At 74.6% G+C, this 56,653-nt stretch carries 45 protein-coding genes and 1 pseudogene; 26 read left to right on the top strand and 20 right to left on the bottom strand.

The genetic code is table 11. The annotated features are described in order from the left end of the window. The first annotated feature begins 24 nt into the window (after positions 1-24). Both ACIHEJ_RS29365 and ACIHEJ_RS29360 read left to right on the top strand, forming a co-directional pair. Positions 25-756, top strand: coding sequence for a GNAT family N-acetyltransferase (locus ACIHEJ_RS29365; protein ID WP_400140049.1), 732 nt, complete (start codon positions 25-27; stop codon positions 754-756). 49 nt (positions 757-805) lie between these two features. Next, the gene (locus ACIHEJ_RS29360; protein WP_400140047.1) at positions 806-1,603 is read left to right on the top strand and encodes an SAM-dependent methyltransferase; all 798 of its coding nucleotides are present in this window, start codon (positions 806-808) and stop codon (positions 1,601-1,603) included. A gap of 113 nt (positions 1,604-1,716) precedes the next feature. Here the strand turns inward: ACIHEJ_RS29360 and ACIHEJ_RS29355 are convergent, their stop codons facing one another. The 3 genes from ACIHEJ_RS29355 to ACIHEJ_RS29345 all read right to left on the bottom strand — a co-directional run bounded on the left by ACIHEJ_RS29355 (position 1,717) and on the right by ACIHEJ_RS29345 (position 4,873). Further along, on the bottom strand, positions 1,717-1,980 hold the full coding sequence (locus ACIHEJ_RS29355; RefSeq protein WP_400140045.1) for a hypothetical protein: 264 nt from the start codon (positions 1,978-1,980) through the stop codon (positions 1,717-1,719). A gap of 34 nt (positions 1,981-2,014) precedes the next feature. Further along, complete coding sequence (locus ACIHEJ_RS29350) at positions 2,015-4,261, bottom strand: acetoacetate decarboxylase family protein (RefSeq protein ID WP_400140043.1); 2,247 nt, start codon at positions 4,259-4,261, stop codon at positions 2,015-2,017. A gap of 153 nt (positions 4,262-4,414) precedes the next feature. Then, a complete protein-coding gene (locus ACIHEJ_RS29345; protein WP_400140041.1) occupies positions 4,415-4,873 on the bottom strand; it encodes a flavodoxin family protein in 459 nt (152 codons plus the stop codon). Positions 4,874-4,980: 107 nt separating this feature from the next. On the opposite strand from ACIHEJ_RS29345, the gene ACIHEJ_RS29340 reads away from it, so the two are divergent. After that, positions 4,981-5,622 carry a class I SAM-dependent methyltransferase gene (locus ACIHEJ_RS29340; protein ID WP_400140039.1) on the top strand — a complete coding sequence of 214 codons (642 nt, stop codon included), beginning with the start codon at positions 4,981-4,983 and terminating at the stop codon, positions 5,620-5,622. 6 nt (positions 5,623-5,628) lie between these two features. Here ACIHEJ_RS29340 and ACIHEJ_RS29335 read toward each other — a convergent pair whose 3' ends face one another. Then, the gene (locus tag ACIHEJ_RS29335) at positions 5,629-6,030 is read right to left on the bottom strand and encodes a lipase family protein (protein ID WP_400140037.1); all 402 of its coding nucleotides are present in this window, start codon (positions 6,028-6,030) and stop codon (positions 5,629-5,631) included. A 140-nt stretch (positions 6,031-6,170) separates the two neighbouring features. Between ACIHEJ_RS29335 and ACIHEJ_RS29330 the strand changes: the two genes are divergently transcribed. After that, on the top strand, positions 6,171-6,848 hold the full coding sequence (locus ACIHEJ_RS29330) for a lipoprotein (RefSeq protein ID WP_400140260.1): 678 nt from the start codon (positions 6,171-6,173) through the stop codon (positions 6,846-6,848). Between the two features lie 613 nt (positions 6,849-7,461). Here the strand turns inward: ACIHEJ_RS29330 and ACIHEJ_RS29325 are convergent. Further along, a complete protein-coding gene (locus ACIHEJ_RS29325) occupies positions 7,462-9,489 on the bottom strand; it encodes a DUF1996 domain-containing protein (protein ID WP_400140035.1) in 2,028 nt (675 codons plus the stop codon). A gap of 369 nt (positions 9,490-9,858) precedes the next feature. Between ACIHEJ_RS29325 and ACIHEJ_RS29320 the strand changes: the two genes are divergently transcribed. Both ACIHEJ_RS29320 and ACIHEJ_RS29315 read left to right on the top strand, forming a co-directional pair. Beyond that, positions 9,859-11,703: an NlpC/P60 family protein gene (locus ACIHEJ_RS29320; protein WP_400140033.1), complete on the top strand. Its 1,845-nt coding sequence runs from the start codon at positions 9,859-9,861 to the stop codon at positions 11,701-11,703. Between the two features lie 178 nt (positions 11,704-11,881). Continuing rightward, positions 11,882-13,246: an FAD-dependent oxidoreductase gene (locus tag ACIHEJ_RS29315; RefSeq protein WP_400140031.1), complete on the top strand. Its 1,365-nt coding sequence runs from the start codon at positions 11,882-11,884 to the stop codon at positions 13,244-13,246. A gap of 119 nt (positions 13,247-13,365) precedes the next feature. On the opposite strand, the gene ACIHEJ_RS29310 is transcribed toward ACIHEJ_RS29315, so the two are convergent. Both ACIHEJ_RS29310 and ACIHEJ_RS29305 read right to left on the bottom strand, forming a co-directional pair. Then, positions 13,366-14,367 (bottom strand): hypothetical protein, encoded by a 1,002-nt coding sequence (locus ACIHEJ_RS29310; RefSeq protein WP_400140029.1) that lies wholly within the window; start codon positions 14,365-14,367, stop codon positions 13,366-13,368. Beyond that, positions 14,364-14,744 carry a PadR family transcriptional regulator gene (locus ACIHEJ_RS29305; protein WP_400140259.1) on the bottom strand — a complete coding sequence of 127 codons (381 nt, stop codon included), beginning with the start codon at positions 14,742-14,744 and terminating at the stop codon, positions 14,364-14,366. Before ACIHEJ_RS29305 ends, ACIHEJ_RS29310 begins: the two co-directional genes overlap by 4 nt. Positions 14,745-15,102: 358 nt before the next feature. Between ACIHEJ_RS29305 and ACIHEJ_RS29300 the strand changes: the two genes are divergently transcribed. From ACIHEJ_RS29300 to ACIHEJ_RS29290, 3 genes are read left to right on the top strand one after another with little or no spacing between them, the layout of a single operon-like run. Continuing rightward, a complete protein-coding gene (locus ACIHEJ_RS29300) occupies positions 15,103-16,416 on the top strand; it encodes a hypothetical protein (protein WP_400140027.1) in 1,314 nt (437 codons plus the stop codon). Between the two features lie 31 nt (positions 16,417-16,447). Next, positions 16,448-16,735 (top strand): DUF1232 domain-containing protein, encoded by a 288-nt coding sequence (locus ACIHEJ_RS29295; RefSeq protein WP_400140025.1) that lies wholly within the window; start codon positions 16,448-16,450, stop codon positions 16,733-16,735. A 29-nt stretch (positions 16,736-16,764) separates the two neighbouring features. After that, entirely contained in the window at positions 16,765-17,493 is a 729-nt protein-coding gene (locus ACIHEJ_RS29290) for a 2-phosphosulfolactate phosphatase (RefSeq protein WP_400140024.1), read from the top strand. Between the two features lie 363 nt (positions 17,494-17,856). On the opposite strand, the gene ACIHEJ_RS29285 is transcribed toward ACIHEJ_RS29290, so the two are convergent. Then, positions 17,857-19,284: a hypothetical protein gene (locus ACIHEJ_RS29285; protein ID WP_400140023.1), complete on the bottom strand. Its 1,428-nt coding sequence runs from the start codon at positions 19,282-19,284 to the stop codon at positions 17,857-17,859. A gap of 118 nt (positions 19,285-19,402) precedes the next feature. Next, complete coding sequence (locus ACIHEJ_RS29280) at positions 19,403-20,464, bottom strand: AraC family transcriptional regulator (protein WP_400140021.1); 1,062 nt, start codon at positions 20,462-20,464, stop codon at positions 19,403-19,405. 436 nt (positions 20,465-20,900) lie between these two features. Here ACIHEJ_RS29280 and ACIHEJ_RS29275 point away from each other — a divergent pair, with 436 nt between their 5' ends. Genes ACIHEJ_RS29275 through ACIHEJ_RS29265 form a run of 3 tightly spaced genes read left to right on the top strand, consistent with a single transcriptional unit; the run spans position 20,901 to position 27,581 of the window. Further along, the gene (locus ACIHEJ_RS29275; protein ID WP_400140019.1) at positions 20,901-23,444 is read left to right on the top strand and encodes a SpoIIE family protein phosphatase; all 2,544 of its coding nucleotides are present in this window, start codon (positions 20,901-20,903) and stop codon (positions 23,442-23,444) included. A gap of 28 nt (positions 23,445-23,472) precedes the next feature. After that, positions 23,473-26,208, top strand: coding sequence for a SpoIIE family protein phosphatase (locus tag ACIHEJ_RS29270; protein WP_400140017.1), 2,736 nt, complete (start codon positions 23,473-23,475; stop codon positions 26,206-26,208). A gap of 53 nt (positions 26,209-26,261) precedes the next feature. Then, positions 26,262-27,581: a hypothetical protein gene (locus ACIHEJ_RS29265; protein ID WP_400140015.1), complete on the top strand. Its 1,320-nt coding sequence runs from the start codon at positions 26,262-26,264 to the stop codon at positions 27,579-27,581. Between the two features lie 15 nt (positions 27,582-27,596). On the opposite strand, the gene ACIHEJ_RS29260 is transcribed toward ACIHEJ_RS29265, so the two are convergent. Both ACIHEJ_RS29260 and ACIHEJ_RS29255 read right to left on the bottom strand, forming a co-directional pair. Further along, positions 27,597-27,830 carry a hypothetical protein gene (locus ACIHEJ_RS29260; protein ID WP_400140013.1) on the bottom strand — a complete coding sequence of 78 codons (234 nt, stop codon included), beginning with the start codon at positions 27,828-27,830 and terminating at the stop codon, positions 27,597-27,599. A gap of 94 nt (positions 27,831-27,924) precedes the next feature. Further along, positions 27,925-29,763 carry a glycoside hydrolase family 15 protein gene (locus tag ACIHEJ_RS29255; RefSeq protein WP_400140011.1) on the bottom strand — a complete coding sequence of 613 codons (1,839 nt, stop codon included), beginning with the start codon at positions 29,761-29,763 and terminating at the stop codon, positions 27,925-27,927. A gap of 196 nt (positions 29,764-29,959) precedes the next feature. Here ACIHEJ_RS29255 and ACIHEJ_RS29250 point away from each other — a divergent pair, with 196 nt between their 5' ends. Both ACIHEJ_RS29250 and sthA read left to right on the top strand, forming a co-directional pair. Then, positions 29,960-30,169 carry a hypothetical protein gene (locus ACIHEJ_RS29250; RefSeq protein WP_366014422.1) on the top strand — a complete coding sequence of 70 codons (210 nt, stop codon included), beginning with the start codon at positions 29,960-29,962 and terminating at the stop codon, positions 30,167-30,169. 186 nt (positions 30,170-30,355) lie between these two features. Beyond that, positions 30,356-31,759, top strand: a complete 1,404-nt coding sequence (gene sthA / locus ACIHEJ_RS29245; protein ID WP_400140009.1) for a Si-specific NAD(P)(+) transhydrogenase — start codon at positions 30,356-30,358, stop codon at positions 31,757-31,759. Between the two features lie 19 nt (positions 31,760-31,778). On the opposite strand, the gene ACIHEJ_RS29240 is transcribed toward sthA, so the two are convergent. The 3 genes from ACIHEJ_RS29240 to efeU form a co-directional block, all read right to left on the bottom strand. After that, entirely contained in the window at positions 31,779-32,267 is a 489-nt protein-coding gene (locus tag ACIHEJ_RS29240) for a DUF5709 domain-containing protein (protein ID WP_400140007.1), read from the bottom strand. A 195-nt stretch (positions 32,268-32,462) separates the two neighbouring features. Further along, positions 32,463-33,734, bottom strand: coding sequence for an iron uptake transporter deferrochelatase/peroxidase subunit (efeB, locus tag ACIHEJ_RS29235; protein ID WP_400140258.1), 1,272 nt, complete (start codon positions 33,732-33,734; stop codon positions 32,463-32,465). A gap of 56 nt (positions 33,735-33,790) precedes the next feature. Continuing rightward, positions 33,791-35,857: an iron uptake transporter permease EfeU gene (efeU, locus tag ACIHEJ_RS29230; protein WP_400140006.1), complete on the bottom strand. Its 2,067-nt coding sequence runs from the start codon at positions 35,855-35,857 to the stop codon at positions 33,791-33,793. Between the two features lie 253 nt (positions 35,858-36,110). On the opposite strand from efeU, the gene ACIHEJ_RS29225 reads away from it, so the two are divergent. The 5 genes from ACIHEJ_RS29225 to ACIHEJ_RS29205 are packed head-to-tail and all read left to right on the top strand — an operon-like array spanning position 36,111 to position 40,197. Continuing rightward, positions 36,111-36,770, top strand: coding sequence for a DedA family protein (locus ACIHEJ_RS29225; RefSeq protein WP_400140004.1), 660 nt, complete (start codon positions 36,111-36,113; stop codon positions 36,768-36,770). Then, positions 36,767-37,381 carry a phosphatase PAP2 family protein gene (locus ACIHEJ_RS29220; RefSeq protein WP_400140002.1) on the top strand — a complete coding sequence of 205 codons (615 nt, stop codon included), beginning with the start codon at positions 36,767-36,769 and terminating at the stop codon, positions 37,379-37,381. The genes ACIHEJ_RS29225 and ACIHEJ_RS29220 overlap by 4 nt, the downstream gene beginning before the upstream one ends. Next, a complete protein-coding gene (locus ACIHEJ_RS29215) occupies positions 37,378-38,133 on the top strand; it encodes a phosphatase PAP2 family protein (protein ID WP_400140000.1) in 756 nt (251 codons plus the stop codon). The genes ACIHEJ_RS29220 and ACIHEJ_RS29215 overlap by 4 nt, the downstream gene beginning before the upstream one ends. After that, positions 38,087-38,752 (top strand): response regulator transcription factor, encoded by a 666-nt coding sequence (locus tag ACIHEJ_RS29210; protein ID WP_400139998.1) that lies wholly within the window; start codon positions 38,087-38,089, stop codon positions 38,750-38,752. The genes ACIHEJ_RS29215 and ACIHEJ_RS29210 overlap by 47 nt, the downstream gene beginning before the upstream one ends. Then, a complete protein-coding gene (locus tag ACIHEJ_RS29205) occupies positions 38,749-40,197 on the top strand; it encodes a sensor histidine kinase (RefSeq protein WP_400139996.1) in 1,449 nt (482 codons plus the stop codon). Before ACIHEJ_RS29210 ends, ACIHEJ_RS29205 begins: the two co-directional genes overlap by 4 nt. A gap of 6 nt (positions 40,198-40,203) precedes the next feature. Here the strand turns inward: ACIHEJ_RS29205 and ACIHEJ_RS29200 are convergent, their stop codons facing one another. The 3 genes from ACIHEJ_RS29200 to ACIHEJ_RS29190 all read right to left on the bottom strand — a co-directional run bounded on the left by ACIHEJ_RS29200 (position 40,204) and on the right by ACIHEJ_RS29190 (position 43,641). Further along, positions 40,204-41,031 (bottom strand): hypothetical protein, encoded by an 828-nt coding sequence (locus ACIHEJ_RS29200; RefSeq protein ID WP_400139994.1) that lies wholly within the window; start codon positions 41,029-41,031, stop codon positions 40,204-40,206. Between the two features lie 73 nt (positions 41,032-41,104). After that, positions 41,105-42,157 (bottom strand): lysylphosphatidylglycerol synthase domain-containing protein, encoded by a 1,053-nt coding sequence (locus ACIHEJ_RS29195; RefSeq protein WP_400139992.1) that lies wholly within the window; start codon positions 42,155-42,157, stop codon positions 41,105-41,107. Continuing rightward, a complete protein-coding gene (locus ACIHEJ_RS29190) occupies positions 42,154-43,641 on the bottom strand; it encodes a hypothetical protein (RefSeq protein ID WP_400139990.1) in 1,488 nt (495 codons plus the stop codon). Before ACIHEJ_RS29190 ends, ACIHEJ_RS29195 begins: the two co-directional genes overlap by 4 nt. Before the next feature lie 166 nt (positions 43,642-43,807). On the opposite strand from ACIHEJ_RS29190, the gene ACIHEJ_RS29185 reads away from it, so the two are divergent. Together ACIHEJ_RS29185 and ACIHEJ_RS29180 are read left to right on the top strand one after the other, a co-directional pair. Beyond that, on the top strand, positions 43,808-44,191 hold the full coding sequence (locus ACIHEJ_RS29185; protein WP_400139988.1) for a BlaI/MecI/CopY family transcriptional regulator: 384 nt from the start codon (positions 43,808-43,810) through the stop codon (positions 44,189-44,191). Then, positions 44,188-45,081, top strand: coding sequence for a M48 family metalloprotease (locus ACIHEJ_RS29180; protein WP_400139986.1), 894 nt, complete (start codon positions 44,188-44,190; stop codon positions 45,079-45,081). Before ACIHEJ_RS29185 ends, ACIHEJ_RS29180 begins: the two co-directional genes overlap by 4 nt. A 287-nt stretch (positions 45,082-45,368) precedes the next feature. On the opposite strand, the gene ACIHEJ_RS29175 is transcribed toward ACIHEJ_RS29180, so the two are convergent. After that, on the bottom strand, positions 45,369-47,723 hold the full coding sequence (locus ACIHEJ_RS29175) for a glycoside hydrolase family 65 protein (protein WP_400139984.1): 2,355 nt from the start codon (positions 47,721-47,723) through the stop codon (positions 45,369-45,371). Beyond that, complete coding sequence (locus ACIHEJ_RS29170) at positions 47,720-48,460, bottom strand: HAD family hydrolase (protein ID WP_400139981.1); 741 nt, start codon at positions 48,458-48,460, stop codon at positions 47,720-47,722. Before ACIHEJ_RS29170 ends, ACIHEJ_RS29175 begins: the two co-directional genes overlap by 4 nt. A gap of 86 nt (positions 48,461-48,546) precedes the next feature. On the opposite strand from ACIHEJ_RS29170, the gene ACIHEJ_RS29165 reads away from it, so the two are divergent. Further along, positions 48,547-49,209 carry a nucleoside/nucleotide kinase family protein gene (locus ACIHEJ_RS29165; protein WP_400139979.1) on the top strand — a complete coding sequence of 221 codons (663 nt, stop codon included), beginning with the start codon at positions 48,547-48,549 and terminating at the stop codon, positions 49,207-49,209. Positions 49,210-49,212: 3 nt separating this feature from the next. On the opposite strand, the pseudogene ACIHEJ_RS29160 reads toward ACIHEJ_RS29165, so the two are convergent. Then, positions 49,213-49,814, bottom strand: a pseudogene (locus ACIHEJ_RS29160) (hypothetical protein); the annotation flags it as partial. A gap of 414 nt (positions 49,815-50,228) precedes the next feature. Here ACIHEJ_RS29160 and ACIHEJ_RS29155 point away from each other — a divergent pair. The 4 genes from ACIHEJ_RS29155 (at position 50,229) to ACIHEJ_RS29140 (ending at position 56,281) form a co-directional block, all read left to right on the top strand. Next, the gene (locus ACIHEJ_RS29155; RefSeq protein ID WP_400139977.1) at positions 50,229-51,923 is read left to right on the top strand and encodes a phospholipid carrier-dependent glycosyltransferase; all 1,695 of its coding nucleotides are present in this window, start codon (positions 50,229-50,231) and stop codon (positions 51,921-51,923) included. Positions 51,924-52,001: 78 nt separating this feature from the next. Then, a complete protein-coding gene (locus ACIHEJ_RS29150; protein ID WP_400139975.1) occupies positions 52,002-52,919 on the top strand; it encodes a MurR/RpiR family transcriptional regulator in 918 nt (305 codons plus the stop codon). 439 nt (positions 52,920-53,358) lie between these two features. Beyond that, positions 53,359-53,739, top strand: coding sequence for a hypothetical protein (locus ACIHEJ_RS29145; protein ID WP_400139973.1), 381 nt, complete (start codon positions 53,359-53,361; stop codon positions 53,737-53,739). A 169-nt stretch (positions 53,740-53,908) separates the two neighbouring features. Further along, entirely contained in the window at positions 53,909-56,281 is a 2,373-nt protein-coding gene (locus ACIHEJ_RS29140) for a SpoIIE family protein phosphatase (protein WP_400140257.1), read from the top strand. The last annotated feature ends 372 nt before the right edge of the window (positions 56,282-56,653 follow it).

Here is a 56,653-nt window from a genome sequence, read left to right as displayed (position 1 = left end):
GCGGGCCGTTCCGCCGGGGGTTTCATGGTCTGGTCGCTCATCCGCCGCGGCCGTACCAGGTACGAACGCCCCACGGCCGAACGCCCCGCGTCCGGGCTCCCGGTGCCCGGGCGGTGCGAGCCGGGCCGGCATGTCCTGGCCACCGAGCGGCTGCTGCTGTTCACGCCGCGGACCCGCCTCGACGTGGCCGCGGCGCTCGCCGCGTGCGCCGACGCGGAGGCACAGCGGTGGCTCGGTACCCGGGCGGACCGGGTCCTGCCCGACCCGGGCGTCCGCCGGGCCCTGCTGGAGTGGCGGCCGGCCGGCGACGACGGCCGCCGGATCCCGCCGGAGCTGGCCGAGCCGTACGTGCCCGAGCCCGGCGGCCCGATGCTCCTGGTGTGTGTGCGCCGACGGGACCTGGGCTACGCCGGAGCCCTCGAGCTGGATCCCCGGTCGGGCGAGACGGGCGGCTGGCTGGCGCCGGGCTGCCGCGGCCAGGGTCTGGGCACGGAGCTGTTCGGCGCGGGCACGGTGCTGGGGCACACGCACGCCGGGCTGGTGACGGTCCGGGCGGGCGCCGAGCCGGGGAACACCGCGAGCCGGACGGCCCTGGCCCGCGCCGGTTTCGCCCCGGACCGGGGGCCGCGCCGGCACACCTTGCCCGACGGCCGTGTGGTCGAAGCCGTCTGGCACCGGCACGACACCGAGACGGCCTCCCGCTGCCGCGGAGCACCGGAGCCGGCTTCGGACGACGAGCACCATCGGACCACCTGACGGACACGCAGCGCCACCCCCCCCGGACGACACACCACGGAGAGCCGACGTGACAGACACCGGATTCAGCCCGGACCGCATCGACACCGGCAAGCCGCACTCCGCCCGCATGTACGACTGGTACCTGGACGGCAAGGACCACTACCCGGTCGACGCCGACGCCGCGAGCCAGGTGCTGACGTTCTTCCCCGGCGCCAAGGACACGGCGTGGGCCAATCGCGAGTTCATGCACCGGGCCGCCCGGTTCGTCGCCGACCAGGGCGTCGCACAGTTCCTGGACGTGGGCACCGGGATCCCCACCGAGCCGAACCTGCACCAGGTCGTGCAGGCCGTCACACCGAGCTCCCGGGTGGTGTACGCGGACAACGACCCGATCGTGCTGCGTCACGCGGAGGCGCTGCTGCAGGGCAGGCCCGAGGGCCGCACCGCCTATGTGCACGCCGACGTCCGGGAACCGGAGCGGATCGTGGAGTACGCGCGCGAGCATCTGGACCTCACCCGGCCCGTCGGCCTGTCACTGATCGCGCTGCTGCCGTTCGTCACCGACGAGCAGGACCCGTACGGCATCGTCCGGACCCTGCTGGACCCGCTGCCCTCCGGCAGCCATCTCGTGCTCTCCCACGTCAGTGCCGAGTTCGACCCGGAGGTGTGGGAGCGGATCGCCGCCGTCTACCGCTCGGGAGGCACCCAGGTCCGGGCGCGCTCGCACGCCGAGGTGGTCCGGTTCTTCGACGGCCTGGAGCTGTGCGCGCCGGGCGTCGTCCCGGCCACGGACTGGCGGCCCGAGCCGGGGATGCGGGTCGCGCACGAACAGCCGGTGTACGTGGGGGTGGCCCGCAAGCCCTGACTCGGGCGGCGGCCCGGCCGTGCCGGGCTCGACGGGCGCACCCGTGCCGTGGAGCCGAGGACGGCGGCTGCGGAACGGGTGCGCCGAGGCGGGCTCCCGCGGACGGAACGGCGTCAGTCTCCGGCGCGGGCGTGGGCCAGCAGTGTCTCGGCGGCGGTGCGCAGGTGGCGCGCCGCCGCGGTGCAGGCGGTGGCCTGCCGTTCGAGGGCGGGGCGACTGCCGTCGGGGGCGGCGGGGCAGCCGCCCAGGCCGGCCGCGGTGGCGAGGAGCCGCCGGGCGTAGCCGTCCATGAGGTCGGCGTCGGCGCGCAACGACTCCACGTGCGTGAGGAGTTGGTCGGCCGGGGCGAGGGTGGCGCGGAGGGACTCGGTGACCATGGCGGCTCCCAAGGGGCTGGGCTCGTGCGGGACTTCAGCGCGGCAGGGGGGCGCCCGCGCTGCGGTGGGCCATGAAGGAGGGGCAGGTCAGCACGAACAGGGGCCGGGCCGTCTGGATGCCGAGCCGGCGCAGTGCCCCGGCGAGGGGTTCGGCCGCCGCGGTGTCCAGCCGCAGCCGGACTCCGGTGCCCGGGTGCAGTCGCGGTCTGCCGTGGGCGCGGACCAGGGTGCGTACGGTGCTCTCGCCCCGGCGGCCGTAGAGGACCCAGTCCGTCTCGGGGCCGCGGACGCCCGGCCCGAGGCGGCCCTCGACGGTGAGCCCGAGGTCCGGTGAGCGCACGGCGATCCTCCGGCCCGTCAGGTCGGTCTCGGCGGTCATCCGCATCGCGGGCTGGCCCCAGATCTCCTGGGCCACCACGCGGGCCTCGTCGCTGGAGACGGCGAGCGCGACGACGTACCGGCCGGTGCGGCGCAGGTCGGCGCGGCGCAGCAGGTCGACGGCGATGTCGTGGCGGTGGGGCCGCCACAGGTCGTGCACCGCGACGGACAGGGCGACCTCGGTGTACGGGCCGATGGTGGAGCAGCGGTGCTCGTACAGCGACAGCACCGCCAGCGCCCGCCGGCCCAGCCGGCTCGGGGTCGTCCAGGGGACGTCCGGCAGCAGTCCGCGGGCCGCGACGGCGTCCACGGCGTAGCACAGATGGGCGGCGGAGGAGTCGTGGTAGCGCACCGGCACGTCGACCGGGCCGGCCGTGGTGGGCAGGGAGTTGGTGGGCAGAGTGAGGAAGGGGTGGCCCTCGGGCGGGTGGGCGCGGTTCCGGAGCCGGTAGGCCTGGGTGCGCACGATGGGGCCGCGGTAGGGGGTGAGCGCCTCGTCGACGATCTCGCGGGCCTCGGGGACGACCGTGCGCAGGTGCTCGATGTACGAGCGGAGCAGGTGGGCCTGCGGGAACTCGCGGGTGGGGCCCGGGTAGACGACCTCGTACCGGTGCGGGAGCGGGGCCGGCGGGAGTCCGGTGCCGTGGCCGTCGGGGACGGCCAGGATGTCGTGCTGGTTGCTGACGCCGGCGACCCAGGTGCGCGGGTCGGCGGGCTTCTCGTCGCCGACCGGGGAGCCGACGGCGACGACGTGCGTGACCCGGTAGGTGCGGCAGAACTCCTCGTCCCGTGCGAGGTCCAGCAGCGCGGTCCCGCCCTCGCCGTGCCCGATGAGCGCGAGCTCGGCGCCCTGCGGGATGCCGTAGTCCCGCAGGGCCGGCAGCAGGGAGCGGGTGTACGGCGAGCCGGCCGGGGTCAGCGTGCGCCAGGTGCCGGCGAAGTCCTGCGGGGAGTCGTCGTGGGGGCGGCCGGGCGTCCTGCCGGGGACCTGGACGACATAGCGGACGACGCCGTCGGGGCCGCGCACGTTCTGCACGAGGATCCGTCCGTCGGCGGAGAGCACCTCGATGTTGCGCAGGTAGCCGAGGAGGGACCCTTCCGTCGCGACGACCTGTCTCTCCTGCTCGGTGAGGTCGACGGCCTCTGCGGCGCCCTCGCCCGCGCGGGGGGAGGCGTCGGTGGCGGGCGACGGCACGACGGACGGCTCGGGACCGGCCGCCGCTGCCCGGCCGGACCCGCCCTTCTTCGGCTCGCCCAACAGGGCCCGCAGGTCGTGGAGTTCGGTCATCAGGGGGGCGAGCCCGGAGAGGGCACGCCGGGCCCCCTGGTCGCGGAAGAGGGCGCGCAGGGCGCGTACCGCGTCCGTGTCGCGGTCGGTGGCGACCGCCGCCGTCAGCCGGCGCATGCCCGGATCGCGGACCAGCTCGGGGTGGTCGACGAGGACGGCGGCGACCCTGAGGCGCAGGGCGGTGACGGAGGCCAGCGCGGCCAGGCTCTCCCGGCCCAGCGCCTGCCCGGCCGCGCCGAAGAGGTGCCCCATGCCCAGGGACACCGGGCGCGCCGAGCCGCCGAGGCCCCGCCGGTGCGTCAGGGCCCGCAGCAGCGCCCACCGGGCGGCGAGTCCGGTCCGGCGGTGTCGGCGCGCGGAGGCGGTGAGGGCCGGTGCGCACAGGACGGCGCCGGTGCGCGCGGACACCGCGCGGATGCCCTCGGCGACGTCCAGCACGTCCCACGCGGACCGGCGCAGCACGTCCCTCGCGTCCTGGCCGTCCGGCGCCGGCTGTCCGTGTGCGGTGCCGTCCGTGCGCATCCGGCGCTCCCTCGGCTCGACGACGTACGACATACGACGGGGTACGGCCGCCCCGACGGGACGCGACCCCGTCCCATCGTCGGCCAGGGCCACCGCGCCCGCACCTTCGTCCCGCCGGGGATCCAGGGGGAGGACGGACCCGGGTGCCGTGGCGCCCGGCGGACCGGGGGCCGTATGGGCATATGCCGTCCGCATGCGGCCGCTCGGCCATCGGAGTGATCCGGTCCGGCGACTCCCGCGCGCCGCTCAGCCGTCGGCCGAGAGGCCCGCCGCCACCGTGGCCCCCAGTTCCCAGCAGGCTTCCGTGTCGGCCTTGCCGGGCTCGCCGGTGACGGTCACGGCCGCGGCGACACGACGCCAGCCGAGGCCGGTGGTGACGGCCTCGACGGCGCGGACGGCGCCGGTGACGTCGTTGCCGCCGTGGACGTAGTAGCCGAAGGGGCGGCCCCGGGTCTGATCGAGACAGGGGTAGTAGATCTGGTCGAAGAAATGCTTCAGCGCGCCGGACATGTAGCCCAGGTTCGCCGGGGTGCCGAGCAGGTAGCCGTCGGCTTCCAGGACGTCGGAGGCGGTGGCGGACAGGGCCGCCCGCCGGACCACCCGGACGCCCTCGATCTCCGGGGCCGTCGCACCGGAGACCACGGCTTCGAACAGACTCTGGCAGTTGGGTGACGGGGTGTGGTGGACGATCAGCAAGGTAGGCACGCCCGCACCCTGCCCTGTGCGGGCCGCTGCCGGCAAACGGCCCGCCCCGGGGGGTCGCGGCCGGCGCGAAGGGGTAGGACGCCGCACGGAGGACGAGAGGAGCCGTCGTGGCCGAGGGTGATCACCGGGCGCCTGCCGCTGTCGCGTTCGACGCGCTGGGACTGGAGTACGAGAAGGCGTTCGCGGCGTCGGAGCCGCACCGCGCCTCGCTCGGACGCCTGCTGGAAGGACTGGCGCCGGGCAGCCGGGTGCTGGACGTGGGCAGCGGGACGGGACGGCCCACCGCGCAGACGCTCGCCGAGGCCGGGCACCGGGTGCTGGGCGTCGACGTCTCCCCGGTGATGGTCGACCTGGCCGCCCGGCAGGTGCCCGGGGCCCGCTTCCGGCTCGCCGACATCCGCGAACTGCCGCTCGACGACGACTCCTTCGACGCGGCGTGCGCGTACTTCTCGCTGCTGCAGATGACCCGCGCCGAGCAGGCCGCCGTCGTGGCGAAGCTGGCGCGGGCGGTGCGGCCCGGCGGGTTCGTCGTGCTGGCCACCGTGCCGCTGGACGTGGAGGACGTCCAAGGGGTCTTCATGGGACAGCCGGTACGGGTGACGAGCTTCGCCGCCGAGGCGTTCACCGCGTTGGCGTCCGGGGCGGGCCTGACGGTGCTGGACGAGCAGCGGGCCGTGTTCACACCGGCCCACCCCGACGCCGTACCCGAGCCGCACCTCTTCCTGCACTGCCGGCGCGACGCGGGCTGACCCCGGTCAGGGTTCCAGAGGCAGCGACGCGCAGGTGGAGCGGGCCGGACGGCCGGCGAGCCGGTCGGTCGGCCGGTGGACGGCGGCGCCCTGGTCGGTGAGCAGCGGCGCGAGGTGGTCGAGCAGCGCCCGGTCCAGCCGCGGTACGACGACCGGCGCGTACGTGACGTCGGCGCCCTCGGCGCACCAGTCGACGGCCAGCCGCCGGGCCTGTACGTGCGGTACGAGGTCGTCGTTGACCCCGGTCGCCATGCGCACCGGGCTCGCGGGCTTCCCCGTGCCGCTGCGCTGGCGGTCGAGGAAGTCCTGGAGCGCGGGTTCGGCCCTGATGACGTCGACGAGGGAGGAGCCGTCGGTCGTCCAGGCCGTGCTGTGCGCGGAGTTGGAGGCGAGCATGGCGTCGCCCACGCACATCGTGGACAGGTCGGCCGGCGCCGCCCTGCCCGCCGCGTTTAGCCCGCACCTGTTGTTCGCTCCGCCGTTGTCCGCACCCTCGGCTACAGTGTCCGGCCGGACCAGGGGAGAAGAAGATGCAGGTCGAGGCGGGGATGGGGAACGTGCGGAGCACTGCGCTGGGCATGGCGGCAGGGGCGGCACTGCTGGTGACGGCACTGAGCGGGTGTGCCGAACCGGCCGGGACGGAGGCCAAAGGCCGTCCGAGCGCGTCGAATACGGTCAGGACGGCGGCGGCCGGGGGCACCGTCGGCAGACACGGCTCGGCCTGCGAACTGCCCGTCAGCTTCGCCGTCGCCCGGCACTGGAAGGCCAAGGCCGTCGACGCCGAGGCAGAGCTGTCCCAGGCGTCGAAGGGCTCCGACGGCGACCTGAGCGGTGCGCTCGCCGACGCCTTCCTCCGCCAGGGGCCGGTCACCGCAGCCTGCGAGATCGACGCCAAGCCGGCCGGCAACATCGGCTTCCTGCGCGTGTGGACCGGCAAGCCCGGGAACGGCGACGCCGGCAGCGTGCTGCGCGCGTTCGTCGCCGCCGAGGACAACGTCAGCAAGGCGAAGTACCACTCCTTCACGACCGGTGGCGGCCTGACCGGCGTGGCGGTGGAGTACCTCTACACCAGCAAGCTCCTGGAGGAGACGAAGAGGGAGAGCGCGTTCGCGGTCGGCACGCCCGACGGCCCGGTCGTCGTGCACCTCGGCGGCATGGACACCGAGGAGCACGAGGCGATGCGGCCGGCCTACGACCTCGCCCAGCAGACGCTGAAGATCGTCTGAGCCGCTCGGTCCCGCGCGGTCGCCCGGCCCGGACAGGTGAGCGGGCCGGCTTCCGCCGCCCCGCCGAGGCGGCAGCAGGTCGATGTGCGGATGGGCGGGGTGGCCGGCGAGTTCCGGTACGAGCATGCTTGCCCGGTGGCGCAGAAGGCGGACAATCTCCTCGGTGGGCGTGCGGGGCGCCAGGACCGGCTGCGGGTAGCGATCGGCCAGCCGCGGGATCCAGGTCCGCCGGAAGTCCCGCACAAAGCGTTCGGTGTCCGCCGTGCCGACGGTGCAGCCGACGGTCCGGCCGGTGCCGGCGTCCAGGACGAAGGCCAGGTCCGGATCGAAGTGGCAGCACGGCTCGGCGAAGGGGGACGGCATCAGGCGCCGGCCGGGACACAGGGCCCGGGAGTCGCCGCCCTCGTGCGCGGTGCGGACACACCTCGGCCACCACGTCACGGTCGGCCGGGCGACAGAGGCGGATCACGGGGGTGGCGGGGCGTGGTCCGGAGGTGGGCATGCGGACGTGCCGGCATCAGGTAGCGCTCCGACAAGAGGTGTGAACCCTGCGCGGGCAAGAGACGGCGGCCGCACCCCCCGGGGGGTGGGCCGCCGTGAGGGTGAGGGTCGGTCAGTGGCGCAGGCGCCTCGCCCGGAGCAGCATGACCAGGCCTGACAGGGCGAGCAGCGTGCCGACGGCGGCGGGCCACAGGTGGGCCCCCGTCTCCGCTAGTCCGCCCTGGGGCGCCTGCGGCTGGGCCGCGGCGGCCGCGGGCGGGGTGAATCCGCCGGCGGTGGCCTTGACCGGGGCGGACGAGGTGGCGGTGGGGGTGGAGGCGGGCCTGGAGGCAGGGGCGGATGTGGACCCGGCCGAGGTGTCCTCGGTGGCTCGGGCTGTCCCGTGGTCGCTGTCGCCACCGTTCCTGCCGGTGCTGTCGCCGCCGCCCTCGCCGCCGCTCCCACTGCCGCCGGACCCGGCCGTGCGGGACTGCCGTGGTTCGGCCGGCGGGCGCGATCCGGTGGGCCGTCGCGATGCGGTGGGCTCGGTGCCGTGGTGCGTGCCGCGGCTCGGGGAGACGGTCGCGTCGGTCCTCGGCAGCGCGGCGGACTCGGAGGCGGACGGTACCGGTGCGGAGGTGGCGCTCGCCCCGGGCTGCGCCGTCGTACCGTCGCCCGGGGCTGCCGTCGCGCCGGAGCCGGAACTCTCCGTGGGCGCCGCGCTCGTACCGGTTCCCGTACCGCCGGAACCGTCTGCCCCGGAGCCGCAGGTGCGGCCGGAGTTGATGCAGTCGACCATCTCGCGCATCAGGTCCTCGTCGAAGACGTTGATGAAGTCGCTGTGGTCGGTGACCGGCTTGTGCAGTTGCTCGGGGAAGGAGTCCACCGCGAACAGCGGGACCGTGCGGCCGCCGTCCTCGATGCTCGGCGCGGCGACGTCGTAGACGACGCGCTGCACCAGCTGCGGGATGGCGACGAAGCCCGCCGGGCAGGATCCGTCGGCGGCGGCGAAGGCCACGTGGGTGCGGTGGTTGGCGCTGTCGATGTTCCGGCCGTCCCAGCAGTTCTGGAACCGGAAGGTACGTACGACGTCGCTGCCCGGCGGACACAGCGGGTACTTGTCCTTGAGCTGCCGGTCCTCGTGACCGGTGCAGCTCCAGGAGGCGTTGGCGTTGCCGGGCCCGTTGACGAAGGCCTTGGCGTCGCCGGTGATGATGCGCAGCAGGCGGGGCATCGCGGTGACCTTGCCGCGCGGGTTGCCCACGAACGTCAGCGTGACCTGCTTGGCCGTGACGATCTGGCCCGCGTTGCCCTCCGTACCACCGCCGGGCGCACCCGCGTCCCGCTCCTGCTTGCCGTTCTGCAGGCGCAGCACCGGCCAGTAGTACGAGGACTTGTCCCCCTGGTCCGCGCAGCTCGTGCCGGCCCGCGCGAGGTCGTCGTCACTGGCGAAGGCCGTGTTGCTCTGGTTGCCGACGTAGTCGTGGACGTGGTGGGCGCCGTTGGAGACACCGGGGGCGACGATGACGTTGTCCGAGTTGAACAGGCCGTTCGCGTTGACACCGCAGTCGGAGGTGAAGGTGCCGCGCGAGGCGTCGGCCTGCTGGGGCGGCTGGGGCGCGTCCGGCTGTACGGAGGTGATGTCCGTGTAGTCGGAGACGACGGGGCCGTTGCCGCCCTGGCCCGCACCGTTCTGCGGGGCTGCACCGGTCGGGGCGGCGCCGGCGGCCTGGCCGCCGGCGCCCGTGGTGTCGCCGGGCCGCAGGGTGCACGCGGCCAGGTCCTCCAGGCCCTGGGGACGCTCTCCCTCGCGGTCGACGGCGTCGGCGATCCGCCCGATGGCCGCGGCCCGTTGCTGCTTCAGCGGGTCCATGACGGCGCCGTCGACGGTGCCGGTGTCCTGGCCGGCGGCCCAACCCGACTGCTGGAGTTGCCGGTAGGCCGCCGCTGTCTGCTGGTCGAGCAGGGCGAGTTCACGGTCGACGTCCGCGCGGGCGCCGTCCGGCACGGCCGTCAGTCGGCTGCCCACGTCGGGGCAGTCGATCGTCGCCATGCCGGCGGACAGGACGTGTCCGCCGTTGTGTGGGGCGGCACCGTCGCCCCAGCTCTCCGTCGCCGAGGCGTAGACGTTCGCCGCGACGAGCCCGCCTCCGCCGAGCATGAGAGCGACTGCTGCGAGGGTCGCGCGTCGTGCGCCGGTCGGGCGTCTGCGCCTGTTGCGTGCCAAGGTCGTCCCCTGTGTGGTGTGTGCGCCGGTCGGGCATGGAGCTCCCCGGCTTCATACGGAGGACGGCGCCGGTGTGTTCAACGGAATCGCGAATTCACCGGGACCTCACAGGAGCACGCGGGCCCCACCCCTTCCCCTTCGAACGTCACCGCGAACATCACAAATACGTATCGGACATTCCACGCCTCAACCTTCACACGAGGTACACACGTTGGCTAGGTTGACGCGAGGCCGCCCGGCACGCGACGGAGTCCGGACGAACGGCCCAACTGCCCTTCGGGGCGAGGAAGGAGCACGTCTTCCATGGCGCCGGAGAGCCGCGACGAGGTTCGGCAGCGGATCGACTCCCTGTACGACCAGGCCGAGAACGCGACCGGGAACTACAACGTCACCCGGGCCATGGCGGCGGGGTCGCGCTCGCGGGGCGTCCCGCTGGCCAAACGGTCCGGCGGGCGGCCGGATCCCTCGCTCGAGGAGGTGACCCGGCAGTGGTTCGACGCGGCCCGCGCCAAGCTCGGCCCGACGGTTCCCGCCGCCCTCCCGGCCGACCGGCTGCCCGGCCTTCCGCCGGCCGGGCGGTCACGCGACCGTGTGGGGGGCGGTCTTCCGGCCGGTGAGCTGGAGGCGCTGCGCACGGCGCTGGCGGGCCGGGCGCCCCAGGCGCTGGAGCGGGCCCCGGAGCGCGCGCTGCCCGAGCTGCCGGCCGGACCGACGCAGCGGGCGCCGGCGGCGCTGGACAGCGGGCGGTCCGTGCCCCCCGAACTGCCTTCCGGCGCACCGATGTCGCTCGGCCGGGGGACGACGGAACCGGTCGCCCCGGGCACTCCGGAACCGGCCTTGCCGGTCCTCGGTCCCGCCGAGACGGCCGTCCTCCCGGCCCTCGCCCCGTCCACCGCGCAGGGAACCGCGGCCCGACAGCCCAGGGCACTGCCCGGCGCAGCCGCACCCGGTCGCCCCTCCCCGGCCGGCTCCAAGACGAGCAACCGCCGCAAGTTGGCGGCGGCCAGGGACCTGCTCGCCCGGCACACCGCCGCTGCCGTCGAGAACACCGCGGTACCGACGACGGACACCGGGTCACTCCTGGCCTACCCGACCACACCTGCCACCGACACCGGGTCACTCTCGGCCTACCCGACCACGCCTGCCACGGACACCGGGTCACTCTCGGCCTACCCGACCACGCCTGCCACGGACACCGGGTCACCGTTCGCCTACCCCACCACACCTGCCACCGACACCGGGCCACTGCTTACCTACCCCACCACCACGGTCTCGCCCGCGACGGACACCGGGCCCCTCTCCCCATACCCCGCCGCCACCGCCACACCCGCAACAGACCTCGGCGCACTGTCCGCCTATCCGACCACCACAGCCACACCCGCGACGGACACCGGGCCCCTCTCGCCATACCCCGCCGCCACCGCCACACCCGCAACAGACCTCGGCGCACTATCCGCCTATCCGACCACCACGGTCTCGCCCGCGACGGACACCGGGCCCCTCTCGCCGTACCCGGCCGCCACCGCCACACCCGCGACCGACTACACGGCGCCCTACACGTATCCGGCCGCCGCCGTCGCGGCCGGCTCCGACACGGGCCCGCTTCCCCATGTGGGCACCACCCCCGACACCGGCTCCCTCCCCCACCTAGGCACCACCGCCGACACCGGCCCCCTCCCCCACCTAGGCACCACCGCCGACACCGGACCCCTCCCCCACCTCGGTACCGCCCCCGCCATCGACGCGGCCCTCCTCCCGTCTCCCGCGCCCGCCCCCGTCTCCCTCCGCAGCCAGCGGGCCGCCAAGGCCATCGCGTTCGCCCGGGCGCAGGTCGGGAAGCCGTGCGTGTGGGGTGCCACCGGGCCGGACTCCTACGACTGCTCCAGCCTCACGCAGGCCGCCTGGAGGTCCGCGGGGGTCACGCTGCCGCGCAGCGCGCACCAGCAGGCGCTCGCCGGCAGTCCGGTCACGCTCGCCGGTCTGGAACCCGGTGATCTGGTCCTCTTCTTCGACGACGACCGGCACGTCGGACTCCATGTCGGCGACGGCATGATGGTGCACGCGCCGGGCCCGGGGGCGTCGATCCGCGAGGAGTCGATCTACGGTGCGGGAGAGGCGGCGATCCACCGGATCGTGCGTCCCGCGTGACGCCGGGCTTCAGTGCGCAAGAGCGTCGGCCCCGTCACCCCACCCCCATAAGACCACCCTGGAGAAGTCATAAGATGTGCTTATGAGGTCATAGGCCGGACCCGCATACCAACTTAGGTCTGCCTTAGTTTAGGCTTCCCGAACGAGTCGCCCATTCACACTCGAAGGGAACCTGATCATGCCGCGCCCCCTGCGGGTAGCCATCGTCGGAGCCGGCCCCGCCGGGATCTACGCCGCCGACGCCCTGCTCAAGTCCGAGGTGGCCGCCGACCCCGGCGTCTCCATCGACCTCTTCGAGCGGATGCCCGCCCCGTTCGGCCTGATCCGGTACGGCGTCGCGCCGGACCATCCGCGCATCAAGGGCATCATCACCGCCCTGCACCAGGTGCTCGACAAGCCGCAGATCCGCCTGTTCGGCAACGTCGACTACCCGACGGACATCAGCCTGGACGACCTGCGCGCCTTCTACGACGCGGTGATCTTCTCCACGGGCGCGACGGCCGACCGCGAACTCCCCATACCCGGCATCGACCTGGACGGCTCCTACGGCGCCGCCGACTTCGTCTCCTGGTACGACGGCCACCCGGACGTGCCGCGCACCTGGCCCCTCGAGGCCGAGAAGGTCGCCGTGCTCGGCGTCGGCAACGTCGCCCTCGACGTGGCCCGCATCCTCGCCAAGACGGCGGACGAGCTGCTGCCCACGGAGATCCCGCCGAACGTCCACGACGGTCTGAAGGCCAACAAGGCCGTGGAGATCCACGTGTTCGGCCGCCGCGGCCCGGCGCAGGCGAAGTTCAGTCCGATGGAGCTGCGGGAGCTGGACCACTCGCCGAACATCGAGGTCATCGTCGACCCCGAGGACATCGACTACGACGCGGGTTCGATCGAGACGCGGCGCGGCAACAAGCAGGCCGACATGGTCGCCAAGACCCTGGAGAACTGGGCGATCCGTGACGTCGGCGACCGCCCGCACAAGCTGTTCCTGCACTTCTTCGAGTCCCCCGCCGAGGTCCTCGGCGAGGACGGCAAGGTCGTCGGCCTGCGCACCGAGCGCACCGCGCTGGACGGCACCGGCAACGTCAAGGGCACCGGCGAGTTCAAGGACTGGGACGTCACCGCCGTCTACCGCGCGGTCGGTTACCTCTCCGAGAAACTGCCCAAGCTGCCCTGGGACATCGAGACCGGCACCGTCCCGGACGAGGGCGGCCGGGTGATCGAGGAGGGCGGCGGCCACCTGCAGTCCACCTACGTCACCGGCTGGATCCGGCGCGGCCCCATCGGCCTGATCGGCCACACGAAGGGTGACGCCAACGAGACCGTCTCCCACCTGCTGGACGACTACACCAACGGCCGGTTGCACACGCCCGCCTCGCCCGCTCCGGAAGCGGTGGACGCGTTCCTCGCCGAGCGGAACGTCCGCTTCACCACCTGGGAGGGCTGGTACAAGCTGGACGCGGCCGAACGGGCGCTGGGCGAGCCGCAGGGCCGCGAGCGCGTGAAGCTCGTCGAGCGCGAGGACATGCTGCGGGAGAGCGGCGCGTAAGTCCCCTTCTGCTCCGAGGCCGTACGGGGCCGGCGTCGCGGCGCCGGCCCCTTCTCGTGTGGTGCGCCGCCGTGGTGAAGGCCGTCGTGATCCTCGTCGGTTCGCGGCCGTCGTACGGTTCAGCGCGCCGCGAGTTCCCTGCACCCGGCGACCGCCAGGACCACGGTCAGCAGGGCGAGCGCCGCCGTCTGACCGAGGCCGCCGCCGACGTATCCGCCGGCCCCCGGCAGCCGGAGCCACGGGTACAGGGCGGCGACGCGTACGGCCAGGAGCAGCAGGCCGAGCCCGGCGAGGGCGAGGGCACCGCCCGGTACGCCCCGGTCCGTGCGACGGGCGTTCCACAGCAGCCAGCCGAGCGCGCCGACCACGAAGCAGTTCGCGGGCGCCCACACCAGGTCAGAGGCGGACGGCAGCAGCACCGGCGACGCGCCCATCAGCACACAGGTGGCCAGGAACACCAGCCCCGGTGAGCCGGCGGGCAGTCGGGCCTCAGGTGCGTCGCGGTGGTGGGCGGCGCACAGTGCGAGGGCCGGCAGCCAGGCGAGGAGCGCGAAGGTGACGGCGAACGCCGGCATGGAGGGCAGGAGCGCGCCCGTCAGCGGGCCCAGCAGCGGCCACAGGCTGGGCACCGCGGCCACCAGCGCACAGGTCCGGGCCAGGCGGCGCCGGTCGTGCAGGACGGCGAAGTAGGCGGCCGTCCAGCCGAGCGGCAGGATCAACTGGGCCGCTGTGACCACGCCGGTGAGGAGCCCGTGGTCGGTGAACTGTGCCAGGAACAGCCGCCGTTCCACACCGCCCCGGGTGAAGGACCAGGTCAGCTGGAGGACGGGCTCGACGACCGCGGAGGCCGCCTGCAGCAGGACGGCGGCCAGGGCGAAGAGCCGGACGCCCGAGCCGAGCAGGACGTACGGGCGGGGTGCCCCGGCGGCACCGAGACGGCTGCGCACCGCCAGCGCCGCGATGCTCGCCACCTCGCCGAGCGTGGGCCGGCTCTGGTCCTGGGTGTCGCGGTCCAGGTCCTCCAGGTACGTCTCGACCATCTCCTCCTCCCGCTCGCGCCGGTAATAGGCCGGGAGCAGGCGCAGGACGGCGCGGTAGCGGGCCTCCAGCAGTGTGGTCATGCGTAGCCTCCCGCGAGTCCGGGTGCGGTGGGGGGTTCGAGACCGGCCGGCGCATCGGAAGCTCCGGCCCGGCGGCCCTCGGCGATGCGCCGCTTGGCGGCACCGGCTCCGGCGGCCATCCGCTCGGCCTCCGCGTCGAGGGCCGCCACGCCGTCGTCCGTCAGCCGGTAGTAGCGCCGCAGCCGGCCCTGCTGGACCTCTTCGCGGTCCAGGACGATCAGACCGTCCGCGGTGAGCCGGTCCAGCACGCCGTACAGCGTGCCGACCCGCAACTGCACCTCGCCGTCGGAGAGTTCCTCGACCTCGCGCAGTATGCCGTAGCCGTGCCGTGGCTGGTCGGCGAGCGCGGTGAGGACGAAGAACGCCGGCCGGGTCATGCTCTTCGCTGTCATGCCACGATGATATATCGGGTGCCGATATATATCGCGGGACAGGGGTGCCCTCGGCGGGTCGCGGGGGATGCGCGGAGGGGCGCGGAGAGAACGGGGTCCGCCCCTGAGCGGATGGACGGGCGGACCCCGTTCGCCGGACCATTGTGGGCGCCGCGCCGGGGCCGGACCACGGGTGAGAGACGGTCGCCGGACGCGTTTCCGTCACACCGCGGGCGCTCGGAACACACCCCGCGCGCCGGGCGCACACCTACAGGCGACGCGCGGCGGCGCGCCCCGGCCGACACATCGTGCGGGCGAACGGTGATACTGGGAGGCGCACCCGCCCCCATCAGCAGATTGGCTCATGTCGAACTCCGCCACCGACCGCGCCACCATCCCGCAGACCCTCTGGGCGGCCCGCGGCCGTCACACCGGTCCCGCCCCCGAGGAGGTCGTCCGCCGGACCCTGATCCGGCACAAGGAGAACGGGGACATCGACGACTTCGCCGAACCGCCCGCACCGCAGGACGAGCGGGACGGGCAGCACGAGGAAGCCCGACGGATCTTCGAGGCGCGCTGGCGGGCCGGCGGCACGGTGACCGTGCGGGCCCGGCTCACGCTCGTACCGCGGCCGAGCCGGCCGCAGGAGCACGAGTGGCGGCTCGTCGCGGAGGCGGAGCGGCCGTGGGACGAGGCGTGGCCCTCGCCCGCGACCCTGTTCTGGCCCGAGGGCGCGTCGGGCGAGGGTGACGACGGCGTCTGGGACCACCACGCCACCGTCGCCGGCCTGCGGTTCCGGCAGGTCAACGCGCTGCCCGCCGACGACAAGGAGATGCGGCGCCGGCTGCGGGACGCGGCCCGCGAGGCCTGGTGCGTCCACGTCGTCGTGCACGAGGCGATGACCCCGGACGAGCAGGGCCGGCTGCCGCTGGCCCGGCTGCTGCCGCCCGGCCTGCGGCACCGCGTGGTGGAGCACCGGGCCGCCCCGCACCAGTTCCGTGCGGTCAACTGGGCGCTGAAGGACCTCGGGGTGGAGGTGCCGCGCGGTGGCGCCGTACTGCTGCCTCCGGACCCGGCGCCCGAGGACTACGACGGCCGGGAGCACAGCGTGCGCAGTGTCTTCCTGGACGGCTCCGCTCCGACCGAACTGGTCGCGGCCCTGCGGCACTTCGTCGCCCTCCCCCGGCCGCTGCCGCGCGCCGCCGAGGAGGCGCTGGCGGACCTGCGCGGGAACTGGACCCTGCTGACCCTGCAGGAGGAGCTGGAGCGCGAACGGCGGCTCGTCGCCATGTACGCCGAGGCCCTGGAGGCGATGACGAAGTCCCGGGACCTGTACAAGCAGGCCGCCGAGGAGGCCTTGGACGCCCTGGCCGCCTACCGCGACGTGCCCGCGCCCGCCCTGCCCCAGCAGCGGCCCGCCTCCCGTGCGCCCGCCGCGCTGCAGCAACTGACGGGAATGTTCGAACGGCTGAAGCTGACCGCCCGGGGGCAGCGCCAGGCGGCGTCCTCCTCCGAGGGGGTGCCGCGCCTGTCCCCGGCCACGGAAACGGACGCTAGCGGGGCGGCGGACACGCCGGGGAGTATGGCGGCGGACACACCGGGGAACACGGCCTCACACACGCCGACGGACCGCGGCAGCGGCACGGAAGGGGCCGAGGGCGCGGACCGGGCGTCGTAGTCCTCGCCCCGCCGCCTGAGGAGGAGGCCGGATGGATTCCACCACGACCCTGCTGGTGATCGGCGCCGTCGTCGCGGCGGCGCTGCTCGCCGTGGCCGTCGGCCTGCTGGTGCGGCTGGTGCGCGCCCGGCGCACGCTGCAGCGGGCCGGGCTGCCGACCGGTCCGCGCTGGGTGTTCTGGGGCGCCGTCGCGTATCTGCTGCTGCCCACCGACCTGCTGCCCGACCCGGTCTACCTGGACGACATCGCCGTCCTGCTCCTCGCGCTGCGCAGCCTGCGCGCCGCCCGTCCACTGCCGCCCGGGCCGACCGGGTCCTGAACGGCCGTGCCGTGCCGCATCATGGAGCGGTGCGGACCGAGTTCACCGGTATACCCGGTTCCCCGGCGGCCCCCGAAGTGGCCGTGGTCGTCGATGTGATGCGTGCGTTCACCGTGGCCGCGTGGGCCTTCCGGCGCGGCGCCGAGCGGATCGTGTTGGCCGCTACGCAGGAGGAGGCGCTGGAGCTGAAGGCCCGTCACCCGGGTTGGCTCGCCTTCCAGGACGGGCCGCCCGTGCCGGGGTTCGACCTGGCCAACTCGCCCGCCCGGCTGCGTGCGCTGGACGTGCGGGGCCGTACGGTCGTGCAGAAGACCACCGCCGGGACGGTCGGGGCGCTGGCCGTGGCGGACGCCGGGCTGCTGCTGTGCGCGAGTTTCGTGGTGGCCCGGGCGACCGCCCAGGTGCTGCGGCGGGTCCGGCCCGAGACGGTGACGTTCGTCGTCACCGGGGACTGCGGACGGGCCGAGGAGGATCTGGCCTGCGCCCGCTACATCGCGGATCGCGTCCGTGGCGACGTCGTCGACCCGGGCCCCTACCTCGACCGGGCCCGGCACTCCGAGGCCGCCGCGCGGCTCACCGACGGCGTGCGGCGCGGCTGGGCCGGTGTCCACGCCGAGGACGTGGGGATGTGCCTGGAGGCGGACGCCTTTCCGTTCGCGATGGCGGCCGGCCGGGCTGACGGTCACCTGGTCCTGCGCCCCGTGGACCCCACCGCGCCCGAACCGGTCAACGCGCCGCCCGCACGCCCACCCGCCTGACGCACCGCCCGCCGACACGGCGAGCCCCTCGGCTCCTGCCCCGCCGCCCACCGAAACGGCGGAACCCGCCCCAGCCACAACGGCCGACACCAGGCCGAGCACCACCGCAGCAACCGGCCCCGCCTACCAGGGCGGGGCCGGCGTCGTACCGGTCACCCGGCGCCGCGCCCCGTAGACCCCACCGCGCCCGAACCGGTCAACGCGCCGCCCGCACGCCCACACCGCCCGCCGACACGGCGAGCCCCTCCACCTGCCCCGCCGCCCGCCGACGTGGCGAGGCCTCGGCTCCTGCCCCGCCGCCCACGCCGAGCACCACCGCAGCAACCGGCCCCGCCTACCAGGGCGGGGCCGGCGTCGTACCGGTCACCCGGCGCCGCGCCCCGTGGACCCCACCGCGCCCGAACCGGTCAACGCGCCGCCCGCACGCCCACCCGCCTGACGCACCGCCCGCCGACGTGGCGAGGCCTTGGCTCCTGTCACGACGGACGACATCACTCCCAGCGCCGCCACGGCAGCCAGCCCGGCCAGCACCCCCGCGAGCCGGAGCGGGGCCAGCGTCGCGTCCAGGAGCAGGCGGGACGCGTCCGGGAGCCCGAACCGGCCGCCGAGCACCTGACCCGCGCCCAGTGCCCCGGTGACGCCGAAGGCCACCGTCGCGACGACGATCCGGGCCCACGCCGCCCGGGCGGGCAGGGCGAGGGCCAGCAGCAGGCAGAGCGCCGAGACGACGACCGTGGCGCCGAGGACGCCGCGGGACAGTCCGGCCCAGTAGCGCGGGGCGTGGGCCACCCCGCACAGGGCCACCAGCAGCGCCGCGCCCCGGGCGCCCCACAGCGGGATGGGCGCGGAACTCCGGCCGTCCGGGGCGGGGTGCTCCGCCGACGGCGCCTTGGCCGCACGGTTCCTGTCCCGCCGGGTCTTGTCGGGCCGGGTGTTGTCGGGCCGGGTCCTGGGCGGCCGAGCCTTCGCGGGCCGGTCCTGTCCGAGGCCGTCCTGTGCGGGCCGGTCCTTCGCGTGGCCGCCCTGGGCGCCGATGGCCTCGGCCGCGGGGCTGCCGGGGTCGGCTGTCGGTCCGGCGGGCAGGGGGCCCGCCACATCGGGCAGCGGGCTCGCGCACCGGGCCCGGTCGGCGGCCATCCGGTCGATCAGCTCGGCGAGTTCCTCCAGGGGCCGGTTGACGGCGGCCGCCCGCACGGCCTCCTCCGCGCAGTGGGGTTCCACGGGAGTGCGGTGCAGGAGCTGCATCAGCCGGGACACGTCCTCGACGGACCGGCACTCGGCGGCGGCGCGGATCGCCTCGTCGGCACAGTGGGTCTCGCGGGGCGGCTCGGTGAGCAGGGTGACCAGCCGGGTGACGTCCTCCACGGAGCGGTCGACCGCGGCGGCACGGAGTGCGTCGGCCGTGGTCCGGGCGTGTTCCGGCGAGCGCTCCAGCAGCGTGATGAGCCGGACGACGTCCTCCAGCGGGCGGCCGGCGACGGCCGCGTGGACCAGGCCGTGCAGCGGGTCGGCGTACGGGCGGCCGGAGTCCTGCCGTAGCGCCTCGGCGGACCGCGCCTCGGCGGACTGCGCTTCGGCGGTCCGGGCCCCGACGCACTGCGCCTCGCTCACCACCGCCGCGGCGGACTGCACCTCACCGACCTGCACCTCACCCGCCTGCGCCCCCGCGATCCGGTTCAGCAGCGGTGCGGGCCGGGTCAGCACATGGAGGGACGGGATGCGGCCACCGACGGTGGCCGGTGCCGCAGGTATGAGCGCGTCGTCGGAACGGGAAGACGAAGAGGTGGTCATCTCGGCTCCAGGAGAAGGGTGCGGCCGCAGCTGCGCCCCCCGCGTGCAGCGCACGGCCTTACACCCTCCATTACTAGGAGCGGGCCCGTGGCCCTGCCACTCGGGCGAGGCACTGGTGTCACGGTGAACGCAGCGTGTGCGAGGGCAGTTCGCCGAAGCGGGAGCGGTACCTCTCGGCGAAGCGGCCCAGGTGCCCGAAGCCCCAGCGGTAGGCGACCTCGCTCACCGTCGTCGCCTCGGGATCGGCGTGGAGCAGCTCCTCCCGGACGCGTTCCATGCGGACGTCCCGCAGATAGGCCATGGGAGTGGTGCCGACCTGACGGCGGAACACCTCCTGCAGCCAGCGCGCGCTCACGCCACCGACCTCGGCGAGTTCGCTGGTGGTGTACGGGTGTTCGGGCCGGGCGCGGATGACGTCGACCACGCGTTTGACGGGCCGGACGAAGCCCTGCGGGACCGGTCGGTCCAGGGCCTCCCGCCAAGGGTGGCCCGTGGCCAGCAGCAGCCCGGTGAGCAGCGCGTCCCGCACGCCGGCCGCGAGCAGGGGCTGGTGCAGCAGGCCCCGGTCGTCGCCGATCTCGTCCGTGACGAGCCGGACCAGCCGGGCCCAGCTGCGGCCGGGCCCACAGGTGAGGTCCATGGTGGGGGCGAGTCGCAGCGGGGTGCGCAGCGAGTCGCCGATGAGGCCCTCCAGGTGCCGGACGAGCACCCGCGGGTCCACCTTGACGGCGAGCAGCCGGCAGGCGCGGTCCCACCGCTCCAGGGTGGTGCGGCCCTCGGGCTGGAAGACACCGGCCCGGGCGGCCGTGGCCAGCCGGGTGTCCCGGGGGCTCTGCCGCCACGCCAGCCGGCCGCTCAGGGGCAGGTCCACGTGGTAGGCGCCGAGGTCGCCGAAGCGCATCCGGACGTCGGCGCCGCAGCACAGTTCACCCACGGTGAAGGGGCCGAGGCGGGCCATCGTGAAGTCCGCGTCGAGGCGGTGGCCGGCGCCGAGGAGGTCGATCCGGGTGTCGTAGTACATGGTGCCGATGGCGGCGCGCGCCTCGTCGAGGTCGGTGGTGCGGAGCACGAGTCGGGCGGGGGCCGGGGCGGCTGCGCGCTCGGGGAACTCACCGTTCCTGCCGTTCCCGCCGTTCCCGCCGTTCCCGCCGTTCCCGCCGTTCTCACCGTTCTCGGCCACGGCACGCGGCTCCTTCCCTCGGCGCGCGGTTCCAGCGGTACGGGCACGCACGGCAGCTACCCGCAGCCGGGGCCCTGCCGACCGCGTGGACGAGCGCCCTCCCACACCTACCCACCGAACGCCGGGACAGGCCGCCCCCGGGACACCGAGACTTCCGGGGCCACCCGCCCCACCCGCAGGCCGTCCCATCCAGCACATCCGCACGCCCGCACATCCGCACGCCCGCACACCCTCACCCCCGCACGCCCGCACGCCCGCACGCCCGCACACCCTCACCCCCGCACCCCCGCTCGTCCGCTAGCCCGCACCCCCGCTCGTCCGCTCGTCCGCTCGTCCGCCCAAATCTCGTCCCTCCCGCGCAGGTGCGTTCCGCACGTCTTCGGGCGCATTCTTGCTGTGTGATCCTCCCGGAGGCGCACGGGACGAGGTAGAGCCGATGGCTGGGAGTGGGGAGCAGGCGGTCCGTGCGCGGACCCGGCTGGCCGCGCTCCTGGCCGAGGTCTCGACCGGAGCGCTCGGCGCGGCCGGCGGCCGCGTGGCGGGCGTGTACCTGCGGTCGTACACGCCGGGCCTGCTGCACCTCGCGGCGCTCGCCGGTCTGCCCGGTCCGCTGTTCCGGCCCTGGTGGCGGCTGCACGTGGGCCGGCCCTTCCCCGTCTCGGACGCCTACCGGCTCGGGGTGCCGGTGGTGCTGGCGAACGCGGCCGAGACGGTGCGCCGGTATCCGCAGTTCGCGGCGGCCCTGCCCTTCCCGTTCGGGTCGGTGCACGTGCCGGTGCCGGGCGGGGCCGAGCCGCTGGGCGTGCTGACGGTGCTGCGGCCCGCGGCGCCGGACACGGGGGACGAGCTGCTGGACCGGGAGCTGCTCGCGCGGCTGGCGGAGGGCCTCGGCGCCGAGCTGGTCGCGCTGGCCGACGGCGACGCGAACGCAATCCTGTGGGACGGGGAGCCGCTGTGCGTACGGCCGCCCGCGGTCCGGCCCGCGGCGGCCGCCGTAGGACGGTTCATCTGGGATCCGGTGACCTGCTCGGTGCACGCGGACGACCGGCTGCACGCACTCCTCGGTCTGCGCCCCGGCGAGTTCGCGGGGACGGAAGCGGCGCTCGCGGACGCCGTGGCCCCGGCCGACGCGCATCTGATCCGCGCGGCGCTGCGCGACACCGCCGCGGGGAAGCCGCCGGGCGCACCGCTGAGCGTGCGGGCGCGGGACGGCACGGCGCGGCTGCTGGAGCTGTGGCCGGGGGACGACTGGACCCGGCGGACCGTCGGCGGGCTGGTGTTCGATCCCGGCCCGGCCGCCTCCGCGGACGGCGCGGCCGACCTGCTGCCGCAGGGCGTGTTCTGCGTGGACCGGCTGGGTGTGATCGTGTACGCCAATCCGGCGGCGGCACGGCTCACGGGTCATGCGCGCGAGTCGCTGCTCGGGCGGGAGCTGTGGGCGGCGATGCCGTGGCTGTCCGGGCCGCCGTACGACGACCATCTGCGCGGCGCGCTGCTGTCCCCGGAGCCGGTGCACTTCCATGCGCTCCGGCCGTCCTCCGGCCGCGGGGAGGGCGGTCCGGCCGGCGAAGGCGACTGGCTCGCCGTGTCGGTGCATCCTGGCGCGGACCTGCTGACCTGCACGCTTCTCCCGGCCAGCCACATGGACACCCCGTTCGATCCGCTCCCCGAGACGCATCTGCCCGAGGAGCCGCACACGGGCGACGCCTCGCTGGGGCAGGTGTACCGGCCGATCGCGCTGGCCATCGCGCTGACGGACGCGGTGACCGCGCGGCAGGTGTCGGCGGTGGTCATGCGGGAGCTGCTGCCCGCGTTCGGCGGCCGGCACCTGGCGATCTACCTGCTCCAGGAGCGGCATCTGTACCTGGCCTGGGAGAGCGGTTTCCCGCACGGGTTCCTCGCCTCGTTCGAGGGGATCGGCCTGGACGCCCGGGTGCCGGGGGTGGAGACCCTGACCACGGGCAGGCCGCTGTTCTTCGAGTCGATGCAGCAGATCGCGGCCTCCTACCCGGGCATACCGCTGGACGCCGACGAGGGTGCGCGCGCGTTCCTGCCGCTGATCGCCTCGGGCCGGCCGGTCGGCTCCTGCATCCTCGGCTTCGACCGGTCGCGCAGCTTCAGCCCGGAGGAACGCGCGGTCCTCACCGCCCTCGCCGGGCCGATCGCGCACGCGATGGAGCGGGCCCAGCGCTACGACAGCGAGGCGGCCCTCGCCCGCGGTCTGCAGCAGGCCCTGCTGCCGCGCCGGCTGTCGACGCACCCCCGGGTGGAGACCGCGGGCCGCTATCTGCCGGGCACACAGGGCATGGACGTGGGCGGCGACTGGTACGACGTGGTGGGGGCCGGGGACGGGCTCGCGCTGGTCATCGGCGACGTGCAGGGGCACGGGGTGCAGGCGGCGGCCACCATGGGCCAGCTGCGCAGCGCGGTCCGCGCGTTCGCGCTGGGCGACCGGCCGCCGGACGAGGTGCTGAGCGGGACGAACCATCTGCTGATCGACCTCGACCCGGGCCAGTTCGCCAGCTGCTGCTATCTGCGTCTCGACCCGGCCACGGGACGGGCCCGGATCGCCCGGGCGGGGCACCCGCCGCCGCTGCTGCGCGCCCCCGACGGCCGGACCCGGCTGCTGGACATCCCGGGCGGGGTCGTCCTCGGGGTGGATGCACAGGCCCGCTACCCGGTGACCGAGCTGCTGCTCGAACCGGACGCGATCCTCGCGCTGTACACGGACGGGCTGGTGGAGCGGCCGGGCGCCGACATCGACGACGGGATCGACGCGCTGCGGCTGGCGCTGGCCCGGGCGGGCGGCGCGGCCGGGCGGCGCGGCGGGCGGTCCCTGGCCGGGGTCGCCGACCGGCTCACCGCCGGCGCGCGGCACGCCACCGACCGCCCGGACGACGTGGCGCTGCTGCTCGCCGCCCGGCGTCGGGCGCCCGGCCCGCGTTCGGCGGCGGTCGTCGCGGGTGACGGTCTCGCCTGACGGCGCCGGGCAGTGTAGACATGGGCACATGGTGCGACTGCCCGGCCGGCCCGCGACCCGGCCGTCCCGTTCGTCCGGGTCCCCGCGCGCACCGCTGGGCCCGCGGCCGTCCGGTGACGACGCGAACGGCTCCCGGCCGGGGAAGCTGTGGTCGGCGGTGACCGGACGCAGCGTCGCCGGGCAGGTCTTCCTGCTCCAGGTGGTGATCGTACTGCTGCTGGTCGTCTCGGCCGTCGTGGCGCAGGTGCTTCAGGTGCGGCACGACAGCGACCTGGAGGCGCAGAACCGTTCCCTCGCCGTCGCCGAGACCTTCGCCCACGCTCCCGGGACGGCGGCCGCGCTGCGCTCCCCGGACCCCACGGCCCTGCTGCAGCCGCGCGCGGAGGCCACCCGCAAGGCGACCGGCGTGGACTTCGTCGTCGTGATGGACACCGACGGCATCCGCTACACGCACCCCGACCCCGACCGCATCGGCAAGAAGTTCGTCGGCACGATCGCCCCGGCCGTCGCCGGGGGCACGGTCACCGAACACGTCAACGGCACCATAGGGCCGCTGGTGCAGGTCGTGGTGCCGGTGAAGGACGCCGCCGGCAAGGTGGTGGGCCTGGTGTCGGCCGGGATCACCACCGCGCACGTGGGCGGGACCGCCGAGCAGCAGCTGCCCCTGCTGCTCGCGGCGGCGGCGGCGGCCCTGGCGCTGGCCACCGCGGGCACGGCCCTGGTGAGCAGACGGCTGCTGCGCCAGACACGTGGGCTCGGCCCGTACGAGATGACCCGGATGTACGAGCACCACGACGCGGTGCTGCACGCGGTGCGGGAGGGCGTGCTGATCGTCGGCGGCGACGGCCGGCTGCTGCTCGCCAACGACGAGGCGCAGCGCCTGCTGGATCTGCCGGAGGACGCCGAGCGGCGGCATGTGCTGGAGCTGGGCCTGGACGACGAGACGGCGGGGCTGCTGGCCTCGGGGCGGGTCGCCACCGACGAGGTGCACCTCGTGAAGGACCGTCTGCTGGCGATCAACCAGCGGCCCACCGACCTGCGGGGCGGCCCGGCCGGCAGCGTCACCACGCTGCGCGACTCGACCGAGCTGCGTGCCCTGTCCGGCCGCGCGGAGGTGGCCCGCGAGCGGCTGAACATGCTGTACGACGCCGGGGTGGGCATCGGCACCAGCCTGGACGTGTCCCGCACCGCGGAGGAGCTCGCCGAGCTGGCGGTGCCCCGGTTCGCGGACTTCGCCACGGTGGACCTGTTCGACGCGGTGCTGCACGGTGAGGAGCCCCGGCCCGGGACCGCGCTGCGCCGTGCGGCCTGCGCCGGGGTCCGCAAGGACGCCCCGCTGTACCCGGTGGGCGAGCGGATCCGGTTCGTGGCGACGTCGCCCCAGGCCCGCAGCCTGACCACCGGGCAGTCGGTGGTGGTGTCCCGGCTGGGGGACGCGCCGGGCTGGCGGGCGCAGGACCTTGAGCGCACCGACCAGGTGCTGGAGTACGGCATCCACTCGCTGATCACGGTGCCCCTGAGGGCGGGCAGCCTGGTGCTGGGGGTGGCGAACTTCTGGCGGTCCCAGAAGCCGCAGCCGTTCGACTCCGAGGAGTTGGCGCTCGCCGAGGAGCTGGTCGCGCGGGCCGCGGTGTCCATCGACAACGCCCGCCGGTACACGCGTGAGCACAGCATGGCGGTCACGCTGCAGCGCAGCCTGCTGCCGCGCTCGCTGCCGGAGCAGGGCGCGTTGGAGATCGCCTACCGCTATCTGCCGGCGCAGTCAGGGGTGGGCGGGGACTGGTTCGACGTGCTGCCGCTGTCCGGGGCGCGGGTGGCGATGGTGGTGGGGGACGTGGTGGGACACGGGCTGCACGCGGCGGCGACCATGGGCCGGCTGCGCACCGCCGTGCACAACTTCTCGGCGCTCGACCTGCCGCCGGACGAACTCCTCGGTCTGCTCGACGAGTTGGTCGGCCGGATCGACCAGGACGAGACCCCGGAGGACGGCGCCGCGGTGACCGGGGCGACCTGCCTGTACGCGGTCTACGATCCGGTGTCCCGGCGCTGCACCATGGCCCGGGCCGGGCATCCGCCGCCCGCGGTGGTGGCCGCCGACGGCAGCGTGGAGTTCGCGGACATCCCGGCGGGTCCGCCGCTGGGGCTGGGCGGGCTGCCGTTCGAGACGACGGAGCTGGAGCTGGCCGAGGGCAGCCGGCTGGTGCTGTACACCGACGGGCTGGTGGAGGACCGGGAGCGGGACATCGACGTCGGGCTGGACCTGCTGGGCGACGCCCTGCGCCGGACGCCGGGCGCCTCGCCGGAGGAGACCTGCCGTACGGTGCTGGACGTGCTGCCGGCCCGGCCGAGCGACGACGTGGCGCTGATCGTGGCCCGCACCCGGGTGCTGGGCCCGGACCGGGTCGCCGAGTGGCAGGTGCCGTCCGACCCTGCGGCCGTGTCCCAGGTGCGCGGCTCGGTGACCCGGCAGCTGGCCGACTGGGGCCTGGAGGAGGCGGCGTTCTCGACGGAGCTGATCCTGAGCGAGCTCGTCACCAACGCCATCCGCTACGGGCGCGGACCGATCGGCGTACGGCTGCTCCGGGAGCGCACGCTGATCTGCGAGGTGTCCGACCGCAGTACGACCTCGCCGCATCTGCGGTACGCGGCGAGCACCGACGAGGGCGGCCGGGGCCTGTTCCTGGTGGCGCAGCTCGCCGAGCGCTGGGGCACTCGTTACACCTCGGACGGCAAGATCATCTGGGCGGAGCAGCCACTGGCCTGAACGACCGCGAATTGTGTTGTGGGCATGACGGTCGGCGGGTGATGATCTCCGTCATGTTCTCGCGCAGGAATCGCCGCCCGAAGTCCCCCGATCTCCTCAAGGCCTGGGAGTCCCTCGACGCCGGGGACGTCCCCGGAGCGCTCCGGCAGGTGCGGGCGGCTGGTGAGGACCAGCCGCTCGCCGAGGTGGCGCTGGTGGTGAGGCGGGCCGCCGGGGCGGCCGGTTTCGACGACCTCGCCGAGGCCGCCGCCGCGCTGGCCGCCGACCCGGAGAACCCCCGGGCGCTCTACCGCTTCGGGTGGGCCTGCATCGAGCGCGGCGCGTCCTACCTGGCGGTCCCCGCGCTGCGCGAGGCGCTGCACCGCAGCGACGGCTCTCCGACGGTCCTGCACGAACTGGTCTCCGCCTACGAGGACGAGGGCCGGCACCGCGAGGCGGTGGCCGAACTCACCCGCTTCGAGGGCGGGTTCGCGCACTGGCCGAGCCGCTATCTGCTGGTCTACAACGCCGTCATGGCGGGCGACCTGGAGGTGGCCCGGCGCCAGCACGCGCTGCTCCCGGACCCGGAGGACGCCCAGTGGCAGGGGGCGCGGGACCGGCAGAACCGGATGCTGGAGCGCGCGGCCGACGCCGAGCGGGCGGGCGCACTCGGCCCGGCCGATCTGCGCGGCTGGCAGTACGTGATCGGCGGCGCCGTCCTCGGCACCCTGTCGCCGTACGGCTTCGACGCGGGCATGAACGGACGTTACGCCTGGCTGCAGGACACCCCCGCGCAGTGTCTGCGCGGTCTGCTGCGGCTGCGCACGCTGCTGGCGGCCGCCGAGGTGCCGGCCCGGTCGGTGTCGCTGCTGCCCGACCGTGACTCGCGGATCCTCGGCCTCGCCGCGGCCCAGGTCCTGGGCCTTCCGGCGGAGCCCTTCGCCGCCGGCCGGGCGGACACCGTCGTCGTCGCCTACGACCTCGATCGGCTGTCGGCGCACGAGGACGGGCCCGCGGTCATCCGGGAGTTGCTCGAGCGCGCTCCCGGTCAGGTGCTGCACGAGCACGCGAGCTGCTGGACGGACCCGCCCGCGATCACCGCGGACAGCGTCGGCCTGCTCCACCAGTCGGTCGTGGCACCCTGGGGCGAGCAGCTGCGCCAGGGCGCGGACGGCGGTGTCGAGCGCGGACCGGCGGACGGGCGTCCGGAGCAGGAGATCGCCGCGGAGATCGCCGCGGCGGACCCGGCCGGGGACCCGGGGGACGGCGAGGGCCCGGCGGACACCGACGCGGGGTTCGCCGCGTTCGCCACGGCCGTCAGGGGCACATGGCTGCGCGGCGACCGGGCGCGTCTGCGGTCCGCCGGGCCCGTCCCGAGTTCCCGGTTCGCCTGAACCCGGAGGAAGCGGTCAGGCGCTCAGCCGCGAGCGCAGCAACTGCTTCCCCATCTCCGCGCCCTTGCGGCTGTCCGCCTGAGCCTTGTGGAACAGGTCCACCAGTTCGGCGTCGTGCTCGCGTTCGGCGTCCTGGATGTACGTCTCCAGGCGCAGGGCGTTGTCCAGGCACGCCTCGACGTACCAGATCAGGTCGTAGTTCTTGTCGCGGGTGCCGGTGACGCCACCGGTCTCGCTGGTGCTGGTCATACGGGGTCTCCTCCTTCTGTCGACCCTGAATGGCGTTTCCGCTTCCGGAGATCCCCGAGTACCCGTGCGTTTTGCGGACACACCGCCCGAATCCTCATCCGAGGGCGCGGTCCAGGTTGAAGGCGGCACTGATCAGCGCCAGGTGCGTGAACGCCTGCGGGAAGTTGCCCTGTTGCTCGCCGGTCCGGCCGATCTCCTCGGCGTACAGGCCGAGGTGGTTGGCGTAGGTCAGCATCTTCTCGAACGCCAGCCTGGCCTCGTCGAGCCGGCCGGCCCGCACCAGGGCCTCGACGTACCAGAAGGAGCAGATCGAGAAGGTGCCCTCGTCGCCGCGCAGCCCGTCGGGGCTGGACTGCGGGTCGTAGCGGTAGACGAGGGAGTCGGAGACCAGGTCCTCGGTGAGGGCGTCCAGGGTGGACAGCCACTTGGGGTCGGTGGGGGCGATGAACTTGGCCAGCGGCATCATCAGCAGGGACGCGTCGAGGACGTCGCCGCCCTCGGCCTGCACGAAGGCGCCCCGGCGCTCGGACCAGCCGCGATCCATGATCCGCCGGTAGATCGTGTCGCGTGCCTGCCGCCAGCGCCGGTGATCGGCCGGCAGCCCGCGATGGGTGGCCAGGCGGATGGCGCGTTCGACGGCCACCCAGCACATCAGCCGCGAGTACAGGAAGTTCTTGCGTCCGCCACGGGTCTCCCAGACCCCCTCGTCGGGCTGGTCCCAGTGGTCGCAGACCCAGTCGACCAGCCGGCACACATCGTCCCACTGGCCGCTGGAGATGGGCTGGGCCCACTTGTCGTAGAGGTAGATCGAGTCGATCAGGGCGCCGTAGATGTCCAGCTGGAGCTGGTCGGCGGCGGCGTTGCCGACCCGGACCGGGGCGGAGCCCTGGTGTCCCTCCAGGTGCGGAAGTTCCCGTTCGGGCAGCTCGGTGCGGCCGTCGATGCCGTACATGATCTGCAGCGGGCCGGCGGCGTCGCCGCAGCCGGGACTGATGTGCGTGGTCAGGAACCGCATGAACGCCTCGGCCTCGCCGCTGAAGCCGAGCCGCAGCAGCGCGTAGACGGCGAACGCGGCGTCGCGCACCCACACGTACCGGTAGTCCCAGTTGCGCTCGCCGCCGATCTGCTCGGGCAGGCTGGTGGTGGGCGCGGCGACGATGGCGCCGGTCGGGGCGTAGGTGAGCAGCTTCAGGGTGAGGGCGGAGCGGTGCACCATCTCGCGCCAGCGGCCCCGGTAGCGGGACTGGTGCAGCCAGCGCCGCCAGTAGGTGACCGTGGCGTTGAACTGGTGCTCGGCCTCGGCGTGGGCGCAGCCGCGCGGGGCCACGGCGCCGTCGACCTGGTCGAGGGCGAACACCGCGGACTCGCCCTCGGCGAGCTTGAAGTCGGCGTGCGCGTCGCGGCCGTCGCACTCCAGGTCCACGGTCGCGGTCAGCGCCAGCGACCGCCGGGGCGACTCGAACAGGATCACGCCGTCCACGACGCGCAGGGTGTGCGGATCGGCGCCGTAGTCGAACCGCGGCGCGACCAGCACCCGGAAGGGCACGGTGCCGCGGACGCAGACCACGCGCCGGATCAGCCGGTGCCGGCCCGCCTCACCGGGCCCGTCACCGCCGACCGGCATGAAGTCCTGCACCTCACCGACACCGTCCTCGGTGAAGAAACGGGTGATCAGCACGTTGGTGTCGGGGAAGTAGAACTGCTTGGTGCGCGCCGGTACGGTGGCGGCCAGCTCGAAGGAGCCGCCGCGCTCGGCGTCCAGTACGGCCGCGAAGACGCTGGGGTCGTCGAAGGACGGGCAGCAGTACCAGTCGATCGTGCCGTTGCTGCCGACCAGGGCCACGCTGCGCAGGTCGCCGATGAGCCCGTGCTCGGCGATCGGCAGGTAGCGGGGGCTGCGGGCGGTGTCCTCGCGGAGAAGGGTGTCGGCCATCGGCGGCCTCCCGGTGAGCGGTGCTCGATGTTTTCCAGCTTAGGAGCGAGTGCCTCGCCGTGGCGCGGGCAGGCGCTCGACACGCGCTCCTCGGACGCTCCGGATGCAGGGTGCGCCGAGGCGCGGAATGGTGAGAGTGTGCCCCGTTCGGCGGCACCGGCACGGATGCGGTCATCCGGACCGAGGAGGAGGCATCATGTCGACATCCACACCCGAAGAGTCCCGGAGGTCGTCCGACGACCACTGCACCCCGGACGCCCTGCTCCACTCCGCTCCGGCGAAGGACGTCTCCCCGGAGGACCTGGTGATGGCGGCGGGCAGGGACGTCACCCCGCAGAACCTCGACTGGGCGCGGCGCAAGCTGGAGACGGAGGGCGCGGCGGCCGTCGAGAAACTGCTGCCCTAGCAGCCGTCCGGGGGTCGAAGCAGAGGAACGGGAGAATCCGGCCGGGCGCGGGCTCGCCCGGCCGGCCCGGGACGCCGGTGCGTGCGGGAACGGCGCGGCCCCGCCGGTGACTCCCGCGCGCCATCGGGGATTTCGGGGGCCGCCATCCCTTCCGCGGGACACCCGGGGGCTGTCAGACTCCCGAGAGTGCCCGACTTCGACATGCTCGTCATCGGATCCGGACCCGGTGGTCAGAAGGCCGCCATCGCCGCGGCCAAGCTGGGCCGCCGGGTCGCCGTCGTCGACCGCCCCGACATGCTCGGCGGGGTCTCCCTGCACACCGGCACCATCCCCTCCAAGACGCTGCGCGAGGCCGTGCTCTACCTGACCGGCCTGACCCAGCGCGATCTGTACGGGCAGAGCTACCGGCTGAAGGAGGACATCACCGTCGCCGACCTGACCGCGCGCACCCGGCACGTGGTCGGCCGCGAGGTGGACGTCGTGCGCAGCCAGCTCGCCCGCAACCGGGTCACCGTGTACTCCGGCACCGCCCGTTTCGCCGGCCCGCACACCGTCGCCGTGGCCGAGGCCTCCGGCCGGGAACGGCGGATCGACGCCGAGCACATCGTCATCGCCACCGGCACCCGGCCGGCCCGCCCGGACAGTGTGGAGTTCGACGGGCGGACCATCATGGACTCCGACAACGTGCTCTCGCTGGAGCGGGTGCCGCGCTCGATGGTGATCGTCGGCGCGGGCGTGATCGGCATGGAGTACGCGTCGATGTTCGCCGCGCTCGGCAGCAGGGTGACCGTGGTCGAGAAGCGTCCCGGGATGCTGGACCTGTGCGACGTCGAGATCGTGGAGTCGCTCAAGTACCACCTGCGGGACCTGGCGGTCACCTTCCGGTTCGGGGAGACCGTCGCCGCCGTCGAACGGCATGCCCACGGCACGCTCACCGTGCTGGAGAGCGGCAAGAAGATCCCCGCGGACACGGTGATGTACTCGGCGGGCCGGCAGGGCCTCACCGACGGGCTCGAGCTGGACAAGGCGGGCCTCACGGCGGATCCGCGCGGCCGGATCCGGGTGGACGAGAACTACCGCACCGAGGTGCCGCACATCTACGCCGTCGGCGACGTCATCGGCTTCCCCGCGCTCGCGGCGACCTCCATGGAGCAGGGCCGTGCCGCCGCCTATCACGCCTGCGGGGAACCGGCGGGCCGCATGCACGACCTGCAGCCCATCGGTATCTACACCATCCCGGAGATCAGCTTCGTGGGCCGGACCGAGGACCAGCTCACCGAGGACCGGGTGCCCTTCGAGGTGGGCGTGGCCCGGTACCGGGAGCTGGCCCGCGGGCAGATCGTCGGGGACTCCCACGGCATGCTGAAACTGCTGGTCTCACCGGCGGACCGGACGCTGCTCGGGGTGCACTGCTTCGGCTCGGGCGCGACCGAGCTGATCCACATCGGGCAGTCCGTGATGGGGTGCGGCGGCACGGTGGACTACCTGGTCAACGCGGTGTTCAACTATCCGACGCTGGCGGAGTCGTACAAGGTCGCCGCGCTGGACGCCACGAACAAGCTGCGGCAGATCGATCACCTGGGGGACTGACGCCGGTGCGGAGCGCGGATCACTCCGGCGGTTCCGTCTCGTCGGGCACCACGTGCACCGCGGCCTCCTCCGCCCCCGCCGCTCCCCCGTCGATCCCCACGTCCTGCGCGACCTCCTCCTTCACGGTGTCGGTGCGGGCGCCCTCGTCCGGGGCGACCAGGCGGCCCGCGCGGGACCCACCGGCCTCGGGGTCGACCGGTTCGCCCGCGCCGCCGGGGAGGTCGCCGATGTCGTCGCCGGCCACCGGCTGCGCGTCCGGCACCTCCTGGCCGAGCCGCTCGTCGAGGGTCTCCCCCTCGTGCTGCTCGGCGGCGGTGGTGCCGTGCTTGGTGACGCCGAGGGGGCGTTCGGGCGGGGAGTAGCCCTCGTCGAGGACGTCGTCGTAGGTGCGCTCGCCGACCGCGTCCTGGAGATCCAGGGGTCCGGCGTCCTCCTGCTCCTCGTTGGTACCGGTGGGCTGGTAGGCGTCGTCCGCCATCGGGGTCTGCTCGGACGGCCGGTCCGTCATGGTCGCCTCCTTCGCGGCTCGCGGGCGGTCCTGATCCGCGTTTCCCGCAGCCGGGCGCCTAACCCCCTCGGCGTGCGATCGGCTCGGTCCGCGGGCTGTCCGGCCGGGCCCGCCGTCCGCGCCGCTCATGCGCAGTGAGGGCGTCCGCAGGTCTCTCCCGTGGACGGGGAAATGGCCTGCCGTGGGGAAGGGGGGTCAGGCGGAGAGCATGCCCCGGCCCAGCCAGTCCGCGGTGTCCCGCACGCCGGGCAGCGCGAAGAAGTACCCGCCGCCGGTCGGGGAGATGTAGTCGACCAGGGGCTCGTCGATCAGCCGGGTCTGCACGGCCTCGAACTGGCGCTTGACGTCCTGCTGGTAGCAGCAGAACACCAGGCCCATGTCGAGGTTGCCGACGTCGTCCACGCCCCGGTCGTAGTTGTAGCCGCGGCGCAGGATGCGGGAGCTCTCCGTCCGGGCCTGGCGCGGGTTGGCGAGGCGGATGTGGGCGTCGAGCGGGATCGCGGTGCCGTGCGGATCCTTGGCGTACTGGGGGATGTCGGTCTCCTCGGCGCCGTCGAGCGGGGCGCCGGTGTCCTTGCGGCGGCCGAACATCTTCTCCTGCTCGGTGAGCGAGACCCGGTCCCAGAACTCGACCAGCATCCGGATGATCCGGACGACCTGGTAGCTGCCGCCCTTGGTCCAGGCGGGCTCACCCTGGCCGTCGCCGACCCAGATCAGCTTGTTCGTCTCGCGGGCGGAGGTGACGTCCGGGTTGGCGATGCCGTCCTTGAAGCCGAGCAGGTTACGCTGCGCTCCGGTGGGCCGGGGGGCGTTCTGGAAGCCGTCGATGCGCCACTTGATCTGCATGGCGCCCCGGGTGTGCCGGGCGATGTCGCGCAGCGCGTGCAGCACGGTGTCCTGGCTCCGGGCGCAGATCTGCAGGGAGAGGTCGCCGTGGCACTCGGCCGCGTTCAGGTTGTCGTTGGGGAAGGTCCGCATGGGGGTGAGCCGGGCGGGCCTGGCCTTGGCGAGGCCGTAGCGGTCGTCGAAGAGGGAGGCGCCGACGCCGACGGTGACCGTGAGGCCGTCCGAGGGGACCTGGGGACCGAGGATGCCGTTGTCGGCGGGCGGCGCGCCGACCCCGAGGTCGGCGGGGGCGCCGCCCGCGGTGAGGAAGCGGGCCCGCTCGGTGATGATCCGCAGCAGGTCGGTCAGGCCCTTGCGGTCGTCGGCTATGACGTCGAGGGAGACGAAGGTGGCGGCGGCCGGCGCCGGGGTGACGATTCCGGCCTGGTGGACGCCGTGGAAAGGGACCTTCACCGTGTCGTCCGCCCCCGTGGTCCGCGCCTCGGCCGTGCCGCCGCTCTCGCCGAGGGCGAAGCCGCCGCCCGCCAGGACCGCTCCGGCGGCTCCGGCGCCCAGGGCGGTCCGCACGAAGGAGCGGCGGGCGGGGCCGGCGGGGCAGGTCGGCGTGTCGGCGGTCGACATCGGCGGGTTCCCTTCGGGGTGCTCGGGGTGCTCGGGGCGCGGGTGCGCGGTGGTCATCAGGCGGACTTCCGGATCTCGAGGAGGTCCGGGACCGGGGCGAGGTCCTCCAGCAGTTGCCCGGTGGCGCCGTCGAGGCGCTGCTTGTCGGCGGCGGCGAGCCGGCCGACGGGGGTCCAGTGGGCCCCGTCGTGGGCGGCGTCCAGGAGTTTCTGCACGCGCGCGACGTCCGCGTCGACCGTGGGCAGCAGCCTCGGCGCGCGGGTGGCGAGCAGCGGCTTCAGGACGGTGAGCAGCTCGCGGGTGCCGGACAGGTTGGCGTCGGCGGTGGCGAGGTTCGTGCCGCTGCCCTCGTCGGTGTCCCCGGTCAGCTCGAACTGGAGGGTGTTCTCGAGGATCTCGTGGGCGCGCAGCGGCAGGTCGCCCGGGTCGAAGTCCTGGCTCGGGAAGGCCTTGCGGAGCCCCGCGGCGTCCGTGGCGAGCTGCTGGGCGGGGCCGGTCAGCTCCTTGGCCGGCCGGCCGTGCCACAGGCCGTACTCGAGGCGGAGGAAGCCGGTGAAGTCCTTGTCGTGCTCGCCGTCCGGCAGTCCGTCGGCGCGGCCGTCGATCTTCTGGTCGAAGTCCTCGAAGGTGCCGTAGGCGGCGCCGAGGGAGGCGTAGGTGCGGTGGGCGGTCAGCCAGTCGGTGCGGGCCTTGTCCAGGTGGTCGGCCTCGATGTCGGCGGCGAGGGTCTCGGTCTGCCCGACGAGGCTGTCCAGTCCCTGTTCGACGTACGCCTTGTACGCCTTCAGGGGTCCGGCGAGGTCCTGCTCGGAGACGGGCACGACCGGCTTGGCCGCGCCGCCGCCGCTGACGCTGACCGGCTCGGAGGTGACGGCCCTGCCGCCGGTGGGGACGCAGCGCCAGGCATAGGTGCCGCCCGCGACGGTGGCGACGAGGTCACGGGTGGTGCCGGGGGCCAGGCCCTCGATCTCGCCGTAGACCGCGCCGGTCGACGGGTCGACCAGGTACACCTCGGAGGTCTTGTCGCCGGTGTTGCGCATCCGGAAGGTCCGCCGGCCGGGCTCGGGGGCGGCGAAGCCCTTGCCGCACTCGGTCTCGGAGACGGCGACGGTCTGGTCGCCGGCGGGCTTGGGCCGGGAGAAGGCGACGACGAGTCCGGCGAGGACGGCGGGGACGGCGACCACGGCGGCCGGGACCACCCAGACCGGCCGGCGCCGCCCGGACCGGGCCGGCTTCGGCTGCTTCGCGGGGCGCTCGGCGGCGGGCTGCTTCGGCTGCTTCGCGGGGCGCTCGGCGGCGGGCCCGGGGGCCGTCGCCCGTACGCCGCGGACGAACAGGGTCATCACGACGGCCAGGTAGGCGGCGTAGGCCACCACCTGGAGCCAGGTCATGGTGGGAGTCAGGTTGAACACGCCCTGGACGAGGGTGCTGTACCAGGAGCCGGCGTCGACGCTGCCGGCGAGGTCGACCGCGTAGGCGGCCTTGCCGGGCAGCACGCCGCCCTCCTGGAGGTCGCGCAGGCCGTAGCCGAGGACGCCCGCGGCGATGACGATCAGGACGGCCCCGGTGGCGGTGAAGAACTTCGTGAGATTGATCTTCAGGACGCGCCGGTACAGGCCCCAGCACAGGCCGGCCGCGATGACCAGGCCGATGCCGGCGCCGGTCAGCGGGCCCGCGGACTCGCCGGCCGCCCGCGCGGTGGTCCACAGGAAGAGGGCGGTCTCCAGGCCCTCGCGGCCCACGGCGAGGAAGGAGGTGAGGATCAGCACACCGGAGCCCATGGCGAGCGCGCCGGTGACCTTCTCCTTCAGCTCCCCGGAGAGGCTGCGGGCCGAGCGGCGCATCCAGAACACCATGGCGGTGACGAACGCGACGGCGATCACGCTGAGGGTGCCGCCGAACGCCTCCTGGGCGGTCTGCGGCATGGAGGCGGCGGTGAAGGTGAGGACGGCGCCGAAACTCAGGGCCACGGCGACGGCGGCCAGGACGCCGGTCCACACCTGCGCCAGACGCGAGCGGGCCCCGGCCCGGACCAGGGTGGCGACCAGGATGGAGACGATGAGCCCGGCTTCGAGTCCCTCCCTCAGCCCGATCAGGAAACTCGGAAACGCGTCGTCCCACATGCCCTGCTGCCCTCCCTGGTTAGTGAAGGCATGCCTTACCTTCGCGGACCATCATGACTACGGACGTGTAGTCGGCCGGTCATAAAGCGGCAATGCCCGGGCAAAGTCCGGGAACGTTCGCGGCGCTCCGTTCGTCTACAGTCCGGTAGACGGTCTACAAATGTGTAGTCGGATCTTGTCGGAAGCCGGCGTCGAGGCCGATGCCGGGCTCGATGTCGAGGTCCAGGGAAGTCGAAGGAAAGGGTGCACGGCGATGGCCACTCCCCCACCCCTGTCGTCGCAGCTCGCGGTCAACGTGCTCGACGCACACTCCCTGCTGGGCGCCTTCGGCGTGCTCGGCGTCGGCGTGGTGCTGTTCGCCGAGACCGGCCTGCTGATCGGGTTCTTCCTGCCGGGGGACTCGCTGCTGTTCACGGCGGGGCTGCTGTGCACGGGGTCGGCGGACCGCGGGGTGCACCTCTCGCTCGGCCCGCTGCTCGTCACGGCGGCCGTCGGCGCGCTGGCCGGCTCGCAGTGCGGGTTCCTGCTCGGCCGGAAGGCGGGCGGCGCGCTGCTGGCCCGCAGCCGGTCACCGAAGCTGCACGAGGGCGCGCGGCGTGCCGAGGAGCTGCTGGAGCGGTACGGCCATGCGAAGGCGATCGTGCTGGCCCGTTTCGTCCCCGTGGTGCGCACGGTGCTGAACCCGATGGCGGGGGCGCTCGGCGTGCCGGCCCGGACCTTCACGCTCTGGCAGGTGGCGGGCGGGCTCCTCTGGAGTCTCGGTCTCACGCTCGGCGGGTATGCGCTGGGCTCCTCGATCCCGAATGTCGACAAGTACCTGCTGCCGGTGATCGCGCTCATCGTCGCCGTGTCGCTGCTGCCGCTCGCCGCCGAGGTGCTGCGCTCCCGCAGGGCCGCGAAGGAGGCCAGGTGACGGCGCTCGCCCTGTCCGGGGCGTCGGTCGACGGCCCGCTCTACACGGACGTGGTGGACCTCGCCCACCGCTCCCCCGCCCGGCTGGACGACGCGATAGCCATCTGGTCGGCGTACGGTCTGGCGGTGTTCGCGCTGCTGATGGCCGTGGGCTGGTGGCGGGCCCGCCGGAACGGGGCGACCGCGGCCATGACGGCCCTGACCGTGCCGGTGGCGGTGGTGGTGGCGTTCGGGGTGAACAGCGCCGTGAAGCCGCTGGTGGCCGAGGACCGGCCGTGCCGTCACCTGGCGTTCCGCACGCTGGAGGCGTGTCCCGTGCGGGGTGACTGGTCGTTCCCGAGCAATCACACCGCGGTCGCCTTCGCCGCGGCGGTCGCCCTGTTCTTCGTCTCCCGGCGCCTGGGCGTGGTCGCATCGGTGTGCGCGCTCGCCATGGCGGCCTCCCGGGTGTGGGTCGGGGTGCACTACCCGCACGACGTCGTCGCGGGGGCGGCGCTCGGCGGGGCGGCCGGCTTCCTCGCGATGCTCGTCCTGCGGCGGTGGCCGACGGGACTCGCGGGCCGGCTGTCGGGGAGCCGGCTGCGCCCGCTGCTGACGTCAGGGACGGCATGAGGCCCAGGATCGTCGCGGAGTCGGCGGGCACCGTGGCCCTGGGCGCCTGGACGGCGTTCGCGGCGCTGACCGCTGTCGTGGTGAGCGACCGGGGCGGCCCGTTCTCCCTGGACCGGGGCCTGCTGTCCTGGGCCGTGGAGCACCGCCCGCCGGTGGCGGTGGCGGCGGCCCGCGGGCTGACCGCCACGGGCACCGGCGTGGTGCCGTACGTCCTGGTGGTCCTGGCCGGGCTGATCGCCGGACGCACCGCGCGCGGGAGGCTCGTGACCGTGCCGCTCGGCGTCCTCTGCCTCGGCGCGGGGCAAGTGGTGCGCTACGGGGTGATGGAGGGGGTCGGCAGGGCCCGGCCGCCGGGACACGACTGGCAGACCCGTGCCTCCGGCTGGTCGTTCCCTTCCGGTCACACCACCACGGCCGCGCTGACGGCCGGCCTGCTGGTCATCGCCCTGTTCCTGCGCGCCCCGCGGGGCCGGACCGCGCTGTGTCTGCTGGTGGCGTGCTGGGGAGCGGGGGTCGGCCTGACCCGCGTCCTCCTGGGCGTGCACTGGTTCACCGACGTGGCCGGCGGCTGGCTGTTCGCGGCCGGCTGGCTCGGTGCGTGCGTCTGCGCGGTGGCCCGGTGGCTGCCCGAGCGACACGTCCCCCGTGCTCCCGACGGGGGCACGTCCCACCCGAGTGACGCGGCCGACGGGCCGGTGGAGAGAGATGCGCCCCAGGATCCTCATCGTCGAGGACGATCACGCCCTGCGTGACGTGCTGCGCCGTGGACTGCACGACGAGGAGTTCGAGACGGTCTGCGCCGACGACGGCGCCACCGCGCTGCGGCTGGCGACACCGGAGGTGTCCGCCGTCGTGCTGGACGTCGGCCTGCCCGACGCCGACGGCCGCGACGTCTGCCAGGCGATGCGCGCGAACGGCTTCCTCGCCCCGGTCGTCTTCCTGACCGCGCGGCAGGGACTCACCGACCGGCTGTCGGGCTTCTCGGCCGGCGGTGACGACTATCTGGCCAAGCCGTTCCATTTCGCCGAGCTGGCCGCCCGGTTGCGCGCCGCCCTGCGCCGCACCGCGCCCTCGGCCGCGGGCGCCGCCGCGGGCGAGCTGGTGCTGGACGCCGTCCGGCACAGCGTCACCGTGCGGGGCGGGCGCGTCGATCTCACCCCGACGGAGTTCCGGCTGCTCGCGGCGCTCACCGCGGCCGGCGGGGAGCTGGTGCGGCGCCGGGATCTGCTGCGCGCCGGCTGGCCTGAGGGGGCCCAGGTCAGCGACAACACACTGGACCAGTACCTGACCCGGCTGCGGCGCAAGCTGCGCACGGCGGGCTGCGAGCGGACCGTGGCCACCGCACGCGGGATCGGCCACCGCCTGACATGACCCTCGCCGACCGCCGCACCCGATCGCCACGCGCCCGCGGACGCCCGCGGCCCGGTCGCGCCGGCACGTCCGGCACGTCCGGCACCCGCACGCCGTGGCTCGTAGCACGTCTCGCACCGCGCACCCTGCGCGGCCGGCTCTCCCTGGTCGCCCTGACCACGGCCGCCCTGCTGATGGTGGTCCTCACCGTGGCGTTCAACACCGTGGCCCGGCACCGCCTGGCGCGAGAGGCCGACGACGAGGTGCGCACGCGCGCGGCGGCCGTCGCCACGACCGTCGACATCCGGCACGGCGGGGTACGGGTGCTGGAGACCTCCGGCGACCGGGTGCTGGACACCAACGCGTGGATCTACGCCGGCGGCCGGCTGCTGGAACGGCCTCCGTCCGGGGCCGGCGTGCTCACCCACGCCGCCGATGCGCTGGCCGCGCGCGGGCGGCGCGGCTGCGCCACCGTGCACGGCCCCGACACGGTACGGCTGTGCGCCCAGCCGGTTCCCGGTACGGCGGCGCGGGCCACCGTGGTCACGGCGCTGGACCTCGCCCCGTACCGGAGCTCGGCCCGGACACTGCTGCTGGGCTCGTTCGCACTGGACGCGGTGATGCTGGCCTGCACCTACGCGGTGACCCGGCTGGCGGTGGGCCGGGCGCTGCGCCCGGTGCGCACGATGACGGACCAGGCGACGCAGTGGAGCGCCGTGGGTTCCGAGGAACGCTTCGCCGACCGGGGCCGGCCCGCCGAGCTGGCCGCGCTCGGCACCTCGCTGGACGCCCTGCTGGACCGGATCCGGGCGGTGCTGCGGCACGAGCGGCAGCTCACCGGCGAACTGTCCCACGAACTGCGCACCCCCCTCAGCCGGATCGTCGCCGAACTGGACTGGTGGCGCTCCCGTCCGCGCTCCGCCGCCGAGACGCGGGCGTCCCACGAGATCATGACCGAGGCCGCGCAGTCGATGCGGACCATCTGCGACACCCTGCTGGACGAGGTCCGCGAGGGTGTCCCGACGGCGCCCGGCACCGCCGACGTACCGGCGGTGCTGCACCGTCTGGCCACCGCCCCGGACGCCCCGGACGCGGTGCGGGTCGTCGTCGCGGTCGGCCCCGCGCCGCTCACGGCCGGAGTCCGGCAAGCGCTGCTCGAACGGATCGTCAGCCCGCTGCTGGCCAACGCCGTCCGGTACGCCCGCACCACGGTCACGCTCACCGCGCGCCGGACGGCGGACGGCATACGGGTCGACGTCACCGACGACGGTCCGGGCGTGCCCGGAGCCTTCACGGACCAGCTCTTCCAGCCCGGCAGGCGGGCCGATCCCGGCGACGGGCACGGCGGAGCGGGTCTCGGGCTGCCGCTCGCACGGCGCCTCGCCCGCTCCGCGGGCGGCGAGGTGGCCCACGATCCGGGGTACGGGCCCGGAGCACGGTTCGTGGTCACGCTGCCGGCCGGCTGAGAGCCGTCAGACGGTGTGCCCGGCCGGCCGTTGCCCGGTGACGTCCTTGCGGGTCACGCCGAGGAAGACGACCATGCCGAGGACGACGGCGAGGAACAGGGCGCTGGTCACCACGGTGCCCAGGCCCAGTCCGCCGTCGCCGGCGGGCTGGGAGAGGTAGTCGCCGACGGAGGCGCCGAGCGGCCGGGTGAGGACGTAGGCGATCCAGAAGCTCCACACGGCGTCGAGACCGAGCGCGAACCGGGCGACGGCGACCGCGGCGATGGCGGCGGCGAACAGCACGGCGGACACCCGGTACCCGAGGTCCATCCGCTCGGCCACGAGGTCGCCGGCCGAGGTGCCGAGCGCGAAGGTGAACAGGACGGCGAGCCAGTAGAAGGCCTCGCGGCGCGTGGTGTCGACGTGGTGGATCGACAGGGTGCGCTCGGTGCGGTACCAGGCGGCGAAGACGATCACCAGGGCGATCGCGAAGACGGTCGTGGTGGTCTCGAGCGCCACGCCCATGTCGTCGGTGAGGTTGTCGCTGACCAGGGTGCCGACGACGCTGATCAGCGCGACGGCGAGCCAGTACACGCCGGCGCGGTAGGCCCGGGTGCGGAACTGCACCACGAGCACGACCGCGAGCAGCGCGCTCATCAGCAGCGACACCCCGGTCAGGCCCAGGCCGGCCTTCTCGTTCAGCAGGTCGGCGGCGGTCTCGCCGACCGTCGTGCACAGCACCTTGATCACCCAGAAGTAGACGGTGACCTCGGGCACCTTGTTCCAGCGGGCGCGGCGGTGCGGCGCGGCGGTGTCCGCGGCCGCCACCGTGGTCGGAGAAGTCTCTGGTGTCATGGCGCCGACGGTGCCAGGAAGAACCTGAACGCATCCTGAGCGCGGCGCGGGACGGGATCGGGCCGTGGCGTGCTCACACGGCCTTGCGGCGCACCAGCACCCCGAGCACGAGCAGGCCCGGGAGCAGGGGCAGCCAGACGGTCAGCATGCGGTAGCCGAGCACCGCGGAGGCCGCGGCCGCCGCGGGGGTGCCGGTGGCGGTGAGGGCGTAGGCGAGCGCGGCGTCCAGGGTGCCGAGGCCGCCCGGGCTGGGCAGCAGGGCGGCGGCGCTGCTGGCGGCGAGGTAGAGCAGGGCCACCTGGAGCGGGGGCAGCGGCACCGCGACGGCCCGGGTGACGGCGACGAGGACCAGCGAGTGCAGGGCGGCGAAGGCGAGGGAGCCGCCCCACAGGGCCACCGCGCGGGCCGGTCCGGCGTGCAGCGCGCGGATGTCGGCCAGTACACCGGCGAGGGCCCGGCGGCACCGCGGCCACCAGGGGGTCAGCGGCAGGGTCGCCAGGGGGAGGAGGGCACCCGGTACGACGGCGAGAGCGGCCGGGGTGAGGTGCGGCAGGCGCAGCAGTCCGGGGCAGGCGGGGGCGAGCAGCGCGATCAGAGCCAGGCGGGCGACGGCGCCGGCGGTGGCCTTGACGGCGAGCGCGCTGGCCGAGCGTGCCGTCGGCAGCCCGCAGCGCATCAGGAACCGCAGGTTCACCGCGCCCGCGCCGAGCCCCGCGGGCAGCAGGTGGTTGGCGGCGGAGGCGGCGAACTGGGCGGCGACCAGCCGGGGCCCGGGCAACCGCCGTACGACGGCGCCCTGCTGGGCGAGTGCCGAGGCGGCCCAGGTGCCCACGGCCGCGGTCGCGCCGAGCAGCAGCCAGCCCGGATCGGCCCCGGCCAGCCGTCCGGCGCCGCTCTCCAGCGTGGCCCAGTGCCGGCGGGCCAGGTACAGCACGCCGAGCAGGACGGCGAGGCAGACACCGGCGTGCCAGCGGACGCGGCGCCGACGGGCGGAGCCGGTGCGCTCCGCGGGAGCCCCGTCCGCGCGGACCACGAAAGCCGCTGGAGCCCCGCAGGCTCCGACCCGGGGCGGGCCCGACGGCACCGCGGACGTGGCCGTCGTCGATCCCTCCGCGGGAGATGTCATGCGCCGCCCTCCGGCACGACGTAGTACAGCCGCTGGTCGCCGAGCGGCAGGGACGCCCAGCCGCGGGCGTACGGGGGCGGCCGGGAGCCCTTCGGCACCAGTGCGGCCACCGGGACACGCCGGGCGGTCAGGGCGATGCGGTGCTCGGTGCTGTTGGCGTTGTGCCCGGTCGTGGCGGCCGAGGAACAGCCGGCGTAGAACGCCACCGGGATGGCCTCGTTCCCGGTGAGCAGGCAGGGCGGCCGGACGCCCAGGCGGTGCAGCTCGGCCGCGGTGCGCGACCAGGCCCGGTGGGCGGCGGTGGTGCTCCGCACGGTGTGCTCGAGGACGGCCAGTTGCACCGCGAGGTGGGCGGCGAGCCCCAGGCCGACCAGGCTGACGGCGACGGAGCGCCGGGGTGGGCGGGGAGCGGTCACCAGGTGGGCGAGCGCGCCGGCGACGGGGAGGGCGAGCAGGGCGTAGGCGGGCAGCAGGAAGCGGGGCGCGGCATAGCCGATGAGGAACAGGTAGGGGAAGGCGGCCGTGGCCGCGCAGGCGAGCGGCAACGCCGTGACGGCCGTTCGCCGGGCGCGGACCGCGACGGTCAGCCCGAGCACGGCGAGCAGCGGCACGACGTACCACCAGGCGGTGATCACCGGGCTCGGCAGGTCGCCGGTGCACGGCCGGCACAGCGCCCGCCCGCCCAGGCTGCGCAGCTGGTCGGCGACGGCGAGGTGCCAGCCGAGGCCGCCCTGGATCGCCGAGCCGACGGACAGCCGGTGCGCCAGGCCGCCGTAGCTGGTGTACGCCTCGACCACCCATTCGACGGCCCCCGTGGCGAGCCCGCCGAGCAGGACGCCCAGGGCCCGCCAGGCGCGGCCGAGGAGACCGAGCGCGAGCAGCGGCAGGACCGCCCAGACGGCGTCCACGGGCCGCATCCACGCCATCAGCGCCGCGCTCGCCGCGAGGCCCCACCCGGCGGCCCGGTCCTGCGGGCGCGCGCGGGCGCGCAGGAAGCAGGCGACGGCGGCCAGGGCGCCGGCGGCGACCCAGTAGTTGGGCATGGCCTGCGGGCCGTAGAAGAGGGTCACCCACAGGGAGGCGAAGAGGGCGCCGGCGAGGGCGAGCACGCGGGCCGGGAACAGGCCGCGCCACGCCCGCAGGGCCAGGAAGAGGGCGAGGCCGGAGAGGAGGGCGAGGTAGATCCGCAGCAGCGGGGTCGAGGAGGACCAGGAGGCGACGGGCGCGACGAGCAGGGAGACGCCTCGGGCGCGCGGGGCGCTGAAGAAGGCGGCCGGTGCGTGGGCGGCGACCTGGCTGACGTAGACCGTCTCGTCCCAGCCGAGGCCCATGCCGGGCCGGACGAGGAGCAGTTGGGCGAGGGCGAAGGCGGCGGCGACGACCGCGAGGGGGACGGTGACACCGGCGTGCGGGAGGTCGTCGGGCGCGCGGCGGGAGCGCTCGCGCCGGAGTACGGCGAGTGTGGCGTGCGCGCTGCCGGCCATGATCACCCCTCTGGGCCTGCCGCCCGGCGGACCCGCTGACACCCTACAGCCTGTAGGGTCACGGTCGGGAGGCGGGGAAAACACGGCCAAACTATCCCCAAAGGGCCGCCTCGTCCGGGCAGATGCGGCCATCCGGCGGTGCCCCTACGCGCTGTAAGGTTGGAGCATGGCTGGCACAGGGTCCCGGGGCAGACCGGAGCGGCGCGGCGCCGGGGCGCTGGAGAGCGAGGTACTGGCCGCCCTCTGGGCGACGGAGCGGCCGCTGACCCCGGCGGAGATCCAGGCCGAGATCGACGGCGACCTCGCCTACAACACCGTGCACACCATTCTCAAACGCCTGTACGACAAGGGGCTGGTGCTCCGGGACGCCGACGGGCGGCGGGGCGCGTACCGGCCGGCGAAGAACGCGGCGGAGCTGACCGCCCAGGCGATGCACGAGGCCCTGGACCGGGGTCCGGACCCGATCGCCACGCTCCAGCAGTTCGTGACCGGGCTGAGCCCCGAGGAGGAGCGGGCGCTGCGCGACCTGCTCGCCGTAGGCGGCGCATGAGGTACGACGTGTACACCCCGCTGGTGCTGTCGCTGGTGCTGTCCCTGGTCGGCCCGGCGATCGCCCGCAGGGTCGCTCCGGCGCTCGCCGCGCGCGTGCTGACCTCGGCCGCCGTGCTGACCGCGGCGGCCACCACCTGGTCGCTGGTGCTGCTGGCCGCCGCGCTGCTGGGGGACGCGCCGCCGGTGGTCCGCGAGGCCCGGCAGGACGGGCATCCGGTGGTGGATCCGGTGCCGGAGGCGATCGGACTGGCCGCGTGTGCGGCGCTGCTGGTCGTCGGCCTCCGGGTGCACCGGGCGGTGCGGGCCGGGCGGCGCACCCGGCGGGCGCTGCGCCGACTGTGCGCCGGGCAGCCCGCGGACACCGAGCTGATCGTCGCCGCCTCAGCGGTGCCGCAGGCCTTCGCGATCCCCGGCCGGCCGGGCCGGATCCTGGTCACCTCGGCGATGCTGAGCGCGCTCCGGCCCGCCGAACGGCGGGTGCTCCTCGCCCACGAGCGGGCCCATCTCGCGCACCGGCACGGCCCGCTGGTGACGGCGGCGACGCTCGCCGCGGCCGCCAACCCGCTGCTGACGCCGGTGTGTTCGGCCGTCACCTTCCTCGTGGAGCGCTGGGCGGACGAGCAGGCGGCGAGCGCCGTCGGGGACCGGCGGGCCACCGCCCGGGCGCTGGCCCGGGCCGCGCTCTGCGCCGGACGGGCCCGCACGTCCTGCGCCCTGCACTTCACGGACCGGGCCGTCACCCGCCGCATCGCGGCCCTGCAGACCGGCCCGCCGCCGCCGCTGTGGCCCGCCGCGCTGGCCGTCCTCGCTCTCGGCGCCCTCCCGGCACTCCTCGCCGCCGACGCCACCGGCGACCTGCTGGCCGTCCTGTCCGGCGCGCTGAACTGAACCACCGCAACCCACCGGTCCGGCGCACCGAACCGACCACGCCGAAGGCGCCGGGACGGAGCCGGACTTCCGGTCGAGCCCCTCCACCGACGCACACCACCCCGGCCTCCTGCCTCGTCCGGGACCAGGCGCACGGCACGCCCACCGCCGCACACCATCCCCGCCACCGGCCTCACCCGCGACCAGTCCGCCGCACACCCGCCCGCCGCCGGCTCGGCCGGCAGGGGCCCGGGCCGCTGCCGGGCCACGAGACCGACGACGTGTGCCTCCCGGCGCCCGGCTGGGCCTCAGCCGCCGTTCGGCGCGCGGTGCGGCGGCTGTTCGGGGGCGGGGCGGCGCACCACCGGCGGCACGGTCCGCACGGCCGGCTCGTCGGTGCTGACCGTCACCGGCTCGCCGTGGTGGTGCAGGGTCAGCGGCGGACCGTCCAGCAGCAGGTACGTGGCCTTGTCGGCGCCGATGTCCACGCGCAGCCGGCGCCCGCGGAACTGGACGTTGAAGGCGAGCCGGCGCAGCCGTTCGGGCAGCCGGGGCGCGAACCGCAGCCGGTCGCCGGCCCGGCGCATCCCGCCGAAGCCCGCCACCAGCGCCATCCAGGTACCGGCCAGCGAGGCGATGTGCAGCCCGTCCCGCGTGTTGTGCTCCAGGTCCTGCAGATCCATGAGCGCGGCCTCGGCCGTGTAGGCGTAGGCGAGGTCCAGATGGCCCGTCCGGGCGGCCACGACGGCCTGGCAGCAGGCGGACAGGGAGGAGTCCCGCACGGTCAGCGGCTCGTAGTAGGCGAAGTTCCGGGCGACCTGCTCCTCGTCGGACTCCGCGTCGAACCAGTCGTCGCAGGTGTACAGGGCCAGCACCAGGTCGGCCTGCTTGACCACCTGCTTGCGGTACAGGTCGAAATAGGGGAAGTGCAGCAGCAGCGGGTACTGGTCGGGGCGGGTGCCGGCGAAGTCCCAGCGCTGGTAGCGGGTGAACCCGGCGTGCTGTTCGTGGACGCCGAGTTCGTCGTTGTACGGCACGTGCATCGCCTCGGCCGCGTCCCGCCAGCCGGCGCTCTCCTCCTCGTCCACGCCGAGCCGGCGCGCCTCGCGGGGGTGGCGTTCGACGGCGTCGGCGGCGGCGAGCAGGTTCTGCCGGGCCATCAGGTTGGTGTAGGTGTTGTCGTCGGCGACCGCGCTGTACTCGTCGGGGCCGGTGACGCCGTCGAGGTGGAAGACGCCGTGCGCGTCGTGGTGCCCGAGCGAGCGCCACAGCCGGGCCGTCTCCACCAGCAGCTCCACCCCCGCCTCGCGTTCGAAGGCGGTGTCGCCGGTGGCCTCGACGTAGCGGACGACCGCGTCGGCTATGTCGGCGTTGACGTGGAAGGCGGCGGTGCCGGCCGGCCAGTACGCCGAGCCCTCCGAGCCGACGATGGTCCGCCACGGGAACGCGGCCCCGCCGAGCCCCAGCTGGGCTGCGCGCTCGCGGGCCTCGTCCAGGGTGTTGTACCGCCAGCGCAGCGCCTCGGCGACGGCCGCCGGCGCGGTATGGGTGAGCACGGGCAGCACGAACATCTCGGTGTCCCAGAAGGCGTGCCCGTCGTAGCCGGAGCCGGTCAGTCCCTTCGCCGGGATCGCGCGCTGCTCGGCGCGGGCTCCCGCCTGCAGGACGTGGAACAGCGCGAACCGGACGGCCTGCTGGATCTCCTCGTCGCCCTCCACCTCGACGTCGGCGCGGGCCCAGAAGTCGTCCAGGGCCGCCCGCTGGTCGGCCAGCAGGCCCTGCCAGCCGTCGTGCGCGGCGGCGGCGAGCGCGGCGTCGACCTGGTCGGCCATCGCGGGCAGCGAGCGGGTGCCGGACCAGCCGTGCGCGACCAGCTTCTCCACCCGCAGCGTCTGTCCCGGCTCCAGCACGGAGGTGACGGTGAGCCGGGCCACGTCGATGTCGCTCTCGCTGCGGGTGGTGGTGCGCTCCGGGCCGCTGACGACGTGGTCGGCGGCCACGGCCACCCTCAGGCCGCTGCGCCGGGTGCGGTGCACCAGCCGCAGCCGGCCACCGGAGGCGAAGTGGTCCTCCTGCTCCAGCGGCGACTGCAGCGCCATCGCCGCGCGCGGGTCGCCGTCGGACCTGGGCAGGCTCTCGTTGGCGACCAGCTCCGACTGGATCACCACCCGGGTGCGGCAGTCGACCGGCTCCACCTCGTAGGCGACGGCGGCGACCGCGCGCTGGGTGAGCGACACCAGCCGGGTCGAGCGCACCCGGACCGTGGAGCCGGCCGGGGAGGTCCACTCGCAGGTCCGCTCCAGCACCCCGCGACGCAGGTCCAGCACCCGCTCGTGGGCGACGAGCCGGCCGTAGCGCAGGTCGAACGGCTCGTCGTCCACGAGCAGCCGCAGGACCTTGCCGTTGGTGACGTTGATGACCGTCTGGCCCGACTCGGGATAGCCGTACCCGGCCTCCGCGTACGGCAGCGGGTGCACCTCGTGCACGCCGTTGAGGTAGCTGCCGGGCAGGCCGTGCGGTTCGCCCTCGTCGAGGTTGCCGCGCCAGCCGACGTGGCCGTTGGACAGCGCGAACACCGACTCGCTCTGGGCGAGGACACCGAGGTCGAGGGCGGTCTCGCGGACGGTCCACGGCTCGACGGCGTACGACCGGTCGGTGATCACTGCTTGCCTCCCAGCTCGGCCAGGTCCTGCACGACGACGCTCGCCCCGTGCGCGTACAGCGCGTCGGTCTGCCCCACCCGGTCCACGCCGACGACGTAGCCGAAGCCTCCCGCGCGGCCCGCGTCCATTCCGGCCAGCGCGTCCTCGAACACGGCCGCGTGCGCCGCCTCGACCCCGAGGTCCCGGGCGGCGGCCAGGAAGGTGTCCGGGTGCGGCTTGCCCGGCAGCTTCCGCTCGGCGGCGACCACGCCGTCGATGCGGACGTCGAAGAAGTGCTCGGCGCCGACGGAGCGCAGCACGTCCCGGCAGTTGGCGCTGGAGGAGACGATCGCCGTGCGCAGCCCCTCCGCGCGGACCGCCTCCAGATAGCGCAGGGTGCCCTCGTAGGCCTCCACGCCCCCGGTGCGGATCTTCTCCAGCAGCAGGTCGTTCTTGCGGTTGCCGAGCCCGTGCACGGTGCGCGCGTCCGGCGGGTCACCGGGGCCGCCCTCGGGCAGCCGGATGCCGCGCGAGTCGAGGAAGGCGCGGACGCCGTCGGCGCGGGGGCGGCCGTCGACGTACTCGTCGTATTCGGCGACCGCGTCGAACGGCCGCGCCTGCGCGCCCTCGTAGTCCCGCAGGAACGCGTCGAACGTCTCCTTCCAGGCGGCCGCGTGCACGACGGCCGTCTTGGTGACCACCCCGTCGAGGTCGAAGAGGCAGGCCTGGATCGTGTCGGGCAGACCGAGCTGAGTCATACCCAGGACTGTTCCCCGTCGAGCGCCGTCCAGTGGGTGGCGCACGCCACACGTCTCCGCGCGTTCCCGGTGACACACTCTGCCGTGTGCCGCTGACCTTCGACGACCTCCTCGCCCGTGCCCGCGCCCTGACCGGAGCCGGCCGGCGCGCGATCCTCGGCATCGCCGGCAGCCCCGGAGCGGGCAAGACGACCCTTGCCGAGCGCCTGGTGAGCGCCCTCGACGGCGACGGCACGTGCTGGGCGGCACACGTCCCCATGGACGGTTTCCACCTGGCCGACGCCGAACTGGACCGGCTGGGCCGCCGGGACCGCAAGGGCGCCCCGGACACCTTCGACGCGGCCGGGTACGCGGCGCTGCTGCGGCGGCTGCGCGAGGACACCGGCGAGGTGGTGTACGCGCCCGGCTTCGAGCGGGTGCTGGAGCAGCCGGTCGCGGGCGCGATCCCGGTGCCGCCGGCCGCCCGGCTGGTGGTGACCGAGGGCAACTACCTGCTGCTGGAGGAGAGTTCGTGGGCGCGGGTACGGCCGTGCCTGGACGAGGTGTGGTTCTGCGAGATCCCCGAGGACGAGCGGATCCGCCGTCTGGTCGCCCGGCACGAGGAGTTCGGCAAGGACCGCGCGGCGGCCGTGGCCTGGGTGCGGGGGCCGGACCAGCGCAACGCGGACCTGGTCGCGGCGACCCGGGGCCGGGCGGACCTGGTGGTACCGGCGGGCGCCCTGCCCGCCGCCGCTCGCCCCGAGGGCTGACGCTCAGCCGCGCAGCGTGAGCACCGGGTCCCCGCGGCCGTCGCCCGCCGGGTCCCCGACCACGGCCGTGAACGCTTCGGTGCGCACGGTCAGGCCCTGCTCGCCGTGGTCGAAGGCGGGCGCGAAGGGCCCGGTGCCGCGGGCGTAGCGTACGGCGAACACATGCAGGCCCTCCGGGGCGCCGGGGGCCGGGTCGGCCTCCAGGCGCTGGAGCCGACCAGGTGGCGCCAGCCGTCGTCGGGGTCGCCGTAGCCGCGCGGGTCGGCGGCGAGCGCGAACGCGGCCTGCTCCTGGGTGAGTTCGCGGCGGGCGTCGAAGTGGTCCGGGCCCGGATGCGTCAGGCGCAGGCCGCCCGCCACCACCCGGGCCTCGGCCGTACGGCGCACCCGGTCGCCGTCGTCGGCGGCGTACGGCAGCCCGGCCGGCAGGTAGGGCGCCCCGCCGAGCCGCTCCACGGCGACCGTCACCCACAGGCTCGTCCGGTCGTTGACGTACAGCGAGCGCACATGGCGCAGCACCTGGCCCCGGTCCACGACCGGCTGGGTCGCCAGTTCCGCCGCGAGCCCGTCGGCGCGCACGTCCCGGAGCCGGACCCGGCCCGTCGGGCTGGGCCGAGGGAGGTGTCGCCGATGTCGTGGTGGGCGTCGGGGTGTTCGAGGCTGCCCTCGGGGGCGAGGCGGCCGAGGGCCTGTTCGATGACATCGGCGAGCACCGCGTCGTACGCGTCCGGTGTGTCCGGCAGGTCGTGCAGCGGGCCGCGCTGATAAGGCAGGTGCACGCGGGATCAGCCCTTCGTTCCGGTGGTGTCCAGGCCTTCCACCAGCCTCCGCCGGAAGACGGGGAGGCAGATGAGCGCAGGGACGAGGGCGGGTGTCGGCCCGGCGAACTTCGTGTCGCGGGGAAGAAGGCGCAGTCGCGGTGAACTCCGGCCGGCTCCGGGCCGTACCCCCGGGTGCACGGCAGAGGGTCTGCCGGTACGACTCGTGCAGCGGTGACGCCCCCGTGCCACCGCGGGGCGGATGATGGCGCACACACAGCAAACGGTTCCGGTACCCGAGGCTCCCGTCGTGAGGCCCGTACGGCCGTACGCCCGCATGCGCCGGCACCGGCGGTGGCTGGTGCCGGTGCTGGCGGCACTGCTGCTGGCCCAGATGGCCGCGGCCATGGTGACCACGGCCCGGCAGCAGACGCCCACCATCGACGAGCCGGTGTACGTCGCCACGGCCACCGACTACCTCCACGAGCACCGGGTGCGCTACAACCCCGAGCATCCGCCGCTGGGGAAGCTGCTGATCGCGGCCGGTGTGGCGGTGGCCGGCCCGCGCTACGACCCGTCGTACACCGGCACCCAGGGGGACGTGGGCCGGCATCTGCTGTACGCGTCGGGCAACGATCCCTGGCGGCTGATGCTGTGGGCGCGGCTGCCGGTGATCGTGCTGACGCTGCTGTTCGGGCTGGTCGCCTTCGCGTTCGCCCGTGAGGTGACGGGCACGGCGGGCGGGCTGCTGGCGCTCGCGCTGTACACCTTCTCCCCCGACCTGATCGCGCACGGTTCCCTGGCGACGCTGGACGTGCCGGCGGCCGGGTTCGTGCTGACGTCGGCCTGGCTGGTGTGGCGGGCGCGCCGCCGGCCGGTGCGCCACCTGCCGCTCGCGGGGGCGGCGCTGGGGGCGGCCGTGGCCACGAAGATGAGCGCGCTGCCGGCGGTGCCGGTGCTGCTGGCCCTCGCGGCGGTCTCCGCCCTGACCGCGGCCCGGTCCGGTGCCGAACGGCCCGCCGGTGCGCGCCGTGGAGCGCTTTCTGCGCTCGGGGGTGCCGCCGTCGTCGCGGTCGTGGCCGTCGGTGTGGTGTGGGCGGTGTATCTCGCGGTCGATCCGCGGCTGCGGTTCGCGCCCGCCGAGCCGGTCCCGGCCCTGCACGGGCTGCGGGGCAGCGTGGTGGACCTGTTGCCGGTGCCGGAGGCGTACCGGGCCGGGATGCGGGTGCAGTTCGGGCTGGAGGCCTACCCGTGGCAGGGCTTCCTGTTCGGGCATGTGTACACCGGGTCCCTCTGGTACTACCTGCCGGCCGCCCTGCTGGTGAAGACGCCGCTCGGGCTGCTGGCAGCGGGTGCGGCCGGTGCCGTGGCGGTCGTGGCGGTACGGCGGTTGCGGCCGGCGGCGCCGTATCTGCTGCTGCCGCCTCTGGTGCTGCTGGCGGTGGCGATGACGGGCTCGCGGGACTTCGGGACCCGGTACGCGCTGTTCGTGCCGATGTTCCTGGCGGTCGCGGCGGCCTGTGTGCCGGCGCTGCGGCGGCCCCGGGCCGGGCTGCTGACCGGAGCGCTGGTGCTGTGGGTGGCGGTGAGCTCGCTGCTGACCTTCCCGTACTACCTGCCGTACTCCAACGAGGCGTTCGGCGGCCCGGCGCACACCCATCGGCTGCTGCACGACTCCAACGTGGACTGGGGCCAGGACCTGGGCCGGCTCGCGGACCGGCTACGCCGGCGGTATCCGGGCGAGCGGGTCTGGCTGGTGTACAAGGGCAGCGGCGTGCCCGCGTACTACGGCATCCACGCCGCCGATCCGCGCACGGTGCCGGCGGAGCGGGTGCGCGGGCTGCTGGTGGTGTCGGACTCCTCGGTCGCCAAGGCGCGCGGGCGGCTGGCCGAGCTGATCGCGACCAGTCACCCGGTCGGCGAAGTGGGCCATTCGATCAGCCTCTTCCGGCGGTGAGCCGGATCGCTCGAGCCGCTGGTCACGACCCTCCGTGAGCTATGTTTTGTGGTCGTGGGAGACAAAGGAGGCGGACCGGTGCCCTCGCCGCAGCAGGCACGCGCACAGGCAGCAGCGATCACCTCGGGCAAGGCCGTGCCCGAGGCCGAGGCCGCCCCGACGTCCCGCCTCCGCGAACTGTTCGACGGCCCCCGACTGTCGCCCGGGCAGCGGCGCATCGCCCAGTACCTGATCGAGCACATCACCGAGGCCGCGTTCCTGTCGATCACCGAGCTGGCCGACCGGGTCGGGGTCAGCCAGCCCTCCGTCACCCGCTTCGCCGCCGCCGTCGGCTTCAGCGGCTATCCGGCGCTGCGGGAGCGGCTCCAGGCGATCGCGCTGAGCAGTCTCGCCGGCGGCCCCGCCGAGGAGAACATCGCCAACGAACTGCAGGCGGCCGTCGACGCCGAGATCCAGAACCTGGAGAACCTGCGGCGCGACTTCGCCGACCCGGACCGGATCATCCATGTCGGCCGCGAACTGTCCCGCTCCACCCCGCTGACCGTCCTCGGCCTGCGCATCTCCGTCTCACTGGCCGAGTACTTCGCTTACGCCGCCCGCCGTATCCACCCCGACGTGCGGCTGGTGACCCGGGGCGGCAGCGTGGCCTACGACGCGCTGCTGCAGTCCGGCGAGGCCGGCGGCACCTGGGTGCTGGCCTTCGCCATGCCCCGGCACTCCCAGGAGACCCTCCAGGCGGTCCGGGTCGCGCGCGGGGCCGGTCTGAAGGTCGCCCTGGTGACCGACCTGGCACTGGGACCGGTGGCCGACGAGGCGGACGTCGTCTTCGCCACCGGCACCGGCTCCCGGATGGTCTTCGACTCCTACGCCGCGCCGGGCGTGCTGGCCGCCGCCCTGCTGCAGGCGATGACCGACGCCGATCCGGAGCGCACCCAGGCCCGGCTGGAGAAGTACGAACAGCTCTCCGAGCAGCACCAGTTCTTCCTCAAGGACTGACTTTTCCTCAAGGTCCGGCCGTTCCCCGGAGATCCCGTGGTCCCCGCACCCCCTTGACGGGGATCATTCACCACATACCGCGCATGAATGTTTTCATGCGTCTTGCAAACCGCTCGGCATATATAAATACTCTGCTCACGGAACGCGCCGGAACCACTCCGGGCACGTACCGCACCCTTGCGGACTCACCGCTCGCACCACCGCCCCGAGAAAGCCGACGGAACCGCCCATGCGCCTGCAAGCCCCGCCGCAGCGCCGGTTCCCGACGCCCGGGCCCCCGCACGGACACCCTCTGCCGCCGTCCCCTACCCACGTCGGCGCCCGGGGTGTACCGGGGCGTGTCGTCTGCGCGACGCGCCCGTGGCGGCCCCGGCCATCCCCTAGGCCGGGGCCGCCCCGAACCCGTCGACCACCCTCACGACGCCGCACACCGGAAGCGATGATCATGCCCCTGACCAGTACGCGCATCAGTCCCGACTGGCCCTGTCAGGTGAAGACGCCGGGCAGCTACGACTGGGAGCGCTCGGCGGCCAAGTGGCTGCGCGAGCTGATCCCCGCGCGCTACGCCAGCTATCCGGCGCTCATCCGCCACCCCGTACTGCTCGCCCGGCATGCCCAGCTCCAGGTCCAGCAGGAGATCCGGGTGGCGCGCACCGCGCTGCAGACCTCGCGGGCGGAACTGCCGATGCTGGGGCTGCCCGAGGCGGTCATCGAACACACGATCAAGCTGTACGCGGCCGAGGTCCTGCAGCTGCAGCACATCGCCCGCAGCGTCCGCGCCGTCAGCGAGGCCCTGGCCGGGCGCGGCAGCGGCCGCTGACCGGCCGCTCCGCCCGCCCCACCGGTCCCGGCACGCCGCCGTGCGCCCGGTGCGGGCCGCCCGCCCGCCGTGCACGTGGAGCTCGTACGAACCCGGACCCGGCAGACCGGTGATCGGGCGGCCCCCGGTGTGCGATGCTCATCGCGTGACGAGCGAGCCCGTGCCCTCGATGGACTCCGGCACCGGCGCCGAGCAGGCGGCGCTGGCCAAGGTCGTGGCCCGGCAGCGCGCCGAACTGGAGCGGCTGCGGGAGCTGGCCGCGACCACCGCGGTGCTGGAGCGGGCCAAAGGCGTGCTGATGGCGACGACCGGCTGCACCCCGAACGCGGCGCACGAGGAGCTGTTGCAGCGCGCCAAGGACGGCAACCGCACCCTCCTCGAAGAGTGCTGGATCACCCTCGGCGAGCTGCAGCCGCACCAGCAGGAGTCCCCCCTCGCGCACCTGGCGCCGCCCGCCCGCGTCGGCTCCTGGCCGACGGCGGCCACCGGGACCATGGATCTGGCGGAGACGCTGGGCACGATCGGCCGGGCCCTGGTCCGGGCCGGCTCGCCGCACCAGGTGGCCGGGTGCCTGCTGGACCACCTGGCACCCGAGGTCGGCGCCGACGCCCTGCTGCTGTACGAGCTGCTGCCCGACGACGGGCTCGAGCTGCGCGGCTACGCGGGAATCGATCCGGCGCTCGCCGCCCGGTGGCGGCATGTGTCCCGGCCGAGCGGATTGGTCGCGTTCGACGCCCTGGCGTCCGGCGAGCCGCGCTGGCTGGAGGACCTCGCCGTGGACCGCACCCGGTACCTGCTCATCGGAGACCCTCCCGAGCGGTGGCTCAGCCGGGCCTGGCTGCCCGTGCCGGCCGGCCACACCGCCCGGGCCGCCCTCGGCGTGCTGCGGCGCCGCGACGGAGCGTTCACGCCGCGCGAGCGGGAGCTGCTGCGGGCGGTGGCCCGGCTGTGCGCGGGCCGGCTGCGCGCCATCGACATGCCCCGGGAGGACCCGGACAGTGAGGTCGCCCAGACCGTGCAGGCGGTGTTCGACGCCCTCCCGGACACGGCGATCCTGCTGACCCCGCTGCGGGCCGCCTCCGGCGAGGTGGAGGACTACCGCATCGACGCCGCCACCCCGGAGGCGGTCGACGTGTTCGGCCGGACCGGCCGGAGCCTGCTCGGCGAGCGCATCCTGGAGAGCTACCCGTCCGTCGCGGGCGAACCGCTGTGGCAGGGCTATCTGGAGGCGCTGCGGACCGGGGTGCCGTTCCAGAGCGAGCCGTTCGCCTACCAGGACGTGATCGACGACGTGCCCGTGACCGCCACCTACTCGGTGCGGGCGGCATCGCTGGGCGAGCGCCTCCTGGTGAGCTGGCTGCGGCACGACCCCCTGGCCCTGCAGAAGCAGCGACTGGACGACGTGCAGCGGCTCGGCAACCTCGCCTGGGCGAACTGGAACCTGGTCACCCAGGAGATCTCCTGGTCCGGGCAGGCGTACGACGTGCTCGGCCGGAGCCCTGCCCGGGGACCGCTCCGGCTGGCAGAGGTGCCCGAGCTGGCCGTGCCGGAGGACGCGGGCCTGCTGGCCCACGCGATCGCCGAACTCGTCGGCCGCGGCCGCCCGTTCGACGTGCCGTTCCGCATCGACACCCCGGACGGCGTCCGGCATCTGCGGATGGTCACGGAGGCCGTCACCGCACCGGACGGCACCCCGGTCGAGGTGCACGGCTTCGTGCAGGACCTCACCGCCCAGCGCAGCGCGGAACTCGCGCTGGTGGAGAGCGAGCGCGCGATGCTGCTGCAGCGCGGGATCCTGCAGGCCGAGCGGGCCCTGGCCACCCGGCTGCAGCACGCGCTGCTGCCGCTGCCCAGCAAGCCGGTGCGGCGGGCCGGGCTGCGCATCGAGGTCGCCTACCTGCCCTCCCAGGCCGGCATCCACGTCGGCGGCGACTGGTTCAGCGCCATCGAACTCCCCGACGACTCCGCGCTGTTCGTCGTCGGTGACGTGGCCGGCCACGGCATCGACGCGGTGGCCATCATGGCCCAGCTGCGGTTCACCGCGAAGGGCATGGTCAGCACCGGCTCCTCGCTGACCGGGGCGCTGGCACGGCTCAACCAGCTGCTGCTGCACTCCCGTGACAGCCAGACCACCGCCACCATGGTCCTCGCCCGCTACGACCCCGCCCGGCACCTCCTGAACTGGGCCCAGGCCGGGCACCCGCCGCCGCTGCTCGTGCGCCACGGCGAGGTGCGCTACCTGAACCGGCCCGGCGGCATGCTGCTCGGCGCGAGCGCGGCCCCCGTCTACGACTCGGCGGAACTGCTGCTGGAACCGGGAGACCGGCTGCTGCTGTACACCGACGGCCTGGTCGAACGCCCCGGCGAGGGCCTCGACGCGGGCTTCGACCGCCTGGCCGAGGCGGTACGCACCCACGGCTGCGGCGAGGACGGCTCCCTGGACGCACTGCTCGCCTCGATGCTGCCGGACGACCGCCGGGACGACGTGTGCGTGCTGGACATCAGGATGCCGCCGGAGGGCATGGCGGACCCGGCCGAGTGACGGGCGGGGCTGCACCGGGGTGGCCGGGTGACGGCGGGTGCGCCGGGTGCCGAGTGACGGCGGGTGCGCCGGGTGGCCGGGTGAGGACGGGTGCGCCGGGTGCCGCTTGAGGACGGGTGCGCCGGGTGCCGAGTGACGACGGATGCGCCGGGTGCCGAGTGACGACGGGTGCACCGGGTGCCGAGTGACGACGGATGCGCCGGGTGCCGAGTGACGACGGATGCGCCGGGTGCCGAGTGACGACGGATGCGCCGGGTGCCGAGTGACGACGGATGCACCGGGTGCCGAGTGACGACGGATGCACCGGGTGCCGAGTGACGACGGATGCACCGGGTGCCGAGTGACGACGGATGCACCGGGTGCCGAGTGACG

The organism is Streptomyces sp. NPDC052301, assembly GCF_044593395.1.
GTDB lineage: Bacteria > Actinomycetota > Actinomycetes > Streptomycetales > Streptomycetaceae > Streptomyces.
This window is presented reverse-complemented; position numbering and strand designations above follow the sequence as displayed.

What these genes read in the sequence shown, in the direction of transcription:
- ACIHEJ_RS29365 (WP_400140049.1), top strand. Translation starts at nt 25, where the DNA reads ATGGTCTGGTCGCTCATCCGCCGCGGCCGTACCAGGTACGAACGCCCC.
- ACIHEJ_RS29355 (WP_400140045.1), bottom strand. Translation starts at nt 1,980, where the DNA reads ATGGTCACCGAGTCCCTCCGCGCCACCCTCGCCCCGGCCGACCAACTC.
- ACIHEJ_RS29330 (WP_400140260.1), top strand. Translation starts at nt 6,171, where the DNA reads ATGGGGAACGTGCGGAGCACTGCGCTGGGCATGGCGGCAGGGGCGGCA.
- ACIHEJ_RS29325 (WP_400140035.1), bottom strand. Translation starts at nt 9,489, where the DNA reads ATGCTCGGCGGAGGCGGGCTCGTCGCGGCGAACGTCTACGCCTCGGCG.
- ACIHEJ_RS29320 (WP_400140033.1), top strand. Translation starts at nt 9,859, where the DNA reads ATGGCGCCGGAGAGCCGCGACGAGGTTCGGCAGCGGATCGACTCCCTG.
- ACIHEJ_RS29315 (WP_400140031.1), top strand. Translation starts at nt 11,882, where the DNA reads ATGCCGCGCCCCCTGCGGGTAGCCATCGTCGGAGCCGGCCCCGCCGGG.
- ACIHEJ_RS29310 (WP_400140029.1), bottom strand. Translation starts at nt 14,367, where the DNA reads ATGACCACACTGCTGGAGGCCCGCTACCGCGCCGTCCTGCGCCTGCTC.
- ACIHEJ_RS29305 (WP_400140259.1), bottom strand. Translation starts at nt 14,744, where the DNA reads ATGACCCGGCCGGCGTTCTTCGTCCTCACCGCGCTCGCCGACCAGCCA.
- ACIHEJ_RS29300 (WP_400140027.1), top strand. Translation starts at nt 15,103, where the DNA reads ATGTCGAACTCCGCCACCGACCGCGCCACCATCCCGCAGACCCTCTGG.
- ACIHEJ_RS29295 (WP_400140025.1), top strand. Translation starts at nt 16,448, where the DNA reads ATGGATTCCACCACGACCCTGCTGGTGATCGGCGCCGTCGTCGCGGCG.
- ACIHEJ_RS29285 (WP_400140023.1), bottom strand. Translation starts at nt 19,284, where the DNA reads ATGACCACCTCTTCGTCTTCCCGTTCCGACGACGCGCTCATACCTGCG.
- ACIHEJ_RS29275 (WP_400140019.1), top strand. Translation starts at nt 20,901, where the DNA reads ATGGCTGGGAGTGGGGAGCAGGCGGTCCGTGCGCGGACCCGGCTGGCC.
- ACIHEJ_RS29270 (WP_400140017.1), top strand. Translation starts at nt 23,473, where the DNA reads ATGGTGCGACTGCCCGGCCGGCCCGCGACCCGGCCGTCCCGTTCGTCC.
- ACIHEJ_RS29265 (WP_400140015.1), top strand. Translation starts at nt 26,262, where the DNA reads ATGTTCTCGCGCAGGAATCGCCGCCCGAAGTCCCCCGATCTCCTCAAG.
- ACIHEJ_RS29260 (WP_400140013.1), bottom strand. Translation starts at nt 27,830, where the DNA reads ATGACCAGCACCAGCGAGACCGGTGGCGTCACCGGCACCCGCGACAAG.
- ACIHEJ_RS29255 (WP_400140011.1), bottom strand. Translation starts at nt 29,763, where the DNA reads ATGGCCGACACCCTTCTCCGCGAGGACACCGCCCGCAGCCCCCGCTAC.
- ACIHEJ_RS29250 (WP_366014422.1), top strand. Translation starts at nt 29,960, where the DNA reads ATGTCGACATCCACACCCGAAGAGTCCCGGAGGTCGTCCGACGACCAC.
- ACIHEJ_RS29240 (WP_400140007.1), bottom strand. Translation starts at nt 32,267, where the DNA reads ATGACGGACCGGCCGTCCGAGCAGACCCCGATGGCGGACGACGCCTAC.
- efeB (WP_400140258.1), bottom strand. Translation starts at nt 33,734, where the DNA reads ATGTCGACCGCCGACACGCCGACCTGCCCCGCCGGCCCCGCCCGCCGC.
- efeU (WP_400140006.1), bottom strand. Translation starts at nt 35,857, where the DNA reads ATGTGGGACGACGCGTTTCCGAGTTTCCTGATCGGGCTGAGGGAGGGA.
- ACIHEJ_RS29225 (WP_400140004.1), top strand. Translation starts at nt 36,111, where the DNA reads ATGGCCACTCCCCCACCCCTGTCGTCGCAGCTCGCGGTCAACGTGCTC.
- ACIHEJ_RS29215 (WP_400140000.1), top strand. Translation starts at nt 37,378, where the DNA reads ATGAGGCCCAGGATCGTCGCGGAGTCGGCGGGCACCGTGGCCCTGGGC.
- ACIHEJ_RS29210 (WP_400139998.1), top strand. Translation starts at nt 38,087, where the DNA reads ATGCGCCCCAGGATCCTCATCGTCGAGGACGATCACGCCCTGCGTGAC.
- ACIHEJ_RS29205 (WP_400139996.1), top strand. Translation starts at nt 38,749, where the DNA reads ATGACCCTCGCCGACCGCCGCACCCGATCGCCACGCGCCCGCGGACGC.
- ACIHEJ_RS29200 (WP_400139994.1), bottom strand. Translation starts at nt 41,031, where the DNA reads ATGACACCAGAGACTTCTCCGACCACGGTGGCGGCCGCGGACACCGCC.
- ACIHEJ_RS29195 (WP_400139992.1), bottom strand. Translation starts at nt 42,157, where the DNA reads ATGACATCTCCCGCGGAGGGATCGACGACGGCCACGTCCGCGGTGCCG.
- ACIHEJ_RS29190 (WP_400139990.1), bottom strand. Translation starts at nt 43,641, where the DNA reads ATGGCCGGCAGCGCGCACGCCACACTCGCCGTACTCCGGCGCGAGCGC.
- ACIHEJ_RS29185 (WP_400139988.1), top strand. Translation starts at nt 43,808, where the DNA reads ATGGCTGGCACAGGGTCCCGGGGCAGACCGGAGCGGCGCGGCGCCGGG.
- ACIHEJ_RS29180 (WP_400139986.1), top strand. Translation starts at nt 44,188, where the DNA reads ATGAGGTACGACGTGTACACCCCGCTGGTGCTGTCGCTGGTGCTGTCC.
- ACIHEJ_RS29170 (WP_400139981.1), bottom strand. Translation starts at nt 48,460, where the DNA reads ATGACTCAGCTCGGTCTGCCCGACACGATCCAGGCCTGCCTCTTCGAC.
- ACIHEJ_RS29155 (WP_400139977.1), top strand. Translation starts at nt 50,229, where the DNA reads ATGATGGCGCACACACAGCAAACGGTTCCGGTACCCGAGGCTCCCGTC.
- ACIHEJ_RS29145 (WP_400139973.1), top strand. Translation starts at nt 53,359, where the DNA reads ATGATCATGCCCCTGACCAGTACGCGCATCAGTCCCGACTGGCCCTGT.
- ACIHEJ_RS29140 (WP_400140257.1), top strand. Translation starts at nt 53,909, where the DNA reads ATGGACTCCGGCACCGGCGCCGAGCAGGCGGCGCTGGCCAAGGTCGTG.